The organism is Frankia sp. BMG5.23, from assembly GCF_000685765.2.
In the GTDB taxonomy this organism is placed as follows: Bacteria; Actinomycetota; Actinomycetes; order Frankiales; family Frankiaceae; genus Frankia; species Frankia casuarinae.
On sequence record NZ_JDWE01000022.1, the window covers coordinates 20,550 to 77,310 of the forward strand.

The following is a 56,761-nucleotide window of genomic DNA, read 5'->3' on the forward strand; positions in this document are numbered from 1 at the left end:
CGCCGAAGGCGAGGCGACGGAAACCCCGCACGGCCCCCGATGCCAGGGGCCCCCGCATTGCGCCGAAGGCGCCATGCGGGGAAAGGCTAGTCCACCCACTGTCCCTGCGTGAAGGCGACGACCAGGGCTGCCATGATCGGCGTACCGGTACATAGATATACCGACTGTACCCAGCTCTGCCGCGCGGCGGCTCGCGCGAGCATCAGATACAACGGAAAGGCCACTAAAATTCCACGGATTCCCGATGCATAATAATTCGTGCAGGCCATTATCACGGTCATCACGCCGAGGAAGGTCGCCTCACCCCACCGTCTCCCGGCCAGCAGGATGATGGTCAGCAGTACCCCGACGACCACCGCGAGCAGTTCCCCGCGCCAGAACCAGACGAAGGTCGACGCACCGTTGCCATCCGTGGCCGATGCCCAGGTGGCGGTCCAGCCCGACCAGGGCCAGTCGAGGCCTCGGTGCCAGCCGTCCCGCATCGCGTCCGTGTAGGAGCCCCAGCCCCCGGTGCGAATCCTGAGATAGCCCAGGTAGGCGAGGACGGGGATGGGTGGAAGCCCCAGCGACAACGCCGGCCGGGCGAACACCGGGAGGCCGGCGGAGCGCCGGCTCGCGACGTACTGCACGGCCAACGCGACCCCGAAGGGAATACCACTGATCCTGGCGGATGCCGCCCCGGCGCCCAGCAGGCCGGCCAACCACCAGCGGCTGCGACGTGCCGCCAGCCAGGACGCCGTCGCGAACCCCAGGAAGATGCCCTCCGAATAGGCGGCGAACAGGAACACCGCGTAGGGGAAGCAGATGAGGCTGAGGACGGCGAACCGCGCCGCGGACTTGCCGACCTCGTCCGCGGCCAACCGCCACAGCGCGGCGACCGCGACCGCACCGGCGAGGAACGACACGACCAGACCCGCGACAATCCAGTCCGGAACGACAATATGGACGATCCGCATCGCGATCGGGAGGCCGGGAAAGTCGACTTCTGTCCGGTCCGAGTAGGCGGGGGAGAGATAACCGTACCGGGCGACCTTCGTGAACAGGCCGACATCCCACCGGTCCCAGAGCGTGCGCAGGCCGGGAGCGTTTCGCGCCGGCGCCGAGGTAAGGACCCGCGCGGCGGCGAGCGCCAGCAGGGCGACCGCGACCCGGCTCCCGAACCAGATCGGCAGCGTGGCCCGGACCGGCTCCGGCAGCCGGGCCCAGGCCGCTCGGACCATCCCCGGCCCGATCGGATCATGCACCGCCGGACCCGGCCCCGTCGGCGCTGCCGGCGCCCGGGCCTCCGGCCGGCTCGCCGGTGGCCGCCGCCGTAACCCACGCCGGCCGGCCGCCGCGGACATCGGGGGCATGGTCCAGCACCCCGCCCGCAGGGTCGTCAACGGCGTCCGGATCGCCGACGGCAGCGGAGCCGACCGCGACACGCGGATCACCCGGGTACGCCATTCCGCCGGTCCGCACGATGTCGGTATGCGGATGCAGGATCTCCCGGACGACGAATCCGGCCAGGACGAGCAGCACCAGGTCGCGCAGGGCCACCGCGCCGACGAACCATCCCCGGTCGATGCCGTGACGACCCTGCGTGTCGTTGTAGATGAAGTGCATGAATCGGGTGAACAGCACCCACGCCTCGCAGACCTGCCACAGCAGGAACAGCCTCCATCGGGGCCGAGCCAGTGCCGCCAGCGGTAGCAGCCAGATCGTGTACTGGGGTGAGAAGACCTTGTTGGTCAGCAGGAAGGCGACGACGAGCAGGAACAGCACCTGCGGCAGACGGGGCCGGCGCGGTGCGAGCCAGGTGAGTAACCCGATGGCGACCACCGAGACCAGCAGGGCCGCCCCAGTGATGATGTTCAACGTGGAGATGGGCAGGCCGTTGTTCCGCAAGCCCTGCAGGATCATCGGGAGGGCGACGACGATCGTCACCCAGCCGGCCGCGGCCGCCGCGATGACCAGCCGGCGCGCATCGGGCCGATGATGGATCGCGGCCGCGGCCACCGCGACGAGGACGACGGCAGTGAGCGCGGAGACCACCAGGTGCAGTGCTCCGAACCAGGCCGGGTCGTAGCGGCCGGCAAGCCAGGTCGCGCCGAACGCCAGCGAGTCCCAGTCGGCGCCGCGGTCGGAGTTCAGATCGAAGAACCGGGCGATGGCGTTGCGGGCCCCGTCCGGACCACCACCGACCAGCCGGATCCAGTCACCACCTCGCCAGAAGGTCGACCAGATGCTGTCGCCGACGCGGGCGTTCTCCGCGTTGAAGTAGCCGGCGGTCAGCCATAGCGGGACGATGACCACCAGCACCGTCACCGCCGCCGCGCAGACGGTCCGGGCCAGTTCGCGCAGCCTCCCGGCCCGGAGGCAGAGAAAGGCCAACCCTAGCAGGAACAGGGCCGGATAGAGCTTCGTGAGGATGCCGAGTCCGATTAGCATCCCGGCGAGCTTCGGAGCCCGTCTGGACCAGGCAAGCAGGCCGCCCGCCGCGAACGCCACCGCGATGATGTCCCAGTTCGTCAGCAGATGCAGCACGAGGGTCGGCGCCAGCGCGAACAGAGCGGCGTCCCAGATCCGCCTCGATCCGGCCGCCAGCGCGGTGCAGCACACCGCGACCGAGGCCACGATCAGGAACAGCAGGGCGGTGAGGTCGTAGAAGACGGCCGACCGCATGTCCATCGTGTAATGGTCGAAGACGCGCTCGCCGTTCTCCTCCCGGTAGACCGCCCGCGGTCCGTTCGCGAGACCGGCCGGCCAGGCGACGAGCTGCATGGTGGCGCCGATCAACGGCGGATATTCCGTCGGGTAGTCCAGATAGGGGATCTTCCCGTCGACCAGCCCCTCCTGGCTGTACAACGCGACGATGTCGGAGTAGCACAACGCCGTGTACTGGTGCTCATGCGTCCAGTTCCGGGTGTCCCGGCAACTGATCTTCTGGGTGTAGCCGAGGACCCCGGCCACGATGACCATTGCCATCAGCACCCGCAGCGGGGTCAGCCAACCACGCCGGTCGGGCACGGCCGCGTGCTCACCCGGCGGCCCACCGATGAGCTGGCTTGCCCCCGCGACGACCGGGTCCTCCCGGGCCGGGCTGACGCGGACGGGGGACGCCGGGGACATGGCCATGCCCGTCATTCTCGCCCCATGACAGCCCATGACCAGCACTGAACTCGACCTCCCGGTCAGTTGAACGGGTCGGAGAAGATCCCCGTCTGTCGAGCCGGCCGGCCCGCCTGGCCGGCACCCTGCTGCTGACCACCGCCGTTGCCGTTGCCACTGGGGTTCAGGAGATCGCCCAGGTTGACGCCGGTATCGCCGGGCTGGCTCGATGAGGCGCTCGGCGCCGGGGTGGGTGTGGGAGTCGGCTCGGGCTCGTTATCCTGCACGAGGCCACCGAAGGCCGGCGGATCGAACTTCGACGGCGGCACCCCCGTCAGCGCGGCGTCCATGAACGCCTTCCACACCTTGGCCGGGTAGGTACCCCCGTAGACGCCCTTCTCGGCGCCGGGAATGCCCTTCAGCACATCCTGCTCGGTGCCCTTGCCCCGGAACATGTTCACGCAGGACGCGAGTTCCCTGGTGTACCCGCAGAACCAGGCCGACCGGAAGTTGGTCGACGTCCCGGTCTTGCCGGCGGCCTCCCGCCCGCCGTCCAGCCGGGCCCGCTTTCCGGTGCCACTCGAATCCGTCAACACGCTCTGCAGGGCGTACGTGGCGTCGCGGGCCACCGTGGCCGGGATGACCTGCTTCACATCCGGGGTACCCGAATAGATCACCTGCCCGTTGCCGTCGACCACCTTGTCCACGATGTGCGGTGTGGCCCGCACTCCGGCGCCGGCGAGGGTCGCGTAGACCGTGGTCATATCCACCGCGTGCACGTCGTCCTGGCCCAGCGTGATACCCGCTTCGTTGCGCAGCTGGGTACTGGCCGGGATGCCAAGGTCGCGCGCGGTCTTGATGATGTTCGAGACGCCGATGTTCTGCCCCAGCGGTACGTACACCGTGTTGATGGAGCCCGCCGTCGCCTCGATGAGGTTCTTGTATCCGAGATCGCCCGCCTCACCCTCGTCGTTGCTGACCACGTAATTCCCCGGCAGTGTGATCTTGGCGGGAGCGGCGAAGGTCGACTTGAGGTTGATGTTCTGACGCAACGCGGCGACCAGAGTGATCGTCTTGAAGGTGGAGGCGGACTGCACCTGCGCCCCTGACACGTTGTCGACGTACTGCTCGTGGCCCTGTGCGTCCTTGCCGTAGAGCGACCCGCCGTACCAGGCGAGGATCCTGCCGGTCCCGGGTTCTATCGCGGTGAGCCCGGTACGCAGATCCGGCACGGCGGCGTACGCCGGGCCCAGCACGTCGCTCACCGCCTGGAAGGCCTTGAACTGCCGCCCCTTGTCGATCGTGGTCGTGATGCGCAGTCCACCGCGGTTGATCTGATCCTCGGTGATCTTCCCGACGGTCGTAAGCTCACGTTTGACCTGATCGCGGATGTACGCGATCTGGTCGGACGAGGCGGCGGCGTCCTGCGCCTTCGCGGCCACGGGTGGGGGGCTCTGCTGGGCGAGCCCCGGCGGAGCCCAGCCCTCGGCGACCATCGTCGCGACCACGTCGTGCCAGCGGTTCGCCGCCGGACCCGGGTTCTTGGCCGGGTCGAGGTAGTTGGGTGATCGGATCAGGCCCGCGATGACCGCCCCCTGGGCGGGGGTGAGTTTGGCGGCCGAGGTGTTGAAGTAGGCTTTCGCCGCCGCTTCGATACCGTAGGCGCCCCGGCCGAAGTAGATCGTATTCAGGTAGAACTCCAGGATCTGTCCCTTGGAGTACTTCTGGCCCAGCTTCACCGCGAGCACGATCTCGCGCATCTTGCGGGTGAAGGTCCGCTCCTGCGACAGGTACGCGTTCTTGGCGTACTGCTGGGTGATGGTCGAACCACCCTGCAGCTCCCCGCCGGTGACGTTCACGTAGAGCGCCCGGGCAATGCCCTTGGGAGAGATACCGGGTTCGTGATAGAAGTTCTTGTCCTCGGCCGCGAGCACCGCGTGCTGCATGTCCACGGACACTTCGGCGAGCGGCACGTCGGTGCGGTTCACGGTGCCGATCCGGGCAAGCTCCTCACCGTTGTCCTGGTGCGAGCCGGCCGGCGGTCCGTAGAAGATGATCGACGTCTGGTCCGTCTTCACCTCGGCAGGCAGCGGGACCCGGGTCGCCGCGTAGATGACGCCGATGCCGGCGGCGAACAGGAGAAGACCGGAGAAGAAGCTGGCGAAGACCAGACGGCGCAGCCAGCGCGGGCGCCGTCGCCACCACATCGGGCCGTGTCGCCCCTGGCCCGGCCGGGGGGCCTTCCCGTTGCGGCGCCCGGGTCCTCCCGCCCCGCCCGGGACACCCATCTCCGCCCGGGAGGATCGGCCCGGGCCGGCCCGGCCTGGACCGGGCCGGCCTGGACCGGTCCGGCGGGGCTCGATCCGATCCGCGCCCGGTCGCCCACCCGCCATCCGGCGGGTAGCGGCCGATCCGTCTCCCTCCCGTGCCCGGCTCCGGACGGCCATCAGTTCGGTGGCGCGGGTGAGGTCGCGCCGACCGGCCACCCGCTGAGCGGGCGTCACCTCGGTCATGCGGTCGCGGTCCGACACACCGTTGCGGCGGCCATTCCGGGAGTCCCGCTCCGGCATCACCTTGTGGTAAACGGTGGCGTCCACGGTGCGTTCCCGGACATCGACCCGTCGTAGGGCTTCCTGGTCGACGGTGTCGTACAGGGTGTTGACCTCGCCGGCTGTCCGGTCTGCCGGTTGGTCCGGCCCACGATCGGGGACGCCGCGGTCAGAGGCGGTCCGATCGGAGAACCCACGGCCGGGAACCCGCCGGGTGGGGGTCGCCCGACCGGAGGGCGCGCCGCCGCCTCGGCGACGACCGGTCGCCTCGCCGACGGGCATGCCGGGACGAGCGCTGGACGGTTCACGGCCGGGCGCGTCGGACTTCCCGATGCCACGGTCCGGCACCCACCCCCCGACGGTGGCACCGGCACCCCGACCGGTCCCACCGTCCGGCGGCGTGTTCGTCCTCGCCGCGGCGGAGGGAGCCGCGGGTGGCACGAGAGCGGTGCGTTCCCCTCTCCCGCCGGTGGGCCGGCCCGTCGGCGGCACCAGCCGGCGTCCCTGGGCCTGGCCTGCCCGGGCCTGGCCTGCCCGGGCCTGGCCTGCCCGGGCCTGGCCTGGCTGGGCCTGGCCGGGCCTGGCCTGCTCCGGCCGCCGGGCGCGGTCCGGGGGTACCCGGTCCGGGGGTACCCGGTCCGCGGGTACCCGGGACTGGCCGTCCGGGTTAGGCCATGCTCGGTCAGGTGCAGGACCACCCCGACTAGAGCCCTGATCGTAGGGAGAGCTCACCAACCGCTCCATCCGTCGCCGCGGGACTCCCCGGTATCCGGACCGCCGCAGGAGACGGGCCGGCGCCCCCAACCATCACCGAAGGTCCGATTTCCACAGGATCTACAGAACCGGCCCGTCTCGGCCCGGACCGTGCACGATCCCGGCGACCACCGGTCCACCATCGGACCGGGGCCGACTACGTGATGTTCGCTCACTCGCCGCATTCACCCGGCGAGGCTGTGACGAGGTCAGCCCATGGCGGATGCGACGCCAGGACCTGCCATGAGACCCACATGGCAGACCAGGGTCTCACGCCGAATTCCGCCCCCTCGCGCAGGGCGTCCTTTGCGCCTCTCGGGGACGACCAGCCGTCAGCGGTCCGCGGTCCGCCGCCGGATCTGCTTCTTCGCCCTCGGCTCCCCCGTCCCGATCACATAAGAAGTGACCAGGTGGTTCCAGCCACAGGGCGGACACACCTCCACCACATAGATCCGCAGCTCGCTGTACCTCGACGCGAGCGCGGGGAGCTCCCTGGTGGTGCGAACCCGCCCGGAGCTCTCCCCGAGCTCGTCGCCGTAGGCGTAGGTGACATGGATGAGCGGATCGCCGCCTCGGCAGACCGGGCATCGCTTCGTGGTCCGCTCACCGTGGTACCTGGCCGCCCGCAGCAGATAAGGATGCGCGTCGCAGACATCCAACGACGAGATCCTGCCCGCGAAGAGATCCGCCAGCGTCGCCCGGCGGGCGAGCGCGTAGTCGATGACCGACCGCGGACGCATGCCAGCAACGGTACGCCGGAGCCGGCTTCCAGACAGACGGTCCGCACAGACGGTCCGCACAGCCGCCAAACCGGTCTCCCAGCTCCACATCCCGACTGTGATCCGGATGACAGTGTGAGCCCGCCCGCACCGGGATCTGGCCGCGCGGGACCGATGGTCCGGCAGGGGTCGGGATGCACCGGCAGGGCGCCTATCTGTCATCTCCCGGTCGCCGACTGGTCATTCCTGGTTGCGGTGCTCGTCCCGCGACGTCTATCCTCGATGTATCGCTCCGATATGTCGAGCTGACCGTTCCGCGGGCCGTGGTCCACCACGGCCCGCGGAACGGTCGGCAGGGCATCACGGGGCATCACGGGGCATCACGGGGCATCACGGGGCATCACGGTCGAGAAGGGGTGGATCATGCTGGAGCTGGCGGTCCTCGCCCTGCTCTCCGAGAGCCCTATGCACGGCTATGAACTGCGCAAACGGCTCGCGGCGCTCCTCGGCGCGTTCCACCGGTTCAGCTACGGCTCGCTCTATCCCTGTCTGCGTCGTCTCGCGTCCGCCGGCTACGTCACCGCGGACGACGTCGGCGCCGCGAGCCGTCTCGGCGGGCGCAGTCGGGTCGTCTACACCTTGACGGGCGAGGGCAAGGAGAAGCTCGCGGACCTGCTGGGCGAGGGCGGACCGTCGTCCTGGGAAGACGAGATGTTCGGCGTGCGCTTCGCCTTCTTCTCGAAGACGGACGCCGCTGTCCGCCTCCGCATCCTCGAAGGTCGCCGCGGGCGGCTCGAGGAGCGCCGGGAGAAGGTTCGATCGGCCCTGACCCGGACCGTCGAGCGTTTCGACTCCTACACACTCGAGTTGCAGCGCCACGGCCTGGAATCGGTCGAACGTGAGGTCCGCTGGCTGAACGAGCTGATCGAGACCGAACGCGCCGGCACCCCCGTCGGCACCCAGGGACCACAGTTGTCCACAGGATCCACAGGTTTGCCCACAACCCCGTCCACAGGATCCGTGCAGCCGGGGGTACCCGTCGTCGAACCAGCCCGCCCAAGCGGGCCGGGAAGCCCTCCGGCGCAGGCGGACCGCCAGGACGACCCGCGCGCACGGGATGGCGGCACGCCTGCCGACGGCGACGCGCACCTGAACGTGAACGTGAACAGGCGTGGCCGGAGCAGGCGGGCCCCGCGGACAGCCGGCCAGGACCCCGACGGCGAGGTCCCGACCACCCGATGAACGTCATCCCGTAGCGGGTCCCTGTTCCCGACCAGCATGATCGGGAATGCCGCGGCGGAGCTGCGTGCCCCATATGACCCACTTCCACGAAGATCTCAGCTAAGGAGCAGACCATCATGGGCTCGGTACGTGTCGCCATTGTCGGCGTAGGCAACTGCGCTGTCTCGCTGGTCCAGGGGATCGAGTACTACCGCGATGCCGACCCGTCAGCCCGGGTCCCCGGGCTGATGCACGTGCGGCTGGGCGAGTACCACGTCTCGGACCTGACATTCGTCGCCGCGTTCGACGTGGACGCGAAGAAAGTCGGCCGCGACCTCTCCGAGGCCATCGCCGCCAGCGAGAACAACACCATCAAGATCGCGGACGTCCCCCCACTCGGGGTCACCGTCGGCCGCGGCCACACCCTCGACGGCCTCGGCCGCTACTACCGGGAGACCATCGAGGAGTCGGACGAACCGCCGGTTGACGTCGTCGCAACCCTGCGGGAGACCCGTGCCGACGTACTCGTCTGCTACCTGCCGGTCGGCTCCGAGGACGCCGCGAAGTTCTACGCCCAGTGCGCCATCGACGCCGGCGTCGCCTTCATCAACTGCCTGCCGGTGTTCATTGCCGGGGTGCCCGAGTGGGCGGAGAAGTTCCGCGCGGCAGGCGTGCCGATCGTCGGCGACGACATCAAGTCACAGGTCGGCGCGACCATCACCCACCGGGTTCTGGCGAAGCTCTTCGAGGACCGCGGCGTGATCCTGGATCGGACCATGCAGCTCAACGTCGGCGGCAACATGGACTTCAAGAACATGTTGGAACGCGAGCGGCTGGAGTCCAAGAAGATCTCCAAGACGCAGGCCGTGACCTCCCAAGTCTCCCACGACCTCGGCAAGGACAACGTGCACATCGGGCCGTCGGACTACGTCGCCTGGCTGGACGACCGCAAGTGGGCCTATGTCCGCCTCGAGGGACGTGCCTTCGGCGACGTGCCGCTGAACCTCGAGTACAAGCTTGAGGTATGGGACTCCCCCAACAGCGCCGGGGTGGTCATCGACGCGGTGCGCTGCGCCAAGATCGCACTCGACCGGGGCATCGGCGGCCCGGTCCTCTCCGCCTCCTCCTACTTCATGAAGTCCCCGCCGGAGCAGTACCGCGACAACGAGGCCCGGGACCGGGTGGAGGCGTTCATCCGCGACGAGGGCTGATCGAGGGCTGATTCCTCGTCGTCCTCATCTTTCTCGTCGGGTCCTCCTCGTCGGATCGGCCGGCCAGCGGACCCGGTCGGAAACACAAGGTCCGGCCGCCCGGAGGGGGGCGGCCGGACCTTGTGCCCCGAGCCGACCAGTCTGGTCCTAGGCTGACGACGTGGCCCGGGCGGAGAACCTTCGTGAGCTGCTGCACGATCGTGGGTTCCGGATGCTCTACGCGTCCAGGCTCACCTCCCAGGCCGCCGACGGCGTCTTCCAGGCGAGCCTCGTCAGCTATGTGCTGTTCTCTCCCGAACGGGCGACCTCAGCGGCGGCCCTGGCCGCGTCGCTCGCGATCGTTGTGCTGCCGTTCAGCGTCATCGGACCCTTCGCCGGCATCGTGCTCGATCGCGTGTCCCGCCAGCGGGTTCTGGTGGTCTGCTCACTCGTCCGGATGCTGTTGATGGGCATCCTGGTCGCTCTGATCGCCACCGGCCAGACGGGCCTCGACTTCTACGCGGTGGCACTGGCTTCGGTGAGCATGAACCGCTTCGTGCTGGCGGCGCTGTCCGCCGGGCTCCCGGTCGTGGTCGGCCTCGACCGGCTTGTCACGGCGAACGCCTTGTCCGTCACCTCCGGCACCGTCGCGACGCTCGCCGGAGCCGGTGTCGGCAGCGGACTGCGCGGGCTGATCGGCGGCGAGGACGGGGCGGTGGCGTTCGTCGCCGCTCTGGCGGCTCTCACCTACCTTGTAGCCGCCGCCACCGCGGCGCGGGCGGGGCGGAGCGACTTCGGTCCGCTGGAGACGATGGCCTGGCAGGGCGCCTGGGCGCAGACCACCCAGGTCGTCGCCGACATGCTCGACGGCGCCCGCTATCTGGTGAACCACGGGCCGGCCCGGCGGGCGCTCGCCGCCCTCACCACCTCGCGGGCCGCCTACGGCCTGATCCTCGTGATGACGGTGTTGCTGTATCGCAACTACTTCACCGGCTCGGAAGGCGGGCTCGCGGGACTCGCCGCCGTCGTCGCCGCCAGTGGAGCCGGCACGATCAGCGCCGCGCTCGCGACTCCCCGCGTCACGCGGCGCATGCCGAAGTCGAGCTGGATCGCCCTCGTCCTGGTACTCGGCGGGGTCGTCGAGGTCGCGCTCGGGCTACCCTTCTCCTCGACGCTGTTCATCGTCGCGGGAGCGTTGCTCGGGTTTTCCGCACAGGCCAGCAAGATCTGCGTGGACACCATCGTGCAGGAGGAGACCGACGACGCCTACCGCGGTCGCGCCTTCTCGCTCTACGACCTGCTGTTCAATGTCGCCTTCGTGGCGGCCGCGGCGGTGGCCGCCGTGGTCCTGCCGGACGAGGGCCGGTCCGTTCCGGTGGTCCTGGTAGCCGGGGCCGGCTACGCGCTCGCCGGGATCCTGTACTACCGGGCCGCCCACCGCCATCCGGAAGACCGGATCATCCGTCACATCGGCGAGCCCGGATCGGCACGACCGGCTGACCGCCCTGGCCCGGACGGTCAGCCCAGGCCCGTCACCCCCGCCGAGGCGTGAGCTCACCGGGGACGGGCGCATCACCGGGGACGGGCACCTCGTGCTCCCGGGCCCACCGGAACAGTTCGGCCTCGGCGGCCTCCCGGCCGACGATCCCGTGCTCGAAGCGGAACTCCAGCATGTGCGACCGGGCCTGGCCCACCAACCGGGACGGTGGCAGCCCCAGCAGCACCATGATGTCGTCCCCGGAAAGCTCCGGCCGGATCGCGGCGATCTCCTCGCGCGCGGCGAGCTCGGCGATCCGCTCCTCGAGCGAGTCGTACGTCCGGGACAACGCCGCGGCCTTGCGCCGGTTGCGGGTCGTACAGTCCGAGCGGACCAGCTTGTGCAGCCGGGAGAGCTGAGGACCCGCGTCGTGCACGTAGCGGCGTACGGCGGCGTCGGTCCACTCGCCCGCCCCGTATCCGTGGAAGCGCAGGTGCAGGTAGACAAGCCGGCAGACCGCGTCAGTCACGTCCTTGGGGAAGTGCAGCGCCGCGAGCCGGCGGCGGGCCATGTCCCGGCCGACGACCTCATGGTGGTGGAAGGACACCCGCCCACCCGTCATGTGCCGGCGGGTCCGCGGCTTGCCGATGTCATGCAGCAGCGCGGCCCAGCGCAGCACCTCGTCCGGCTCCCCCGGCTCCTCCAGGGTCATCGCCTGACGCAGCACCGTCATGGTGTGGGCGTAGACGTCCTTGTGCTGGTGGTGCTCGTCGATCTCCATCCGCATGGCGGACACCTCGGGCAGCACGATGTCGGCGATCCCGACCTCGACCAACCGCTCCAGACCGGCGACCGGGTCGGGAGCCGACATGAGCTTGCGCAGTTCGTCGCGGATCCGCTCGGGGGAGACGACCGCGAGCCGATCGGCCCGCGAGCGCATCGCCGCGACCAGCTCGGGTACCGGGGTGAGGCCCAGGGCCGCCTCGAACCTGGCGGCCCGCAGGATGCGCAGCGGGTCGTCGTCGAACGACGCCTCGGGGCTTGCGGGGGTACGCAGCACGCCGCGGGCGAGATCTGCCATCCCGCCGAACAGGTCGACGAAGTCATGGCCGGGCACGGACACCGCCATCGCATTCACGGTGAAGTCCCGCCGGGACAGGTCCGCCTCCAGGCTGTCGCCGTAGGTCACGGCCGGATTGCGGGACTTCCGGTCGTACGCCTCGCTACGGTAGGTAGTGATCTCGAACCGGACACCGTGCCGAGCGAGCCCGACCGTGCCGAAGGCGATTCCGGCCTCCCAGGTCGCCTCCGCCCATCCTCGGGTGATCTCCAGAACCCGCTCGGGGCGGGCGTCCGTGGCAAAGTCGAGATCGGCCGGTACGGCCCCGGACACAGCGGATGCCGGCCTGCCGAGCAGGGCGTCCCGTACCGAACCACCGACGAGGTGAAGGAGGTAGCCGTTCGCGGTGAAGACGCGGCCAAGCTCATCGGCGGCCGGCGGCACCCTCAACAGCTCACTCACCACCCGTTCGGCCGAGTCTCGCGGATTGTCCAGACTGATCACTGACACACCTTCAGGTTACGGCCTCACCGCCGGTGATCCGGCACGTGGACCCGAAACAATGATCATGATTTCTCGGCGTCCAACCCTCGGCGTCCAACCGGGGAGGGCCTAGCGGAACCAAGCCGTAACCCCGGCGTTCCGGACAGGCGGGCCGGCTGGTCGCCGGGGGCTCGTACGATCAACCCATGCCGCCGCCGACCTCCACCACCGGTCGCGCGCCGTTGCGCCGGGCGGCGGAGTGGGTGCTGTTGACCCAGGTGACCGGCAGCCTCGCGTACGCCGATGAACGCCGCCTGATCCACGAGGTGCCCACCCTGCTGACTACGACCGCATGACCACACGACCGCATGACCACACGACCGCATCGACAGACTTCGGATGAGTGAGACAGGCTGTTCGGATGAGCGGGACAGGCTGTGACGATGCGTGAGAAGGGACCCGGGCGGCGCCGTCGTGGACCTCGTTGGGCGGCGATGCTCGCGGCGCTGGCCCTGTTCGCCGTGGCCGTGCCCGGGGTCTGCGCGGCCTCGGCTTCGGCTTCGGCCCCCGCGTCGGCCGGGGGAGTCCTCGTCGAACCGGTTACCCACCACGGTTCATCTACAAGAACACCACGATCTTCCGCATCTTCATCCACCGATAAATCGAATAATTTGCCATCTATCACTCCGGATAACACGGCAGCCAGGCCCGGTGGTTCGCCGAACCCGGTGACGATCGATCTGGATGAGGTAAGTCCCCCCACCCCGGGGGGCTCGACCATGCTCTCCGTCAGCGGCCAGCTCATCACCACGGTCGGGGAGCCGCTGGCCCACCTCTCCATGAGCCTGTGGATAGGCGCCAGGGTGACCTCACGCGGGCAGCTGGCCACCCTGACCGATGACCCGGCCACGGCGAGAACACGCAGCTACCGCCAGGTGGTCCTCGCGAACGGCGACGGCACCCAGCCGCTGGCCGCCCCGCCCACCCAGGGTGCCGCGCCCGTGCCCTTCCGGATCGCCACCGATCGCGCCGCGCTGGACCTGCCGCCGAGCCTGGGGGTGTACCCGATCCAGCTACGGATTACCGGCTCCGTCGGGGGCCGCGCCGTGGCACCGATCGGCGCGGCCTACACCTTCCTGGTCTGGGCGCCGAATCCGCAGCAGCCGAGGACGCCGATCGCAGCGGTCCTGCCGATCGCAGATCAGCCGCGCCTGCGCTCGGACGGCAGGCTGACCGACAACGCGCTCGCGGACGAGGTGAAGCCGGGCGGCCGGCTGTCCCGGCTGCTGACCGCCGCCGCGCCGCCGGTCACGCTCGCCGTCGATCCGACCCTGGTGCAGGCGCTGACCATCATGGCGCAGCCGGGCGGCTACGACTACGCCACCCCGGGCGGGCCCGTTCATGCGCAGGCGAACGCCGATGCGGCCCTTTTTCTCTCCGACATCGTGCGCTTCGCCGAGCACGGAGGCATGGTGTTCGCGCTGCCCTACGGGGATGCCGATCTGACCGCGCTCGTCCACGCCCGGAAGCTGGACACGATGAAGTACGCCGTCAAGACTGGCGAAGTTGTGCTGGCCCAACTGTTGGGGCGTGCCCCTCTACAGAAGGGCACCATCGCATACCCTGCCGACGGGTCGGCGGACGCCACCACCGTGGACGTACTGCGCCAGCTGGAGGTCGGGACCGTGATCCTCGATGACCAGCTGCTACCCCCCGCGACGAAGATCACCTATACTCCGTCAGCGACCGTCAGCCTCGCCACCTCGGCCGGACCGATCCAGGCGCTCGCGGCCGACCGCCGGCTCACCAGGATCGCAACCGCCTACACCGGGCTGCCCGACGGTCCCGACTTCGGGACGGCCCTGGCACGCCTGCGGGCCGAGCTCGGCATGATCACCGCCGAACGACCCGAGCAACGGTTCCAGGTCCTGGCGCTGCCCCGGGACTGGGATCCGCCGAGCGACTGGGCACGGTCGGTACTCGACACCCTCACCAGCGGCTACTCCACCTCGGTGGGACTCGACGCAGGTGCCGGGGGCCAGGGCCGGCCGGCCGACCGGCCGGGCCGGCTCGTCTACCCGGCCGAGGCACAGGCCCGCGAACTGCCGGCCAACTACCTCACCGCCGTCGAGGACGTCCTCGACGAGGTGCAGGCCCTGAGCCCCGTGCTGTGCCCACCCAGGCGCGGTCCCAGGTGCCAGCTGCAGCTCATCAACCCGATGAAGAACGCGCTTGTCACGGCGGCCTCCGCCGCGTGGCGGGGAGACCGCAGGGTTGACGGTGTGTCGTTGAGCCAGCAGGTGGACGGGGAGGCGTCCGCGATCCGCAACGGAATCCAGGTGGTGGCCTCCCGCAGCGTCAACCTGACGAGCAAACGTGGGCTGGTCCCGATCACCTTGGAGAACAACACCCAATACGAGGTCACTGTGGTGCTCGCCTTCTCTTCGACCAACCGGTCCCGGCTGCGCTCGCCAGCCCGGCAGACACTCCGCCTTCCCCCAGGGCAGAAGGCTCAGGTCGAGATCGGGATGGAGGCCGAAGGCGCGGGAACGTTTCCCCTCGAGATCCGCAAACTCAACCTCGACGGGCAGGCGCTGTCCAAGGAACCACCGAACCGGGTTCTCGTCCGATCCACCGTCTACGGCGCCATCGCGACCGCGATCACCATCGGTGCCATCGGCGTGCTGCTCCTGGCGGTCATCATCCGCCTGGCGCGACGGCTACGGGCCCGCCTGCGTGGGGCCGAGGACGACCTGGGTAGACCGGCGGGTCCGCACGAGGCTATGACCGGGCCGACTGCCCCGCTCTACCCGGTGAACCAGGTGAACCAGGTGAACCAGGTCGATCCGGTCGCCCCCGCCGGTCCGCTCACCCCCGCCGGTCCGCTCACCCCCGCCGGTCCGCTCACCCCCGCCGCCTCGGTCTCGACCCGGCATAGTGGCGACGACGAGCGCGAAGCCGCCACCTCGACTACGACGACGCCGGTGGTACGGACGGCCGTCCGGCGCTATGACGACCAGGACCGAGACACCCTTCGCCACGGCCTCGACAGCCAGGAGGACACCGGCGACTCGGCGGCCACAGCTCCCTTCCGACGGCGACGGAGCGGCCCATGACGCCGGTCGAGGAGGAGGGCCGGCCTGGGGCCCGGCATCGCAGGGGTGCTACCGACCCCCGGCGTGATCGCGGTACCGGCGGTGGACCGTCGGACCGGGACCCACCCGATGTCGGGTACTGCGACGAGGACGGCTACCCGGCGGCCGAACGCCCGGCCCGGTTCCCCCCGGACCAGTCGTATCCCGGTTATCCCTGGCAGACCCGTCCGGAGCAGCCAGATCCGGACCGGGGACTCGCGCGCCGGCCCCGGCACTCCGAACGGGACCATCCGGAACGGGACCATCCTGTCGACCCGGACGGACGCCGTGGCGCGCCACGGTTCGACGCGCCACGGTTCGACGCGCCACGGTTCGACGCGCCACGCCATGAAGACCGGCGGCAGGGCGACCCACGGTACGACGGCGCGCGCTATGACGGCCCGCGCCACCCGGACCCGCGCCATGACGGCCCGCGCCACCCGGACCCGCGCCATGACGATCCCGCGAGCTCCCGCGACGAGCGGTATCCGCGATCCGCAGACCGCCTCCCCGCTCCCGGCGCTCCGCGCATGACCGCCGGCGAGCAGACCCGGAAGCTTCCCGCCACGTCGGGCCCACCACCGCCGCCTCCCCATGTGCCGCCTCCGTCGGAAGGAGGTCCCCCGCCGGGGCCACGCATACCGGAACGATCGCAACGCGGCACCCCGCCGCTGGACGACGGGCGGACGAGCCGGCTGCCGACCCCGCCCGGGGTCGGCCCTGTCATCCCCATCGGACGATCCTCATGGCGGGACACCCCAGACCGCCCAGAGCCTGCGGCGCGTCCGGAGCGACGCACCCGAGCCGACCGTTCCCGTCGGGACGGCGACGAGCGCCGTCGGCCGTCCTTGAGCGAGTCCAGGCCGACGGTGGCACTTCCTCGCAGCAACGTCCGCCGCATCCCCCCCGAACCGGCCCGACGAGACACCGGCACGGCGCCGCACGGCAGCACAACGGCGCGGCGCGACAGCACAACGGCGCGGCGCGGCAGCGCAACCATGCAGGCCGGCAGCCCGGCCGAGGCCGGGCCCGGCCTCGGCCGGGCCAGTGGAACCATGGCGATCGGCACGATCGTCTCCCGGGCATCCGGGTTCCTGCGGACCGTCGCGATCGCCGCGGCGATCGGGACCGGTGCGGTGAGCCAGGCCTACAACGTCGCCAACACCACGCCGAACATCCTCTACGACCTGCTCCTCGGCGGCGTCCTCACGAGCGTCGTGGTGCCGGTCATGGTCCGCACCGCGAAGGAGGATCCCGACGGGGGGGACGCGTTCGCGTCGTCGCTGCTCACACTCATGATCCTCGGCCTCGGGGCCGTCGTGGCAGTGGGCATGCTGATCGCCCCGTGGATCATCAGTCTCTACCTGCACGCCGGCTCCGACGAGCGGGCGCTCGCCGCCACGATGCTGCGGTGGTTCCTGCCGCAGATCGTCTTCTACGGGGTAGGCGCGACGATCGGGGCGATCCTCAACGTCAGACAGTCGTTCACCGCGCCCATGTTCGCCCCGATCCTGAACAACCTGCTGGTCATCGTCACCTGTCTGGGCTTCACCTATTTCATCGCGGGGCCGCGCCCGCCGGGTGTGGACGGGCCGAAGGCCATCACCGACACTCAGGTGACGGTGCTCTGCGCCGGGACGACGCTGGGCGTCGTCGTCATGACCCTCGCACTGCTCCCCTCGCTGCGCAAGGTCGGTTTCCACTACCGGCCGCGGTTGGACATGCGGCATCCCGAACTGCGCTCGACGGCCCGGCTGGCGGGGTGGACGCTGCTGTTCGTCGTGATCAGCCAGGCCGGCTATCTGGTGATCGTCAACCTGTCGACGGCGACGACCGCCTACACGATCTACACGTACGGATACCAGATCTTCCAGCTCCCGTACGCCATCATCGGCGTCTCGGTCATCACCGCGCTGTTGCCGAGGATGAGCGGGCACGCCGCCCAGGGGCGCAGCGACCTGGTGCGGGCCGACATCTCGATGGCAACCCGGATCACGATCACCGCGATCGTGCCCGCCGCCCTGTTCATCCTCGCCCTGGGCCGGCCGATCGCCGTCGCCGTGTTCCATCACGGCGCGACCGGCTACGGCGACGCTGTGGACATCGGCGACACCCTCAGCGCCTTCGCCCTGGCCCTCGTGCCGTTCTCTCTGTTCCAGGTGCAGCTACGGGTGTTCTACGCCTACCAGGACAGTCGCACCCCGGCCCTGGTCAACATCGGGGTCGTGGCGGTGAACGTCATCGGTGCCCTGGTCCTCACCGTGGTCGTGCCCGAGGAGCACCGGGCCGTCGCGCTGGCGCTCTCCTTCGCCACCGCCTACCTGATGGGCCTCGCTGCGACGAGCGCCCTGTTGCACCGGCGGCTCGGGGGAATCGATGGCAATCGCACCGTGCGGGTCATCACCCGGGTTGCGATCTCGGCCGGGATCGGCGCCGTCCTCGCGTCGCTTCTCGCCCGAGGTGTCCGCGCGGTCGTGGGTGAGGGGTGGCTTGGTTCCGGGATCGCGGTGGTGCTCGCCGCGGCCGTGGGAGGCGGGCTCTTCCTCGCGGTCGGCACCCGGACGGGGATACACGAGATCAACGCCCTGCTGGCGGAGGTGAACGGACGACTCGGCGGCCGGCTGCCCCGACCGCCGGGACGGTCATCGCAACGCGACTGACCGGCGGTGATGGCACCTACGGGCCAGCCGAGACGATCCCGCCGGCACCAGGAAGATCCTCGTCGTCGTTGCTCTCGGGGCATCCTCGCACGTCACCGGAAGAATCGGCTCGCCGATCGTCACAGTCGGTACACATGGGCGGGTTGTCCCAAGACATTCGCGAGATCCTCCTGACCTCCTCGTACACTGGACACGCTGTGCGCGGGCCCCACCCAACGTCGCCGGTGAACCAGGCGCAGCCTCCCGCTCGTCGCTTCGTTCATCGAGGCGGCTGGTCAGAGCGACGGAGGGTACCCGGGTGTCCGCCTACGGTGGCGGCACGCTGGGCGGAACCCCTGCCCGGGTGAGGTAGGGAAGCCGACGGCGGATTATGGACGCCGGGCCCGTGGACGACGGAGGCGCTGTGGTCGACGGAAGCAACCGACCGCAGGCCGGGGACGTCGATAACGACGTGAACCCGAACGCGCCCGGAGTCCGGGGTGCGACGCCGCCCTCCGGCACCGCCATCCTCGCCGAGTCCGTGCTCGACCGCCGCTACCGTCTACTCTCCGCATTGACGACCCGTGGGCCCGTCACCCTCTGGCGAGGCGACGACAAGGTGCTCGCCCGACCGGTGGCGGTGCGCATCGTCGAGCACGGCCCCGCGTCCGCGGGCGGCGGCGGGCCGGTCACGGATCCGGCGCAGGAGCAGGCGGCCCGTCGGCTTCTCACCGCGGCGATCAACTCCGGTCGGCTGGTGCATCCCGGGGCCGCCTCGACCTACGACGCCACCACTACCACGGCCGAGTCCCGACGCATCTCCTACGTCGTCTCGGAATGGGTGGACGGCAAAACGCTGCGTCAGCTTTCCACCGACGGGCCGCTACGCCCGGAGCAGGCCGGCGCCGTGGTGCTCGCAGCGGCCCGAGTCATCGCCGCGGCACACGAGCGCGGCATCCATCACGGTGACCTGAACCCCGGTGACGTCATCGTCTCCAGCCACGGCACCGTCAAGGTCATCGACCTGGAGATCGGCGGGGTGCTCGCGGAACTCGACGGTTCCCTCCCCGCGACGGAGCTCGACGGGCACGGCAGGCAGCCCGACCAGAGTGGGATCGGCGGGGACGACGGTTCCGGCCCAGGCACGGCCGACCGCGCGGGCGGCGGCTCCGACGCCACGGCGGTGAATCCCGACCTGATCGCCGCGGCCGACGTCCGGGCGCTCGGTGGCCTGCTGTATGCCGGGCTCACCGGTTACTGGCCCCTTGGCGGGGACCACGGTCTGCCCACCGCACCCACCTCGGGCGGCCGGCTGCGGACTCCCCGACAGGTCGCCTCGTCAGTTCCGCGTGATCTCGACGCCATCACCATGGCCACCCTCGGCGACGACCGGGTCGGAGCGCCCATCACCACGGCGGCCGACCTGGTCGAGGAGCTGGAGTCGATCAACCCGGTGGACGCCGTGCTCGACACCGGGTTGATGAGCCTAAGCGACGCCCCGCCCAGCACCGAGGCGATGGATGTGGACGCCTTCGCCTCCTCGGACTACCTCGCGCCGGGGAATTACCCGGCGCAGGGCCGCTATGCCGACACGGCCGGCTACCCCGGCCCCGCCCAGGCCCGGGACGCCCGGTACGCCCGGTACGACACCCGGGTGGAAGGCCCCCGCGGGTCGCGCGCTGGCGGGACCGGCTACGGCCGCGGCGGATACGACGGCCGCGGCGGATACGACGACCGCGGCGGATACGACGACCGCGGCGGATACGACGACCGCGGCGGATACAACGACCGCGGCTATCCCGCCGGGGGTGGCGGTTACCCGGCGGGATCCGACCGCTACCCGCCTGGTTCCGGCCCGAAGCGCCGCGGCGGGCCGTCGCTGGGACGGGCCGTGCCGTGGATCGCTCTGGTGGTGGTCGTCGCGATCGCGGTGGTCGCCGTGATCGCCCTGCGTGACGACGGCGGAAAGAACAACACCCCCAAACCCGGCACCTCGACCACGGTGCCGGCAACCCCCACCGGAACCATCCTCAAGCCGAGCAGCACGGACTCCTTCGACCCGCTCGCACCTGCGGGTGAACCCAAAACCGAGAAACCGGCGGATGTCGGCAAGGCATTCGACGGGAACACGTCGACGGAGTGGACGACGAGCAACTACACCAGCGCGACGTTCGGCAACCTCAAGTCGGGTGTCGGGCTGCGCATGGCGTTTCCGCAGAAGATCCTGCCCACCTCGGTCACCGTGACGGTCGGCAGCCTGGGTCCGGTGTCGTTCGAGCTGCGCAGCGGCGACAGGCTGTCGGATTCGCTCGACGGCTTCGACCGCGTGGTCGCCCAGAAGTCAGGCGCCAGCGGCACGGTGGTCCTGCCGATGTCGTCGGACGTGAACCCCTCGCAGTACTGGGTGCTGTGGCTGACCTCGCTGCCGTCGAACGCCGGGCAGTACCGCGGGTCGATCGCGGAGATCACGTTCCGGTCCTGACGGGAGGACAGTAGGAGTCGCGGTCCACCCGCCGAGGTCCTGGTGACCGCCCCCGACGCCGAGCTGGACCGCGCCGCCGTACCGCCCGCCCGACGCTGCCCATGACGACTACCCCGAAAGGCCATATTCGTGATCCGGCCGATCCCGGCGAGTGCGTCGCCGAGCATGACCCGCCCCTGGGCGTCGAGGAGGCGCTTGACTGGCTGACGCCCGGGTTGCGGACCGCCGTGGCGCTGGTGGACGTGGCAGGGGACCCGTCGCCGAGGCGGCGGGGCTGCCGGGAGTTCCGGTCGGGACGGTGAAAAGCCGGCGCTCGCGCGGCCGCGCGCAGCTCGCCGTCCTGCTGGATCCCCCCGGCCAGGGAACCCGGCGGCTTCGCCCACCGTCTCAGAAGGAAGACACCAGGATGCGGCGGGCTCACCGGGGCGGCAGCCCGTTACCCGAGGTCGGCCCGTCGGCCGCGGCCCCGCGGGCGCGGCCGACGCCATCCGGATCTGCCGAAGGAGGTGATCAGCAATGGCGACTGAGCCTGCGGGGGACCGACGTCAACCGGCGGCTCCCTCCGGTCCCTTCCCGGCGGGTCGCCGCTTGCGCACGCACGGGCATCACCCGGACGCCGAGCTGCTGGACGCCTTCACGGACGGAGAGCCGCTCCCCCGCTCCGTCCGCGAGCATATCGAGGGCTGCGTCTCATGCCAGGAGTCGATGGTCGCCCTGCGCAGGGTCCGTACGGACCTCTCCCGCCTGGCGACCCTGACGATGCCCGGCGAGGTGGCCGAACGCCTCCAGGCTGCGCTGGCGGCCCACGCACCTGCTCCCTCTCGGCCGGGACCGGGCCGGAACCCGGCCGCGCCGACCGGTCCGGGGCCCGCGAGCTCCGGCTTCGTCGGCACCGCGGGAGCCGCCGGGGTCACCGGCACGGAACCCCTCATGGGGGATACCGAGGCCGTCCACACCGATACGGGGGATGACACGGGGCGTGCCGGTGCCGTAGGCGCTGGCACCGGTGGGCGGGCGGCGAGTGGCAACGGGCCAAGGCGACCCGGCCGAGGTCAGGCGGGGGCTGGGCTCACAGACCGTCAGCCGGCCTGGCACCGGGATCCGCGGAGCCGTCCGGGTACTCCAGGTACGCCGGGTACTCCAGGTACGCCGGGTGCGCGCCCCCGACGGGACTGGGTGTCCATCGTGGCGGTCTGCATCGCCTTCATCACCTTCGGAGCGGCGATCTTCGTGTACCACGGTCTGCGGAGCGCCAACGTCGATCACAGGGTGGCGGCGTCCAACCCCGTGGACAGCTCCGGCCCGGCCGGCGGCTCGGTGGTGGCCGAATACGGCTCCGCCAGCTCCGTTCCCCTTACCGTGATGGCGCTCTCGCAGACGAGCGTCGCTCCCTCGGACGTCGTGCGGCACGGCCGGGAACTGCTGGCCGGCCGGATCCCAGGGTCCGCGGCGCTGCCGCTCGTGCCGTCCGCGCCCGCGGCGGCCGGCCGCACGACGACCCCTGCGACGGTGGACGTCGACCGGTTGCGCTCGGTGCTGGACACCCCTGACCTGCGTCCGTGCTACCAGAGCCTGACGGCGCAGACGGGTGGCACAATCCTCGCTGTCGACCGCGTCGTCTACAACGACCAGCCGGCGCTGTTGATCGTGCTCTCCGTGCCCATGCAACCGGCGGTGGCCAGGGTGCTGGTCGTCGACGCCCACTGCGGCGTCACCACCGTCTCCACCGCGCCGTGGTACAGCGTGTCCACGCTGCGGCATTGAGGTGGTGGTTGACGCATCGCGGGGCCGGGAGCCCAGCCGTGGCGCGCACCGGTGGCGGGCGCGGATGGAATCAGATGCCCGCGGAGACGGTTGTCGCTGTCGGACACCGTCTCCATGGACGGACCGATGAACGAGGAACTCGGATGAAGCCGGGGCGACAGGTACCGGCGAGGGCCCACCCGGCTCACAGGGATCCCGTAGCGTGAAAGGAGCGGGTGTGACAGCCCAGGAGGACGGCCAGGATGTCACCGGCCGCAGCAGCCAGCCCGACGGCGATGACGACATACGCGATGTCGTCATCGTCGGTTCGGGCCCGGCAGGGTACACGGCCGCTGTCTACACCGCCCGGGCCAACCTACGGCCACTCGTGTTCGAGGGCGCGGTATCGGCCGGCGGAGCGCTCATGAACACCACCGAGGTGGAGAACTTTCCTGGGTTTCCGGACGGCATCCAGGGTCCGGAGCTGATGGAGAACCTGCGACGGCAGGCGGAGCGGTTCGGAGCCGAGCTGGTGGCCGACGACGTGACCGAGCTCGACCTCGCGGCGAACCCAAAGGTCGTCAAGATCGAGGACAGGACCTACCTCGCCCGCACGATCATCGTCGCCACCGGTTCGGCCTACCGCATGCTCGGCGTCGAGCACGAGGAGCGGTTGCTCGGCCGCGGGGTCTCCGCCTGTGCGACCTGCGACGGCTTCTTCTTCCGGGATCAGGACATCGCGGTGGTTGGCGGGGGCGACTCGGCGATGGAGGAGGCGACCTTCCTGACCCGCTTCGCCCGCTCGGTGACGGTGATCCACCGGCGGGACAAACTCCGGGCCAGCGCGATCATGCAGGAGCGGGCCTTCGCCAACGAGAAGATCCGGTTCCGGTGGAACGCCGAGGTCACCGAGCTCCTGGGCGCGGACAAGCTCACCGGCGTCCGGCTGCGCGACACCGTCACCGGTGAAGCGAAGGATCTTCCGGTCACCGGACTGTTCGTCGCTATCGGTCACCTTCCGCGTACCGAACTCGTCCGTGGTCAGCTCGACCTCGACGACGCCGGCTACATCTCGGTCGCGCACCCGACCACGAAGACGAACCTGGACGGGGTCTTCGCCTGTGGCGACGTGGTCGACCACACCTACCGCCAGGCCATCACCGCAGCCGGCACGGGCTGCGCCGCCGCGCTCGACGCGGAGCGCTTCATCGCCGCCGGGGAGGGTCCGGGCGAGGTGACCACCGTGGCTCCCCGGGTCGTGACCCCGACGCCGCAACCCGCCTGATCCGGGCATCTGTCCGGGCGGCCGATCAGGCGGCGCCGGAGCAGGCCCGCCCGACCCGGCTGTCCGAAGGCCGTTCGGGCGCCGTCCGCGGGCCACCACCGGCCTGTTGATCGCCTACCCGTCCACCAAAAGATCATCCATCAGGGAGAACAACATGGCAGGTTCCACCACCCCCGTGACCGACAGCACCTTCGTGACCGAGGTGCTGGAGAGCGACAAGCCGGTCCTGGTGGACTTCTGGGCCGAGTGGTGCGGCCCTTGCAAGATGGTCGCACCCGTCTTGGAGGAGATCGCCAAGGAGCATGGCGAGAAGCTCCGGGTCGTCAAGCTGAACATCGACGAGAACCCGGAGACCGCCCGGAACTACCAGATCATGTCGATCCCGACCATGGCTGTGTTCGTCAAGGGCGTGATCGACAAGAGCATCGTCGGCGCGAAGCCGAAGGCCGCCCTGCTGCGTGACCTCTCGGTCTACATCTGATCTCGTCACGCGGTCGTTCCACCGTCGGCCCGCCGGGTGTGATCCCGGCGGGCCGACGTCGTTCCCGGACCGGTCCGCGCCGGTTCGCCCACGACAACCGGATACCACGTGCGGACCGGGAACTTTCTCCCGCCGTCACGAGCATCGGGGGAGTATCACGGCGGCCCGGTCACGCACGGTCAATACTGGAGGATTCGGTTCGCGGCCGGTCGAGACCGCACGGGCATGCCCTAGGCTTGAGATTCAGCAATCGGCCGTCGGCGCATCATTCGTCGACGCGGTGGCCCCGACCATCGGGTTTCGCCAGGGGCACCGGGTTTCGCCAGGGGCACATTGGGCAGGCGAGCTGAAAGGTATGCATCGGTGAAGCTGCTGCGTCTGGGAGACCAAGGTTCCGCCGTTGCCGAGGTTCGGGCGGCCCTGACCTATCTTGGTTTTCTTCCCGTGACGCCCCGGCAGAGCCGGGATCCGGCCGGCCCAGGTAAGGGTGACCCAGGTAAGAGCGCTCCGGATAAGAGCGCCCCGGATAGAGGTGTTACCTCCGCCGCGGAACCGTCCCAGGGCACGCGGGTCCCGGCTGTCGACGGTACTCTCGGCGGTGTTCCGGCCGAGCCGGCCGAGCCGGCCGATCGGTTCGACCGAGATCTCGACAACGCGCTGCGCGCCTTTCAGCAGAGCCGGGGGCTGTCCGCCGACGGGATACTCGGTCCGGACACGGCGCGTGCCTTGGAGGAGGCACGCCACAAGCTCGGCGACCGTCTGCTCTACCACAGCCCCGCGTACCCTTTTGTCGGCGATGACGTGGCGGCGCTCCAGGAACGCCTGTTCAACATGGGTTTCGACGTCGGCCGCACGGATGGGATCTTCGGGCCACGCACCGAGTCCGCGGTCCGCGACTTCCAGCGCAACCGGGGTCTCGATCCGGACGGCCAATGCGGGCCACACACCCTGCGCGAGCTCAAACGCCTGCAGCGCACGGTCACTGGTGGCCGGCCCGACATGCTGCGGGAGTCCGTCCGGCTGTTGGCCCACGGCTCCTCGCTGCTCGGAGTCGTCGTCGCCATCGATCCCGGCCACGGTGGCGACGATCCGGGCATCGTCCGCGGCAACCTGTGCGAACGGGATCTCATGGCCGACCTCGCCGCTCGGATGTCCACGCGGCTACTCGACTCGGGCCTGCGGGCGCACCTCATCCACGGCCTGGACGAGTCCCCCAGCGAGGAGGAGCGGGCCGCGCGGGCGAACGAGCTCGAAGCGGATCTCCTGATCTCGCTGCACGCCGACAGCAGTCCATCCCCGCGCGCCCAGGGGGTGTCGGCCTACTACTACGGCAACGCGCGCGGGTCGTCCGCCGTGGGTGAGCGCTTCGCCCAGCTCGTCCACCGTGAGATCGTCTCCCGGACCGACATGCTGGACTGCCGCACCCATCCGAAGGTCTGGAGCCTGCTTCGGCGGACCCGGATGCCGGCCGTACGGCTCGACCTCGGATATCTGACAAACGAACATGACGCCAAGGCCCTTGGCTCCACCGCATTCCGGGCAACCGTCGCCGAGGCGGTGCTCGCCGCAGCCCAACGACTCTTTCTCCCACCCGAGCAGGACGCGCCGACGGGCCAGCTTCACGTCCCCCGCCTCGCCAGCCGCACCTGACCGGCCACCAAGGCGTTCCATCGACAAGGCTGACGTTTCACGTGAAACGAGGCCGGTGCGTCGATGGGGAAGATTCATGCTCGGCAGCCTAGGCTGATTCCGTGACAGCCTCCGCATCCGTCGACGTTGACCTCGGCGGCCGGAGGCCCGGTAGCCGACCCATGGAGCGCCTTTTCGATGAGCCGTCGCATCGCGAACATCACCCTGGACAACATCGACGATCTCCCTCTACCCTGCCGCCGCTGCGTCTTCTGGGAGCTCGATCCGGTGGCCCGGAGCCGCGCGGAGGAGGCCGGCGGCACCGACCTCGAGAAGGAGGCGTGGGTTTCCCTGGCTCTCCTGGAATGGGGAAGTTGCGGAAAGATCGCCTATATCGACAACGTCCCGGCCGGATTCGTGATGTTCGCTCCGCCGGCCTACGTGCCTCGATCGGTGGCCTTTCCCACCAGCCCGGTCTCACCGGACGCGGTGCTGCTCATGACAGCGTCGATCGTCAATGAGTTCACCGGACAGGGGCTGGGGCGGATCCTCGTCCAGTCCGTCGCCAAGGACGTCATCCGCCGCGGCTTCAAGGCGGTGGAAGCGTTCGGTGACCTCCAGAACTCGGGTACCCGCTGCATCCTGCCCGCCGACTATCTCCTCGCGGTCGGTTTCAAGACGGTCCGGCCCCATCATCGATGGCCGCGGCTGCGGCTAGAGGTGAAGAACGCGGTGAGCTGGCGAGAGGACGTCGAGGTCGCCCTGGAACGTCTGCTGGGATCGATGACGCCGGAGGGCATGCTGCGCAAGGTCAGCCAGGCCGGCAATCTGGCCTGAGCACGGCGATCTGGCCTGAGCACGGCGATCTGCCCTGAGCACGGCGATCTGCCCTGAGCACGGCGATCTGCCCTGAGCACGGCGATCTGCCCTGAGCACGGCGATGGCCCGGCACTCGGCGGGCCATCGGCAGACATGCGCGCGGCCACCCGGGGGAGTCCGGCACAGCCCTGGGACCGCGCGATCCGCGTCCGGCTCAAGAAGCCCAGAGAGCCCCGAGCGAACCCCGAGCCGGACGCCTAGTCCAACAAGCCGTCGACCGAGGCCGACGGCGACATCACGGCGACGATCCGCTCCAGATCCTCGATCGAGGCGAACTCGACCGTGATCTTCCCCTTACTGCGGCCCATGTCCACCTTCACGCGGGTCTCGAAGCGATCCGAGAGGCGGTCGGCGAGCCTCACCAGGGCCGGTGAGGCGGCCCCTGGTGCCCGCGACGCCCGCTTACGCGGGGCCTCGTCGTCCAGTGCCACGATCTCCTCGACGGCCCGCACCGAGAGACCTTCCGCGACGATGCGGGTGGCGAGCCGGTCCTGGGCGTCCGGATCCTGTAGCGAGAGCAGCGCGCGGGCATGACCCGCCGACAGCACGCCGGCCGCCACCCGCCTTTGTACCGCGGGCGAGAGCCCGAGCAGCCGGATCATGTTGGTGACATGCGACCGGGACCGCCCGAGCCGACTGGCCAGTTCCTCGTGCGTCGCCCCGAAGTCGCGGAGCAGCTGTTCGTACGCCGCAGCCTCCTCCAGCGGGTTGAGCTGCTGGCGGTGGAGGTTCTCCAGCAGCGCGTCGCGCAGCATGGCGTCGTCCGCGGTCTCCCGCACGATGGCGGGAATCCGGGGAAGCTTGGCGATCTTCGATGCACGCCACCGGCGTTCACCCATGACGAGCTCGTAGCGCTCGGGGGCCACCTCGCGTACCACGATCGGCTGGAGCAGCCCGACCTCGCGGAGGCTCGCCGCCAGCTCTTCGAGGGCGTCCTCATCGAAGTGAGTCCTGGGCTGGCGCGGGTTCGGGCTGACCGACTCGACGGGGATCTCGCGGAAGGTCGCCCCGTGTACGGGCAGCGGCCCGGTGCCGTCGCCGGAGCCGCGATTCGTCCCCCGGCCGCCGTAGCCACTGGCGTAGTCGGCGTAGTCAGCGTAGTCAGCCGAGGCGGTGCCCGCCTGACCGTCGAGGGGAGGAGGAGCAACCGGGATGAGTGCCCCCAGCCCTCGCCCCAGACCACTGCGCCGAGCACTCATCACGCCGCTCCATTCGAGTCCCGACCCCGTTCCGCGAGTTCGCGCGCCGCGGCCAGATAGGACAGCGAGCCGCGCGACGTCGGATCGTACGTCAGCGCGGACTGCCCATAGCTCGGCGCCTCCGCCAGACGCACGTTCCGGGGGATGGTAGTGGACAGCACCCGGTCCCCGAAGTGTTCCTTGACCTCATGGACGACCTGGTCGGCCAGTCTGGTCCGGGAGTCGTACATCGTGAGCAGGATGGTCGACAGACGCAGCTCCTGGTTCAGGTGCGCCTGCACCAGTTCCACGTTGCGCAGCAACATGCCGAGGCCCTCCAGCGCGTAGTACTCGCACTGGATCGGGATGAGCAGCTCACGGGCGGCCACGAGGGCGTTGACGGTCAGCAGCCCAAGAGAGGGCGGGCAGTCGATGAAAACATAGTCGACGTCCCGTTGCATGCTCGCGATGGCCCGCCGAAGCCGATTCTCCCGCGCCACCAGCGACACCAGCTCGATCTCCGCGCCGGCAAGATCGATCGTTGCGGGCGCGCAGAACAGCCCCGACGCCTCGGCGGACTTCACGATGACCTCGTCGAGGGGCCGATCCCCCACCAGAACCTCGTAGATCGAGGGGACCCCGGAGTGATGGTTGACGCCGAGCGCCGTCGAGGCATTGCCCTGCGGGTCAAGATCGATCACCAGGACCCGGGAGCCATGAGATGCCAGCGCCGCCGCCAGGTTGACCGTCGTCGTCGTCTTCCCCACACCGCCCTTCTGGTTGGCGACCGAGATGATGCGCCGCCGGGTGGGGCGAGGGAATGGTTGTCGTCGTTCTACCGCCAGTGCTTCCACTGCTGCTGCCGCCGCCGCTCCGATCGGGGTCGAGGGATCGAGCAGGTCCAGTGCGGGGAGCGCGGAGTCATAGCCCCGCAAGCCCCCACTCCTGGTCCCACCCTGGCCCGCCGACGCTGTTTCACGTGGAACGAGACTGTCCACGTGTCGGCTGGTCACGACCGACCTCCCGTGATCGGAGTGAATCCCGTGACGTCCGTCTGACCTGTCTGCCATCGTGCCGCTCACCGTCGCCGCGCCCTCCCCTGCTCTCGGCCCGGGTGCGCTGGGATGAACGTACGGCCCGGAGGACACGGGCGGGTTCCTCCACCCGCCCCTCCCCGCACCTCACGACATCCACGGGATGCCAACCCTGAGTTCCGAGACCGCTGCGCGCGTCCTGCAGTTCCTCCAGGATCCGTGAACCGCGCATCGCCAGCATGACACCACCTGGTCGTAGCATCGGAAAGAGGATTGCGCCCAGCCGCTCCAGGGGAGCGACCGCGCGGGCTACGGCTATCCCGAATCTACGACCGTCCGGGCCGATTCCGGCATCTGGCGCGCGGCCACGTACCACAGAAATCTGGTCCTCCAGGCCTATGGTCGCCACAACCTCGTGCAGGAATCGGCACCGGCGTTCCATCGGCTCGAGCAGCACCACCCGCAGATCCGGGCGGGCGAGCGCCAGCGGGATACCCGGCAGCCCCGCGCCGCTGCCGACGTCCACGACATCGGCCTGCACCGGGACCACGTCGGCCAGGACCGCGCAGTTGAGTACGTGGCGGTCCCAGAGCCGGTCAGTCTCACGCGGACCGATCAGCCCGCGTTCGACCCCGTCGGTCGCCAGCAACTCGACGTAGCGCGCCGCGGATTCGGTCCGCGTGCCGAAAATCTCCACCGCGACGGGGGGCACCTCGGGGGCATCCGGGAGACCCGTCATGGCCGGATCCTCCGCCGTGCCGTGCGACCAGCCCGCGCCGGCCGGGCCGCCTGCGTCACCTCGACCGGCCACAGCATCGAGCCGAGCCGGGTTGGGACCGTGGGCATCACCAGGTGACCGCCGGCAGCGGGTGGGTGGAAGACCGGATCCGTGGACCCGGCCGGACAGGACGAGAAGGCCGGACAGGACCAGAAGGCTGGACAGGACGAGGAAGTCAGAAGACCGCGCACCCGACAAGCATCCCCGCCGGCCTCGACATGCTCCCGCCGCCACCCCCCCCCCCCCCCGCGGGAGGCACGGTTCCGGCCCGGGGACGGATGTCAGGTCGTCCGGTAGGACACCACGGTCCGCCGCGGCCGATCGAGTCGCGGGGCGGCGCCGGCGCAGCGATCGAAGACGGTCAGCGTTCCGGTGAGGGGGAACTGCCAGCCACGGCCGGCGCACCACCCCGCCCGGGGCAGCGCGGCCAGGTCGGGCGCGAGCGCCGGGCGCTCCGCGTCGAAGAGGAAGACGAGCAGCCGGGTCGGCGGGACCCGGCGGTTCGCCAGCTCGCCGACCAGGGAGGTACCCGCAGCGCCGAAGAAGATCGTGTCCTGCCGTGGTACCCGGGCCGGTACCCGCCCGGCGCCGGCGCTGGGGAGAGCTGCCGGCTCACGCGCCGGGTCGTCACTCGCCTCCATCGCGTACAGCCAGCCAGGCCGGGCGAGGCGACCCCCGACCACCACCAGGTCTCCCGGGCGGTGCAGCTGCCGGGCCGCGATGGCCGCGTCGACCATCCGATCGAGGCCACGAGTCCGGTGCCGATGATCCCAGAGCTGCCCGCTTCCCGACAGCGAGGTTCCCAGGAGCGGGACACCAAGCAAGATGATCATTGCGAGGCCGGCCAACGGCAGCACGGCGGTCGGAGAAATCGTGTTCGCGCTGGCGCTCGACGTCGGCGAGACACCGGAAACATCCAATCGTGACCGCTTGGTTACGGTTCCTCCGGTAGGGAGGGTCGGGGTCGCGGCCATCGGTGCCGGTACGGCCGGCTGAGGCCCGGCGGCGGGGATACGAGGTCGCACCGCCGCCACGAACAGGGCCACCAGCCGCCGGGTGCCCACCACGATCACAACGACGATCAGTGGCACGACGAAGAGGTTGGTCCGGGTCGGCCCGAACGGCCAGTACCGCGCGGCGCTCGCTCCCAGCATCAGCACCTGGGCTCCGCCGAGCGCGGTGAGGAGCAGCCTGCCGTCCGGTCGTCGCGCCAGCACGAGGACGCCGGTCAGGCCGGCGATCGACACCGCCACGGCGAGCAGCACCGAGACAACCGGTCCCCCGGGCACCGTCGCATGGATGAGGCTCGGGTCGAACCGGTCGATGCCGGGCGGCATACCGGTAATGAAGGCTCGCATCTGATCGACGATGAAGCGTACGGCCTCGACCGGCCCACGACCGGCAATGAACTGGCGATCCCAGTAGTCGCCGCGACGCTGACTGGACTGGTGCCCGATGAAGAACACGGTGTGTGCCACGCTGATGGCGACCGCGGGCAGGCATTCCACCAGTCGCCAGCGCCGCGCCGGACCGCGCCATACCTCCGCGGTCGCCAACGGCAGCACCAGAAAGATCCCGGGCACGGCGGTCAGGGCCAACAGGCCCGCCGCGGTGCGTCGCAGGAGCCGGGCACGGGAGAACCCGCCGGTGACAGGTGCAGGCCACGGGGACAGCGAGGGCCGCGGAGATGATCCGGTCGACCAGGCGAGGACGATGCAGACAGCGGCCAGCGCCTCGACGGAATACGGCTTGAGTTGGGTCGCGAGATCCAAGAAGGTCACGTTCAGGCACAGCCAGCACGTGGCGAACACCGCCGCGACCAGGCCGGTGAAACGGCGGGTGAGCAGGACGATCGCGGCACCGAGCAAGGGCACGGCAAGATACCCGGGAAGCCGGAGCGACCAGCTGTGCCAGCCGAGGAGCTCGCCGGCCACCCGGGTCAGGCCGAACCAACCCAGCGCCGAGGGGGTGTTGGCGACGGTCAGCTCCGGCCAGAACGAGGACGCCGGTTCGCTGACGAAGTGGGCGCGCCAGATCTCGTCGTACCAGAAGGGTCTGGTCAGATAGGCATGCAGAACGCCGAGCACGGCCGCCAAGCCGACACCCACGGCGGCGGCCAGCACGAGGGAACGCGTCGGCCGGCGCCGACCCGCCATCGGTCGGCGCCGGTCAGCCGAGAAGGATGACTACCCGGCGGCCGGGTTCCTCGCCCTCGGACTCGCTGTGCACGCCGTCGATCCCGGCGACGGTGTCGTGCACCACCTTGCGCTCGAACGGCGTCATGGGAGCCAGCTTCTCCGGCTCACCGCGCGTGATGGCACGCGACGCCGCGGCGATCGCGATCTTGCGTAGCTCGACCCGCCGCCGGGCGCGATGGCCGCCGACGTCGAGCATGAGACGGCTGCGGGTGCCCGTCTTCTGGAGCACCGCGAGCCTGGTCAGTTCCTGCAACGCCTCCAGCGTCTCGCCGCCCGCCCCGATGAGCTTGTCCAGCCCCTCGCCCACCACGGCGACGACGGCGCGGCCGCTCTCGACGTCGAGGTCGAGGTCACCGTCCATGTCGACGATGTCGAGCAGACCCTCGATGTAGTCGGCGGCGATCTCGCCTTCCAACTCGAGATCGGACAGACGCCGATCCTCCGTGCCGGCGGTCTCGTCCGAGGAAGCGTGCTCGTCGGAGGCTCCGGCTCCATCCACAGCCAGTTCAGGTGCCGAACCGGTCATCAGCGACTCTCCAGGGGAACGGGGACAGCGGAGCAGAGATTACGGGATGCCGCCACTCGATGACGAAATCGGGTCGGCAGCCTGCCTGCCGGTCGGTCGGGAACGGCGTCTCCCGGATCAACGCCGCCCACCGGGCCGCTTGCTCTTGCCGCGCCGTTTCGCGGGTCGGGAGCCGCCGACCTGGCGCCGCACTCCGGCGGGTACGGGTGCCGGCCGGGGCGTGCTCTCCCCGTCGGAGGGCGCCGTCGGCCCGCTCGCCGCGCTCTGCCCGGCATTCTTGCCCGGGGCGTTCCTGCGGCCCGCCGCGCTGGTCTTCGCCTCCGCGCTGCGCCCCGTGGATGCGGCCGTGGTAGCGGCGACGCCGTTGTCCGAGACGCCGTTGTCCGAGACGCCACCGCCCGAGACGCCGTTGGCCCCGGGACCGCCCGGCGCCCCCGCCTTACCGCTCTTCGGGGTCGTCGCCGCTTTCGGGGTCGTCGTGGTACGGCTCGCGGTCGAGGTGCCGTTACGGGACCGGGTGCCGGGGGGAGCCGTCGAGGACGTCCGACCGGCCGCCGCGGCACCGGAATCGCCGCCCTTGGTCGGGGTCACCGAGGCGGACCGGGGGCGGTTCTTCGACTTCGCCCCGGCTCGGACACCGGGAGCCGGCCGAGCGGGGGTGACGGCACCGCCGGCGGCCGGACGGGCACCGGGCAGCCGGCCGTTCGCATCCGCGGGCTTGATCGGCGGCATCTTCTTCATGATGAAGAACTGCTGGCCCATGCTCCACAGGTTGGTGGTGAGCCAGTACAGCAGCACAGCGATCGGGAAACGGAAACCAAAGAAGGCGAGCATCAGCGGGGAGCCATAGAGCAGCGCCTTCTGCACCATCGCCTGCTGCGGGTCGAGCGGCCCGGTGCGGGCCATGATCTGGCGCTGCGTGAGGAAGGTCGTAAGACCCATCAGCACGATCAGGACGATCGCGAGAATCCTGACGTGCGTGCTGTCGACGCCGAGGAAGTGCGAGAAATCGCCATCGGAGGTGAACTTGCTCGCCAGCGAGATGCCGAACACCTTGGCCGAGGCGATCTGCTCCACCTGGTCTGCGGAGAGCCCGACCCGGGGACGCCAGACCAGCGAGTGGTTCGGACCCTCGTTCATCGGCGCCAGGTGGGTGAACACGTGGAACAGCGAGATGAACAGCGGGATCTGGAGGAAGATCGGGAGGCAGCCGAGGAGCGGGTTTCCGTGCTCCCGCTGCAGCGCCATCATCTCCTGCTGCATGCGGGGTTTGTCGTGCCCATGCTTCTCCCGGATCTCCTTGATCCGGGGCTGCATCATCTGCATCGTCCGCTGCGACTTCACCTGCTTGACGAACAGCGGGAAGATCAGAATACGGACGCAGACGACCAGCAGGACGACCGAAAAGGCCCAGGAGAAGAAACTGTCAGCACCAAAGATCGGCGCAAATCCCCGGTGAAAGAAGACGATCGCGTTCGCCGCGAGGTGGTATAGGGGATCCAACAACGGTCTGACTCCTCACACCCACGGTCCACGACCGGAACCGACGATCTCGGCCCGCATCCCCTGACTGGGAGACGGGGGACCATGCCTGTGGACGGGCGGTACGGCGACGGCCGGATCGCCCGCGCTCCGACCGTCGGGAGGCCCGCCGGGGTCGGCCGTCGCGCCCCTGGGTCTCCGAACGATTCCCGGACCCGGATCCGTTCCCGGCACGGGGTCGTAGCCGCCTGCCGCGAGCGGTTGGCAGCGCAGCAACCGGGCGACGGCGAGGACACCGCCACGCACACCCCCGTGGCGCCGCACCGCGGCCAGCGCGTAGGCGCTACAGGATGGCTCGAACCGGCACAGGCCGGCGTTGCGGGCCGACCAGCCGGCTCGGTAGAGCCGCACGAGCCCGGCAAAGGTCCAGGATAGGGGACCGCGTACCGCGCCGTCGGCGTTGCGGGCGACCCGCGGCAGGCGGCGCCACACCATCCGGGAGGCCAGCAGGAGGTCGACGACGGCCGCCGTGGCCAGCAGCACGACCAGCACCGTCCCGGCGGTCATCGTCCACGCCCATCCGGGCGCCTGGCACCCGCCGGCCGGGCCACCCTGGTGAGCGCGGTGTCCAGCGCACGGCCGAGCTCCGCGGAGCTCGCCGTCGCCGCATCGGGCAGCGCACGCACGACCAGCATCGTCCCTGGCGCGAGCGTGTCCAGCCGAACCCGTACCTGTTCCCGCAACCGGCGCCGCACCCTGTTACGCACGACCGCCTTCCCCACCCGGCGGCCGACCACGAAGCCGGCCCGCGCCGGATCGTCGCTTGTTGTCCACAGGCTGTGGACAACAAGCGGACCGGATCGGGTTCGCCGACCCATGGTCCCCACCCGGGCATGTTCGTCCCGGGTTCGGACGCGAGAGCCCTCAGGAAGCATGACCGGCGGGGGTACCAGCAGGACCAGCGGGAACCCGCCGTCAGGCGGAGAGCTCGCTGCGGCCCTTACGACGGCGGGCGGACAGGATCGCGCGGCCCGCGCGAGTCCGCATGCGCAGTCGGAACCCGTGCGTGCGGGCCCGCCGACGGTTGTTCGGCTGGAAGGTGCGCTTACTCACGTGAGAACTCCGTCTGCAAGATGGACGCGGGCGGTGATCTTCGCCGCCGAGGGAGAGTGGGCCGCACCACACGGTCCTGACAAGCAGATCCCACGACAAACGAAGCGGTCTAACACCGCGGTTCGGCCTAGCCTACACAGGGCGGTGCCTCGGACGGTCCGGCGGCGAGGGATCGCTGCCGGGCAGGGGGCCTTCGGCGGCCGGCGGCTCCGGGCCCGCCGGCCGCCGGCCGCCGCTGGCCGCACCACCATCATTCGGTCATCACCCGGTCGCCGCCAGGGCAACCCGGACACGACGGCACCACACCGGAGGTCAAGGTGCGAGCGCACCGCGGCCGCGGCGGGCCGGCATCCGTCCGGCGGCCGTGGAATGCCACACTGCCGTGGCGGGCCCTCGGTGCCGCCGACGATGGGGCAGGGACGCGGCGCGGCCACCGCGGATACGTTCCGGCCCCGGCACGGCGGCTCGGGCCGCGCCTTACGATCCTGGTGGCAACGTCTCACTCGGGGCGGGCACCAGACGGCGTCAGGTATGCCCGCGTTCGGTGAGAACGACCGGCTCGGTGCACCCTGACCTGTGGAAAACGCCTGTGGAGAGGGCGGTCGGCGGAGGGGCCAGGGCGGAACGGGGGGACCTGAAGCGGATTCGAATGACCTCACTAATACAGGTTCATCCCCGGGAACGAGCCGGTTGCGCCACGCCGCATGCCGTGTCGTGTCCATGCACAGGTTGTGGACGACGATGTGGAGAACCATCGCGACGAGGCCCCTCGGTCGCTCGGTGGCCGGGGACCACATCACCAGCCGCATCAGCCGCGGCGCACCTCCAGCACGCGGGGAGCAGCACCACCCGCAAACCGTACCGAACTGCCCGAGGAGCCCCCGTGTCCAACCTCCGCGCCGACTCCGTCGCCGGTCTGCCGTTCGGGGACGAGCCTTCGGGTGACCCGGACCTGGCCGCGGTGTGGAGCCAGGCCGTCGCCGGGGTCGCCGACGGCACGCTGTCCGCCCAGCAGCGTGCCTGGCTGCGGCTGACCCGCCCCCTCGGGCTCGTCCAGGACACGGCTCTGCTGGCCGCGCCGAACGAGTTCACCAAGGATCTCCTCGACTCGCGCCTGCGCCCCTTCTTGTCCACAGCGTTGTCCACAGCCTATGGGCGGGAGATCAGGGTCGCGGTCACCGTCGAACACCTGCCCGATCCGGAACCAATGAGCGGACCGATCCGGATCGTACGGCCGGTGGATGCCAGGGGCGACACCACACCCGGCCAGGGCTCGGGCCCCGCCTCCGGTTCGGCGTTGAACGCGGGTAGCGGATCAGGATCGACCGGCGCCGCCGCAGCCCCGGTGCCGCCGACGAGCCCGGGCTCGTCGGCGGTGCCGGTGCCGGCGCCGGCACCGGCACCAGTGCCGCCGGCGCCGGCGGCACTGGTGAACGGCGAACTGCCCTTCCCCGACGCCACCGAGGGAACACCACCGGTACGGGTCAGCGCGGGTCTCGGACGCGATGCGGCGCCGCACGAGACCGAACCGGCCCAGGCCCGGCTGAACCCCCGCTACATTTTCGAGACGTTCGTCATCGGCGACAGCAACCGGTTCCCCCACGCGGCAGCGGTGGCCGTCGCCGAGGCACCCGCGAAGGCCTACAACCCGCTTTTCATCTACGGGGACTCCGGGCTCGGCAAGACTCACCTTCTGCACGCGATCGGTCACTACGCACTCAAGCTCTACCCGAACATGCGGGTGAAGTACGTGAGCTCCGAGGAGTTCACCAACGACTTCATCAACTCGATCCGGGACGACCGCCAGCAGGCGTTCCAGCGGCGCTACCGTGACATCGATGTCCTGCTCGTTGACGACATCCAGTTCCTGGAGAACAAGGAACGGACGCAGGAGGAGTTCTTCCACACCTTCAACGTCCTGCACGACGGCGAGAAGCAGATCGTGATCAGCTCCGACCGCTCGCCCAAGCAACTCTCGGCCCTGGAGGACCGGCTGCGCAGCCGCTTCGAGTGGGGGCTGATGACCGACATCACCCCGCCCGACCTCGAGACGCGCATCGCCATCCTGTCGAAGAAGGCGGCTACGGAGCGCCTGCCGGTACCCCCGGATGTCCTCGAGTACATCGCCACGCACATCGAGCGCAACATCCGTGAGCTGGAGGGGGCGCTGATCCGGGTCGCGGCCTTCGCGAGCCTGAACAAGTCCCACGTCGACCGCACGCTCGCCGAGATCGTGCTGCGTGATCTCATCCCCGATGCCGGCAATCCCGACATCACGGCCGCCGCCATCATGAACGCGACGGCGGCGTACTTCGGCGTCTCGATGGAGGACCTGTGCGGCACCTCACGTAGCCGCGTGCTGGTCACCGCCCGTCAGATCGCGATGTACCTGTGCCGGGAGCTGACCGACCTGTCGCTACCGAAGATCGGCCAGCACTTCGGGGGTCGGGATCATACGACGGTCATGCATGCCGATCGCAAGATCCGCGGTCTGATGGCGGAACGGCGCGCGATCTACAACCAGGTCACCGAACTGACAAACCGCATCCGTCTGCAGGCCCGGCAGGCCTAGCGCCACTGCCCACTGCCCACCGCCGCCCACCACCGCCGGGCAGCACCACCGCCGGGCAGCACGGTTCCTCCTACCTCCCCCCGGCCGGAACGTCCCGCGGACCGGTGGCTGCCGCCCGAAGGTGGGGTGTGACGCCTCGCCGGGTGTCACACGTGGCGCAGGAACCGGACGCCGCGGGGCAGGACTTCCCCAAACGACCCCGGACAACCACGGACGGCTGGGGACAACCGGGGACGACCTCACCGAGCCCACGGGGTGGTTCCGCCCACAGCTTGTGGAAAACGTTGTGGACAGCCTGCGGTCGGAACGGTGGAGTGGCAGTGGACAGCCTGTGGACAACTCGGGGATGGCCTGTGGAGGGACAACGTGGTCCTTGTGGACGCAGATCGGGCCTGGGGATAACCACTGCGCGCATGCACAGATCCACCCACAAGATTTGCACCGGCCAACAACCCCTCTGACCTGCAGAAACAGAGGTTATCCCCAGTATCCACACCCCCTACTACTACGACCAACTAGATCTTTCTAAGAATGATCAAAAGCTCTTAGTACTAGGGGGTGTGGACAACGGCTCGAGCGCGGCTCCGAGAGCCCTACGTGCCGCGACTCGGCCCCGGGCAAGCGCCCGGGGCACGGCCGACCGCTCGTCGGCGCCTGCTGGCACTCTGAGATGCTGGTCGGTGTTCCCTGCGGGGTGACTCCGAACAACCGGAGGGAACGACAGGAGGCCTAACCATGAAGTTCCGGGTGGAACGGGACGAATTCACCGAAGCGGTCGCCTGGACCGCACGCACGTTGCCGAGCCGGCCGACCACCCAGTTGCAGGTGCTCTCGGGCCTGCTCCTCGACGCGACCGGACCGATACTCAAGATCGCCGCGTACGACTACGAGGTGGCCGCCCAGTGCACGGTGCACGCGACCGTGTCGGAGGAGGGGCGCGGGCTCGTCAACGGCAAACTGCTCGCGGAGATCACCCGGGCGCTGCCCGCGGCACCGGTCGATCTGGGCATCGACGGCACCCGCCTGGTGATCACTTGTGGCAATGCTCGGTTCGCGTTGCCGATGCTGCCGGTGGACGACTATCCCGCCCTTCCGGCCATGCCCCCGATCACGGGGCACATCGAGGGATCCGCGTTCGCCGCGGCGGTCTCACAGGTGGCGATCGCGGCCGGTCGTGACGACACGCTGCCGGTCCTCACCGGGGTCCGTATCGAGATCGAGGGGGACACTCTCACCCTCGCCGCGACCGACCGTTACCGGCTCGCCGTGCGGACGTTGAAGTGGCGGCCGTCGGAGACAGCCGCCGGGCCCGATGAGGACGGCGTGACCGGTGTGGACAGCCCCCCGCCCACACCGGTCACTGTCGCTCTCGTGCCGGCCCGCACCCTGCTCGACACCGCGAAGTCGTTGTCGGGTTCGGGGGTGGAGGTATCCATCGCGCTCGGGACCGGCCCCTCCGGCGAGACGCTGGCCGGTTTCGCCGGCTCGACCCGGCAGACGACGACCCGGTTGCTCGACGGAAGCTTCCCGCCCTACCGCAAGCTGTTGCCTGACAGTTCGCCGTTGATCGCGCAGCTGGAGATCGCCTCGTTGCAGGAGGCCGTCAAACGGGTGGCGCTGGTCGCCGCGAAGACCGCACCGGTGCAGCTGACGTTCTCCCCGGACCACCTCGTGCTGGAGGCCGGGACGGGCGGTGAGGCGCAGGCGACGGAGACCCTCCCGGTGACCTACGACGGACCGGAGCTGTCCGTGGCGTTCAACCCGTCGTACCTGCTCGACGCACTCGGGGCGCTGGAGTCGGACGTCGTACGGATCGGTTTCGCCAGCGCGGAGGACCCGGCGGTGGCGGCGAACAAGCCGGCGATCCTGACCGGGAAGGCCGACGACGACGGCGAGGTCCCCGACTACCGGTACCTGCTGATGCCGATCCGCCTGCACGGGTGACGTGCACCTCACGCACCTGTCCCTCGTCGACTTCCGTTCCTACCCGGCCCTTGACCTGACTCTGGGTCCGGGAGTGGCCACCTTCGTGGGTGGTAACGGCCAGGGGAAGACCAACGTGATCGAGGCGATCAGCTATGTCGCCACGTTGGCCAGCCACCGGGTCGCCGGGGACGCCCCGCTGGTCCGTGACGGCGCGTCTCGGGCGGTCATCCGCGCCAGGATCGTCCGGGGTGACCGGGCCGCGCTGGTGGAGATCGAGATCGTTCCGGGAAAGGCGAACCGGGCCCGGTTGAACCGGGCTCCCGTCGCCCGGCCGCGTGACATCGTCGGTCTGCTGTGCACCGTGCTGTTCGCCCCGGAGGACCTGGCCCTGGTGAAGGGGGATCCGGCGCAGCGTCGTCAGTTCCTCGACGAGCTGCTGATCGCCCGGACCCCAAGGATGGCCGCGGTCCTCGCCGACTACGACCGGGTCCTCAAACAACGATCGACCCTGCTACGCACCGCCGGGACGGCCCGGCGAGCTGGGGGGCAGGGAGATCTGCGCACCCTCGATGTCTGGGACGGGTACCTGGCCGCGCATGGCGCCGAGGTGCTGGCCGCGCGGTTGGCACTCGTCGACGCGTTGCGGCCGGCCGTGGCCGCGGCGTACGAGGCCGTCGCCGGCGCCGAGTCCGCTACCGCGCTGGACTACCGTTCCAGCGTCACCCTCCCGGACATCTTGCATGCGTCCGGTCCACCCGGTCCACCCGGTCCACCGGGCCAGCCAGAGCAGCCGGGCGCGGGTCGGCCGGATCCGGCGGCACCGGATCGGACCATGCTGGCGGAGGCGATCCGCGCCGATCTGGAGGCCGCCCGGCCACGGGAGGTCGAACGGGGGATGACGCTGGTCGGTCCGCACCGCGACGATCTGCTCTTGTCGATCAACGGGCTCCCGGCCCGTGGCTACGCGAGTCACGGCGAGTCCTGGTCCCTCGCCCTCGCGCTCAAGCTGGCCTCGTTCGACCTGCTGCGTGCCGATGACCGCGAGCCGGTCCTGCTCCTGGACGACGTCTTCGCCGAATTGGACACGCGCCGCCGCGGTCGGCTCGCGGAACTCGTCGCCTCCGCGGAGCAGGTGCTGGTCACAGCCGCGGTCGAAACCGACGTTCCCACAGAGCTGACCGGGGTGCGGTACGCCGTCGCCGGAGGAGAGGTCCAGCATGCCCACTGAGCGCCCGGACCCCCGGGACCATCCCACCGTGCCCGGATCCACCGTGCCCGGATCCACCGCATCCGGGCGGTCCCGGGGAGGGGCCGGGCGCCGCGGGAAGACCGAGGGGCCGGACGGCACCGCAGCCCACGGAGCGGACCTGGCTCGGGAGATTCTCGCCCAGGTCAAACGGGACGCGCGGGAGCGTGGGCGGGGACGGTGGGGCGCCGGCCACACCGCCCGCCACCCGACCGGGCCCGGTCCGGCCGGGCCCGGCACTGGTCGCGGTGGCGGGATGCCGGGTGCCGACGGCGGCACGTGGGCCGATGAGGACGCCTCCACCGGCGCCACCGGGACGGGCGGCCCGTGGGGCCCGGGCTCTCGGACCCGCCTCGGTGCCCGGCGGGCCGACCCGTCGGACGACCAGGTGCCCCGCCGACCGCGGATGCCGGGCATCGCCCCGCCCGGCCGGGAATGGCGCGAACCGGTCGGTTTCGGGACGGCGATCAACCGGCTGCTGGCGGCCCGTGGCTGGAAGGCTCAGGCGAGCGACGCGAACGTCCTGGCCCGATGGGATGCCATCGTCGGGCCGGACATCGCCGACCACTGCACCCCGGTGTCCCTGCGCGACGGAGACCTGGAACTTGTCGCGGAGTCGACGGCCTGGGCGACCCAGCTGCGCATGCTGTCCCGGCAGCTCCTCGGCATCCTGCACCGGGAGCTCGGTCCACACGTGGTCCGCCGGATCGTCGTGCGTGGCCCGACGGCGCCGTCCTGGCGGCACGGGTCCATCCGAACCGGCGGTCGAGGGCCCCGCGACACCTATGGCTGAGGCCGGCCGTTCGGCTGCTGCCCGCCTGACACCCCGGTGCTCCCGGTGCTCTCGGTGCCCCTTGGCGCCTGGATTGTGCCTGTGGTATCCGTCGGTGCGGCTGGGGCGATCATGATGGCTCCGCGGGATCGCGGTGTCGGTGACAGTCGTGGAGGCGCGCCAAGGCGGTCGGGGGAGTCGGTCCGGTAGGGGGGGTTGGCCATCCCCATGTGCGTGGCGCTGCGCAGACGCCAGGGGGCTCCCTGCGTCCGCTATGGCGGGTTGCCGGGTAGACTGGTGGATACTTCCGCCCAGAACGAGGGGACCCGCCGCGTGGCCTACGATGCAAGTTCGATCAAGGTTCTCGAAGGTCTTGACGCGGTCCGCAAGCGTCCGGGCATGTACATCGGCTCCACTGGAGAGCGTGGACTGCATCATCTCGTCTACGAGGTCGTGGACAACGCGGTGGACGAGGCGCTCGCCGGTTACTGCGACACCATCACCGTGACGCTGCTTGCCGACGGCGGGGTGCGGGTCACCGACAACGGCCGTGGCATTCCCGTCGGCATGCATCCCACCGAGAAGCGGCCCGCCGTCGAGGTCGTGCTGACCACCCTGCACGCCGGCGGGAAGTTCGACGGCAAATCGTACGCGGTGTCCGGCGGGCTGCACGGAGTCGGCGTCAGCGTGGTCAACGCGCTGTCCACCCGGCTCGACGTGGAGATCCACCTGGATGGGCACGTCTGGTTCCAGCCGTACGTGGCGACCCGCCCGGACAAGCCGCTGGCCAAGACCGGTACCACCCGCAGGACCGGGACGTCGGTCACCTTCTGGGCGGATCCGACGATCTTCGAGACCACCGAGTACAAGTACGAGACGCTCTCCCGCCGCCTGCAGGAGATGGCCTTCCTGAACAAGGGGCTGTCGATCACGCTCGTCGACGAGCGTGACGAGGAACGCGTGGCGGTCACCTACAAGTACGCCAACGGCCTGGTCGACTTCGTCGGTCACCTCAACGCCACGAAGGACACCATCCACCGCAGCGTGATCTCGCTGGAGTCGAAGGGCGTGGGCATCGAGGCCGAGCTCGCGATGCAGTGGAACGGCGGCTACACCGAGTCGGTCTACACCTTCGCGAACACCATCAACACCCACGAGGGCGGCACCCACGAGGAGGGCTTCCGGGCCGCGCTGACCAGCGCCGTCAACGCCTACGCCAAGGACCAGAACCTGCTCAAGCCGGTGAAGGCGGGGGCCAAGAACAGCGACGAGCGGCTCTCCGGCGACGACATCCGGGAGGGCCTTACCGCGATCATCTCGGTGAAGCTCGCGCAGCCGCAGTTCGAGGGCCAGACCAAGACCAAGCTCGGCAACACCGAGGCCAAGAAGTTCGTCCAGGAGATGTGCTACTCAGCGCTCAAGGACTGGTTCGAGGTCAACCGCACCGAGGCTCGGGCCATCGTCAGCAAGGCGCTCGACGCCCAGCGGGCCCGCATTGCCGCCCGTCAGGCCCGCGATCTGACCCGGCGCAAGGGTCTGCTCGGCGGCACCGGCCTGCCGGGCAAGCTCGCCGACTGCCAGTACACCGATCCCGAGCGGTGCGAGCTGTACATCGTCGAGGGTGACTCGGCGGGTGGGTCGGCCAAGGGTGGTCGAGACTCGAAGTTCCAGGCGATCCTCCCGCTGCGAGGAAAGATCCTCAACGTCGAGAAGGCCCGCATCGACCGCGTTCTGAAGAACACCGAGGTCCAGGCCCTCATCCAGGCGCTGGGTACCGGCATCCACGACGATTTCGACATCGCGAAACTGCGCTACCACAAGATCGTTCTGATGGCGGACGCCGACGTCGACGGCCAGCACATCCGGACCCTGCTGCTGACGCTGCTGTTCCGGTTCATGCGCCCGCTGGTCGAGGCCGGTCACGTGTTTCTGGCGCAGCCGCCGCTCTACAAGATCAAATGGGGTAGGGAGGACTGGGAGTACGCCTACTCCGATCGGGAGCGCGACGGGCTGGTCGCCCGCGGGGTGGAGTCCGGGCGCAAGCTGCCCAAGGATGCCATCCAGCGCTTCAAGGGTCTCGGCGAGATGAACGCCACCGAGCTGTGGGACACCACCATGGACCCGGACCGGCGCATCCTGCTGCAGGTCACGCTCGACGACGCGGCGGTCGCCGACGAGTTGTTCTCCGTGCTCATGGGTGAGGATGTCGACGCGCGTCGCAGCTTCATCCAACGTAATGCCAAGGACGTGCGTTTCCTGGACATCTGACCCGGCCGTGTCGCGTGCCTCGGACCGGTCGTCGGGTGACCCCTCAGGTCGGTCCGGGCGCGGCGATCCCGACGGTCCGGCCCGGCGAACGGAGGGCTCCGGATCCCGCCCGCCGTCGGGTCCACCCGGCCCCGTTGCCCGGGGCGCCCGTCCCGCCCTGACGACTGCTCCCACTGCCCTGGAAGGACCCCGTGGTCGACGTCCTACCTCCTCCCCCCGGCGACCGCATCGAGCCCATCGGCATCGAAGTCGAGATGCAGCGGTCGTATCTCGACTACGCCATGTCGGTCATCGTCGGCCGTGCGCTGCCGGAGGTACGCGACGGGCTCAAGCCCGTCCACCGCCGGGTCCTCTACGCCATGTACGACGGCGGCTACCGCCCCGACCGCGGATACTTCAAGTGCTCCCGCGTGGTCGGGGACGTCATGGGTAACTACCACCCCCATGGCGACACGGCGATCTACGACACCCTCGTCCGGCTCGCGCAGGGCTGGTCGTTGCGCTACCCGCTGGTCGACGGGAACGGCAACTTCGGCTCGCCCGGCAACGATCCGCCCGCCGCCATGCGGTACACCGAGGCGCGGATGGCGCCCTTGGCGATGGAGATGTTGCGTGACATCGACCAGGAGACGGTCGACTTCGCCCCGAACTACGACGGGCGTTCGCAGGAGCCGCTTGTTCTGCCCAGCCGGTTCCCGAACCTGCTCGTCAACGGCGCCGGCGGCATCGCGGTTGGCATGGCGACGAACATCCCGCCGCACAACCTGCGCGAGGTCGCGAAGGGCGTGCGGTGGGCACTCGACCACCCGGACGCGAGCGACTCCGAGCTGCTTGAGGCGCTGATCGGCCTGATCAAGGGTCCGGACTTCCCGACCTCGGGGCTCATCGTCGGCCGTAACGGCATCGAGGAGGCCTACCGTACCGGCCGCGGCAGCATCCGGATGCGGGCGGTGGTGAACGTCGAGGAGAACAAGGGCCGCACCCAGCTCGTCGTCACCGAGCTGCCCTACCAGGTGAACCCGGACAACCTCGCCGAGAAGATCGCCGAACTGGTCCGGGACAACAGGGTCACCGGTATCGCCGACGTCCGGGACGAGACCTCGGCGCGCATCGGCCAACGGCTGGTCATCGACCTCAAGCGCGACGCCGTCGCCAAGGTCGTGCTCAACAACCTCTACAAGCACACCCAGCTCCAGGACACCTTCGGCGTCAACATGCTGGCGATCGTCGACGGCGTGCCGCGTACCCTGCGCCTGGACCAGATGGTCCGCTACTACGTCGAGCACCAGATCGACGTCATCGTCCGCCGGACCCGCTATCAGCTGCGCAAGGCCCGCGAGCGGCTGCACGTCCTGGACGGTCTGCTGATCGCGCTGGATCACCTCGACGAGGTCATCAACCTCATCCGCAACGCCGAGTCGGCGGACGTGGCCCGCGGCCAGCTGATGGAACGCTTCTCGCTGTCGGAGATCCAGGCCACCGCCATCCTCGACATGCAGCTGCGCCGGCTCGCCGCCCTGGAACGTCAGCGGATCATCGACGAGGCGGCCGAACTTCGAGCGAAGATCTCCGATCTGGAGGCGATCCTGGCCTCGCCGACCCGGCAGCGGCAGATCATCGGCGAGGAGCTCGCCGAGGTCGTCGAGAAGTTCGGCGACGAGCGGCGGACCCGTCTCGTCCCGTTCGAGGGCGACATGTCCATCGAGGACCTGATCGCCCAGGAGGATGTGGTCGTCACCGTCACCCGCGGTGGCTACGCCAAGCGCACCAAGACCGACCTCTACCGCTCGCAGCGCCGCGGCGGCAAGGGCGTGCAGGGCGCGGCGCTGCGCGAGGACGACATCGTCGAGCACTTCTTCGTCACGACCACCCACCACTGGCTGCTGTTTTTCACGAACAAGGGCCGGGTGTACCGGGCGAAGGCGCACGAGCTGCCCGAGCAGGCCAGGTCGGCCAAGGGTCAGCACGTCGCGAACATCCTGGCCTTCGGGCAGGACGAGCGGATCGCCGAGGTCATCGCGGTCAAGGACTACGAGGCCGCCCCCTACCTGGTCCTGGCGACCAAGCGCGGGCTGTGCAAGAAGACCGCGCTGCATGACTTCGACTCGAACCGGGCCGGTGGCCTGGTGGCGATCAATCTGCGCGACGACGACGAGCTGATCGCCGCCCGGCTCGTGGCGCCCGGCGACGATCTGCTCCTGGTCAGCCGTAACGCCCAGTCGATCCGGTTCCACGCCGACGACGAGCAGCTGCGGCCGATGGGCCGGGCGACCTCGGGTGTGATCGGTATGCGGTTCGATGCCGAGGACGAACTGCTGTCCATGGACGTCGTCGTGCCGGGTACGACGGCGGATCTGCTCGTCGCCACCTCCGGTGGATACGCGAAGCGGACGCCGCTGGCCGAGTACCCGGTGCAGGGTCGTGGTGGCAAGGGCGTGCTGACCGCTAAGATCGTCTCGACTCGCGGTGGTCTGGTGGGGGCACTCGTCGTCGATCCCGACGACCAGCTCTACGCCATCGCCTCCAACGGGGGCGTATTGCGGACCGTTGCCAAGGATGTACGGCGGGCGCAGCGGCAGACCATGGGAGTCCGGCTCATCGATCTGGAGTCCGGGGTGCAGGTTGTCGGAGTCGCACGTAATGCTGATGCGGAGGACACCGACGCTCGTATCGACGCCGGGCCCCAGGAAAGCTGAGAGCGAGCCCCGAGAGGTTGACGATCTCGTGGTCGTGGCCACCCACGCCGAGAACGACGCCGCCCGAGGGGACGGGTGTGCGCGGGACCCGTGCACACCGTCAGGACTGAACCGGGAGAGTCCGTGAGTGACAGTCAGGAAGACCGGCCAGCCCGGTCGGCGGTCTACCGCGGCCCCTCCTCGGCCGCCGGGGCGGAGGGATCGCGTGCCACCGAGCAGTCCCGCCGGCCGAGCGGGGGGGACGGGGCCGGCCCACGGTCCACGGTGAGACCCGCTTCCGTTGGTTCCTCCGGTGCTGGCGGCGCGGCCAGAGGCGCGAGCTCCTCCGGCCCGGATTCCGCGGGCCCGGATTCCGCGGGTTCCGCTGGTGTTTCCGATTCCGCCGGGCGTGATTCGGAAGCCGGCCGCCGGGCCGGCGCCGGCCCGGCGTCGGGACGCGCGGCGGACGCCGCGGGCCGCTCGTTGTCGCTGCGGGACGGCCGTGGGGAGGACGCCGGCAGCGAGACGGTGAAGGTGCCCGCGGCCGGCGATGGGCCCGAGTCCGGTAATCCGTTCTTCCAGCGGCCCGGGCGGTCCGGTCGGCCCGTGGATGAGCGGGAGGGCGGCCGCGGCCCGGCCGGAGGCGCGGCGGACCCGCCGCAGTCCTCCGCCGGGGGGCCGACGGGTTCGACTGGGTCGTCGAAGGCCGGGTCGTCAAAAGCCCATTCGGCTGAACCCGGCTCGTCGGCGTCGGGTTCGGCGGGTTCGGGTTCGGGTGCGGCGGGTTCGGCGGCGTCCCGCTCCGGATCGGTCCCCGACGGGGCGAAGTCCCCCTTGTCCTCGCGGTCCTTGTCCACCTCTTCCGCGGGCGCGTCGGGTGTGTCGGGCGCAGGGTCCTCGGCTGGCACCTCCACGGGACGTGCCAGCGGAACGTCGTCGGTGTCCCCATCCGGGTCGGCTCGTACCGGGGCCGCTGGAACCCACTCCGACGAGGCGGGCTCGGCTACCCGGAAACTCGGCCCGGCCGCCGTATCGTCGCCGGCGAAGTCCCTCGGCCTGGCGCCACCCGGACCCGGTCGAGCCACGCCAGGGGGGCCGGCAGTTCGCGTGGAGCCCCCGGCCGAGCGGCCACGGGAGACCGACACGATCTCCCTGGTCCGCCCGCCCAGCATGACGAGGAGCCGTACCACGAAGCCCGACAGGAACCGTGCCGCGCCCGAGCGCATGCCCGCCCCCGATCCGGTACGCCCCGCCCCGCCGGGTCCGGCGGGGGGGAGGTCCGGCGGTGCCGGCCCCACGGCGGCCTACGACCGGCCGCTCGCGGCGCCGGAGTCCGCGGGTACCACCACGACGACGGGTGCTCTGAACAGCGTGACCACGACCTCCCCCGGTGCGCTCGACGACCAGTTCGAGCCGGTCTCCGCTGAGCGGGCGGGTGCCGGTCACTCCCCTGGCCGGTCCGGTCCCGGCTCGTCCGGTTCCGCCCGCCCGCCCGGTCAGGGCCGGCGGGCCAAGCTCAAGCTGTCCAAGGTCAATCCCCTCACGGTGACCCGGGTCAGCTTCGCGTTCTCCCTCTGCGTCTTTGTGGTTCTGCTCGTCGCGATCGCCGTGCTGTGGTTCGTCCTGAACTCGATCGGCGTGTTCGACAGCGTCTCCGACGCGGCCGATACCCTGACCGACAGCAGCAGCACCGACATCCGAGGATGGCTGTCGTTCGGCCGGGCAATGCAGATCAGCTTGCTCATCGGGGCGATCAACGTCATCCTCATGACCGCGCTGTCCACGCTCGGTGCCCTGCTCTACAACCTCTGCGCCGAGATGATCGGCGGCGTCGAGCTGACTCTGAGTGATCAGTAGCTTGGAGGGACGGCGGCGGTCCCGCTCCTGCGCCGCCGTCCTGTATTCTTGGACTCGCAGCACGGACCTATAGCTCAGTCGGTTAGAGCGCTTCCCTGATAAGGAAGAGGTCGGTGGTTCAAGTCCACCTAGGTCCACGCGCTAGCCAATCATGATCGCCGCCCTCTGGGCGGCTTCGCCGTGCCCGTTATGCTGGCCGAGGGGCCAAGCCCCCTGACCCCCCGTGTTGCGCCTTCGGCGCTCGCCGTGCCCGGTGGGATGGTCGGGCCGTCGGTGGCGGCGAGGTCTGAGAGCGGGCCCGGGCCGACGTGCTGCGCGAGGTCGCGGGCAACGCCACAGGGACGACTCCCGGCTGCATAAACCGTCCACCGGTGATCCGGGAAGATCCCCGCGCCTGCGGGATAAAGCGGACACAAAACCCTCTGGATGGGCAAGTCTCCCTCGTTGCCGCAGATCTTGGACTCACGACGAAGAGTCCTAATGTGACGCAGGGCACACGGCCAGGACACAGTGTCGGCCCATTTCAGTGAAGATCGGCACTCAATATCCTAATGTGCCAGGAAGCGGCGCCACCCTCGACGTCGAGGAACCAGGACATGGCCCGAGACGGACGGAGGGCGCACAGTTGCGGATTGCGTTGTTGTCGTACCGGAGTCTGCCCACCTGCGGTGGCCAGGGTGTGTACGTCCGACATCTGTCCCGCGAACTGGTCGCCCTGGGGCACCGCGTCCAGGTGGTGAGCGGGCCGCCGTACCCGGTGCTTGAGGAGGGTGTCGGCCTCACCGAACTGCCCAGCCTTGATCTCTACCGGGACTCCGACCCGTTCCGGTGGCCCGGACTGGCCGAGTTCCACGGCCTGCCGGACGTCGTCGAGTTCGCCATGATGCGGACCGGCCAGTTCTCCGAGCCGCTCGCCTTCAGCCTGCGTGCCTGCCAAGCCCTGCGCCCCAGGGCATCCGGGGGTCGGCCGCCGTTCGACATCGTCCATGACAACCAGGGGCTGGGATACGGCCTGCTGGCGCTGCGGGCAGCCCTGCGCCCGTACCGGATCCCGGTCGTGGGCACCGTGCATCATCCGATCACGGTCGATCGCCGCCTGCACCTCGCCGCGGCGACCACCTTCACCTCCCGGCTGGGCCTGCGCCGGTGGTACTCGTTCCTCCCGATGCAGGCCCGGGTCGCGCGGGGGCTGGATGGCATCGTCATCCCGTCGGAGAGCTCCCGGCGAGAGATCATCGCGGACATGAACCTCCCCCCGACGGTCATGCGCACGGTTCCCTTGGGAGTCGACGCCGACGTCTTCACGCCGGCGCCCGCGGGCAATCCGGCGGTTCCGGGCCGTGTCGTCGTCGTGACCAGCGCCGATGTTCCGCTTAAGGGCCTGCTTGTCCTGCTCGAGGCGCTCGCGAAGCTGCGGGTGGATCGCTCGGCGCACCTGGTCTGCGTCGGCAAGGTCCGCGAAGGGGGAACGGCCCAGCGCCAGGTTGCCGAGCTGGGCCTGGCCGACGCCGTGACGTTCCGTTCCAACATGCCGGAACCGGAGCTGGTGGACCTGTTGCGCTCCGCCGAGGTCGCGGTCGTTCCCTCGCTTTACGAGGGGTTCAGCCTGCCCGCCGTCGAGGAGATGGCCTGCGGGATCCCGCTGGTCGCCACCACCGCCGGGGCGTTGCCCGAGGTCGCCGGTCCGGACGGGGAGGCCGCGTTGCTGGTCCCACCGGGGGATGCGGGAGCCCTGGCGGACGCCATCGGTTCCCTGCTCGATGATCCCGAACGACGGGCCCGAATGGGTGCCGCCGGGCGCCGCCGGGTGGAGGCGCGGTTCTCCTGGCGGGCGGCCGCCGCGGCCACCGCGGACTGGTACGCCGAGCGGATCGCGGCGGTCGGCGGGACGCCCACCTCCCCGGCCCCGGCCCCGGCCCCGGGACCGGCGGCCCAGTGGACGCCGGCACCGCTGTCCACACCCGGCGCCGTCACACCCGGCGCCGCGGCGTCCGCACCGGCGTCGTCGACGCTGACCGGCTGACGGCCGACGCATGCTGACCGTCGACTTCGACCAGTTTCCCGTCTCCGCGGGCTGCCGGCTGCTCGACCTGGGCTGCGGCGCCGGACGGCACACGTTCGAGGCGTTCCGACGGGGCGCCGAGGTCATCGCGCTGGACCACTCCGCCGGCGAGGTCGCCGGCGTCAACGCGATGCTCGCCGCGATGGCCCTGGAGGGACAGGCTCCGCCCAAGGCGAAGGCCGCCGGAGTGCGCGGTGACGCGCTGGCGCTGCCGTTCGCCGACGGCACCTTCGACCGGATCATCGCCGCCGAGGTGCTCGAACACCTGCCCGCCGACACGGCGGCGATGACGGAGATCGCCCGGGTGCTACGGCCCGGGGGGTGGGTGGCGGTCACCGTCCCGAACCGGTTCCCCGAGCAGGTGTGCTGGAGCCTGTCGACGGCTTATCACAGCGTCGAGGGGGGCCATGTCCGCATCTACCGCCGGGACGAGCTTCGTGACCGGTTGATCGCGGTGGGACTGGAACCGGCCGGCACCCATTTCGCACACGCCCTGCACGCCCCGTACTGGTGGCTGCGGTGTCTCGTCGGTGTCCACGACGACGACCATCCGGCGACGCGGCTTTACCACCGGCTGCTGGTGTGGGACATGATGCGCCGTCCCCGCATCACCCGGCTCGCCGAGCGGGCCCTCAATCCGATCATCGGCAAGAGCATCGTGCTGTATTTGAGGAAACCGGAGGTAACGCGTGCGGCCGGTTGAGTCTGCTCCGGTCCTGACCCCCGAGGCGCTCACCGCGACCGCGACCGCGATCGCCGTCGTCCAGGAGCCGGACGGCGCCATCCCCTGGTATCCCGGTGGCCACACCGACCCGTGGGATCACCTCGAATGCGCCATGGCCCTCGACCTCGGCGGCCTGGTCGACGCCGCCGACGCCGCGTGGGCCTGGCTGTGTCGCAACCAGCGGCCGGATGGATCCTGGGCGACGAGCTACGTCGGCGGCGCGGTCAAGGAGGACTTCGCCGACAGCAACCAGTGCGCCTATGTCGCCACCGCAGCCTGGCACCGCTGGTTGGCCACCGGTGACCGCGCCTTCCTCACGAGGATCTGGCCGGTCGTCGAGGCAGCCCTGGGCTTCGTCGTCGACATGCAGAGCCCGACCGGACAGATCTGGTGGGCCCGGTCGTCGGACGGTGTCGACTACCCCGAGGCCCTGCTGACGGGATGCTCCAGCACGTTGCACAGCCTGCGCTGCGGGATGGCGCTCGCAGCCCTGGTCGGGGAGGTGCCACCGGCCTGGGAACGGGCGACCGGCGCGCTGCGGCACACCCTCGTCGCTCACCCAGAGTACTTCGCCCCCCGCGACCGGTGGTCGATGGACTGGTACTACCCGGTGATCGGCGGAGCGCTGCGCCGGTCCGCGGGTCGGTCCCGGCTCACCAGCCGGTGGAACGACTTCGTCGTCGACGGTCTGGGCATCCGCTGCGTGGCCGACGAGCCCTGGGTCACGGGGGCCGAGACCTGCGAACTAGCCATCGCCCTGCATCTCGTGGGCGAGACCGCCGCGGCGACCAAGCTGGTTACGGACATGCAGCACCTGCGGCACGCCGACGGGAGCTACTGGACGGGCTGGCAGTTCGAGACCGCGACGTTCTGGCCGGCCGAACAGTCGACCTGGACCGCGGCGGCGGTGATCCTCGCGGTCGACACGTTGGCCGGCGGGGTCACCGAGACCCTCTTCCGCGGCGACGGCCTCCCCGAGGGGATCTGTGTCCTCGACAAGGAGTCCGACGAGCCTCGGCAGGGCGGCAGGCGGCTTCCGGAGTCGCGGACGGAGCCGCGGACGGGGACGGAGGTGGTGACGCCCGCCGAACGCCGGCTTCCTCGGCAGCGGCCGGCATGCGGATGCCGCTCAGTCGACGCGGCGTAGGACGCGCAGCGAACCCGCGCACGACAGCTCGCGGAAGCCCTCCGTCAGCGCCCGCACCAGGACGTGGTAGGGCGCCTGGCCCCCGTCCGCCGGGTCCGGAAAGACGTCGTGGATGGCCAGGAGACCGCCGGGCCGCACGTGGCAGGCCCAGGCCTCGTAGTCCGCCTGGGCCTGCTCCTCGGTGTGCCCGCCGTCGAGGAAGAGCAGGTCGGCCGGGGTCGACCACCATCGCCCCACCCGTTCGGAGCGGCCGACGACCGCCGTCACGACGTCCTCGACGCCCGCGTCCTCCAGCGTCCGCCGCAGGAAGGGCAGCGTGTCCAGCCGGCCGCTACGCGGGTCGACGAGATCGGCGTCGTGGTACTCCCACCCGGGTTGGTTCTCCTCCGACCCGCGATGATGATCCACGGTGATCACCGTCGCTCCCACCGTCCGGGCGGCCGCGGCCAGGTACAGGGTCGACTTACCGCAGTAGGTGCCGACCTCGCAGATCAGGCCGCCGGCCGATACCCGTGTTGCCGCCGCGTAGAGCGCCAGGCCCTCCTCCGTGGGCATGAAGCCCGTCGCCGCCTCGGCCGCCCGCCGCAACACCACATCCACCGCCGACTCTCTCTTTCTCGCAGGACGGATAGCCTTTCTTGCAGGACAGGTAGCCTTCCTCGCAGGACAGGTAGCGCGCGCCGGTGGCTCGCTACCTGCCGAGCCGCGCGGCCACCTCGACCCGGCGGGCGAAGATCTCCTCGGTCCGCTCCTCCATCTCGCGGAGGGCCTTCTTGCGTCCGCGGCTCGACAGCCGGTCCAGGTAGAGGCTGCCGTACAGGTGATCGGTCTCATGCTGCAGGCAACGGGCGAAATAGCCGGTTCCCTCCAGGCGGAGCGGGGCACCGTGCTGGTCCTGACCGCGGACAGCAGCATGCTCCAGCCGGGCGACCTCCATGTAGGCCCCCGGAACAGACAGGCACCCCTCATCCCCCTTGACGAGCCGGCGCTCCGCCGCCGGCGCCTCCTCCAGGACGGGGTTGACCAGATGGCCCACGTGCCGCACACCGTCCTCGTCGGTGCAGTCATAGACGAAGACCGCGGCGTCGACGTCGATCTGGTTCGCGGCGAGTCCGACACCTTCGGCGCCGTACATGGTGGTGAACATGTCATCGATCAGCGCAGCGAGCTCCGCGGTCCCGAACTCGGTGATTTTCTTACAGGGCCGGTGCAGAACAGGCTCGCCGACAACGGTGATCCTGCGGATGGAACCGCGGCCGACCTCCGGCGGCAGCTGGGGGTAGGAGTCCACCGGCTCCCCCAGCACCCGGACCCGCCGATCGATCTTCTCGTCCTTCTCGTCCTTCTCGTCAGATCGCGTCAAGCGCGAGGCCATGGCGAGCATCTCCTTCCATCCGACCGGGGCGCGCCTGCGCGTGAGTCGGCGCGGGGCCGATCCTGCCGATCGGCAGGATCGGCCCCGCGCCACCGCCGATCCTCGACGTGCTTCGTTCGCTACGAGCTTGACAGATCGCACCCCCTGTCCGCTCGGCGGACTGGTCACTCCCGTGATCAACAGTGTCACCAGGTGCGGCGCCATCATGGCCGCTACCTGCGGGAAGAGCGCGGACCTCAGACTGTTCATTGCATGGCGCAACTTCACCAACACCATACGCACATAAGGCTCCCCGGAAACGGGGAGCCTTTTCCGTGCCCGGTCGCACGCGGTCATGCCCGACCGTGTCCAGCCGTGTCCAGCCGCGTCCTATCGCCGTTCCCGCAGAGATCGCGGACGCTGAATCGTCCGCGATCCGCGCGGGTAAGAATGATTACCGCAAAGGATGAACAGAACGTTAAATCTAACTCGCATGCCGCTAACGCAACGTATCGTCTCCCCCTGGCGCACGGCCCACCAACAGACACCCGAACCCCGACTGGTATGGTGTCGGCCACGATAAAGCTGAACCAGTAGAGAATCACGCTCCCAGGTATTTACTTTCCGGCCAGGAGAGAGGAGTGCTGCCCCGACTCCCTACACCAAAAAGACTTAGAATTATCCGGCGAATCTAGCGAGAGTTCAGTTCATGGCTGCGAATTTCGCTGAAACGGTCGCTGAAAGGCCGACGCCGGGGGGGATCAACACACCGAACATGGCAGTTCCGCCGCCGGAGTACGTGGTGGTGGATCTGGATCCGGGAACGAGTGACCTCGCCGTCCCGGATGGATCCGGATGGCGGCGGGTCATGCGGGTGCCAGGACGACGGCATTACCATCACGAGCACCACGATCGCGCCATCGCGACCGTCCAGCAGGCCCGGAGCCGTACTCGATCGACGGGCCGGAGTTGCGTCGTCGGCCTTCTGTACATCGCCGAGTTCGGCCGGCTGCGCGAGCGCCTCGCTCCGGGCGCCTGCCTGTCTCTACTCGATCAGGTCGCCGCCCTGGCAGGTGATCTGCATCGGTGGCGTGGCTCCGCCATCGGCCAGGGCCGCCCCGGCGAGGTGGTCGTCGTCCTGCCGACGCGGCCGGGCCGCTCCGCCGAAGCGGCGTTCGGCGAGATCGTGCGTACGGTCGCAAGCTGTGACTTCGCCGTCAACGGCGAGCGTCTGCGGGTCACCCCCGTTCCGGGGTTCGTCCAGGTGGACGACACCATCGATGATGCCACCGCCCTGCGGCGGGCCCGGCTGGCCATGGGGCTCGCCGCAGGGCAGCTCGACATGGTCCCCGTCTGTTACGACCCGAAGATGGAACCAGCGGAGAACCAGCCGCGACGTTCCGGGCGCCCGTTGCACACACGGTTGCGGCCGTCCGACGCCGTCCAGATCGTCGTCTCGACCGCGATCTGCCTCGGACTCCCGTTCGGGATCTACAGCACACTGTTCACACTGGGCCTCGACCCGACCCACGTCGTCTTCGCACTCCTGGCCATCGCGCTGGCCGGCACTACCCTCACCACCTACCTGGAGCAGTTGTCGGCGCTCGAACCGGAGAAGTGCCCGGACGCGCCCGCCGCGCCGTTCCCGGCGGCGAGCGCCATCATCGCCGCGTATCTGCCGAACGAGTCGGCCACGATCGTCGACACGGTCAAGGCGTTCCTCCGGCTGGACTACCCGGGTCCACTACAGATCATCCTCGCCTATAACACTCCCCGATACCTGCCCGTGGAGGAGACGCTCGCGCGGATCGCCGATTCCGATCCCCGTTTCATCCCGATGCACGTGCCGACCAGCACCTCCAAGGCGCAGAACGTGAACGCGGCGATGCCAATGATCACCGGTGAGTTCGTCGGTGTCTTCGACGCGGATCATCATCCGGCACCGGACGCCTTCCGGCGGGCCTGGCGGTGGCTGTCGCACGGGGCCGCGGTCGTCCAGGGGCACTGCGTGATCCGGAACGGAGAGGCATCGCGGATCAGCCGCACCGTCGCCGTGGAATTCGAGTCGATCTATGCGGTGAGTCATCCCGGCCGGGCGAGGATGCATGGTTTCGGGATCTTCGGCGGGTCGAACGGCTACTGGCGGACCGACCTGCTGCACCAGACCCGTATGCGCGGGTCGATGCTGACCGAGGACATCGACGCGAGTCTGCGCACCATCATGAGCGGTGAGCGGATCGTCGCAGACCCGGAACTGGTCTCCTACGAGCTGGCGCCGACGACGATGTCGGCGTTGTGGCGGCAGCGGTTGCGCTGGGCGCAGGGTTGGTACCAGGTCTCCCAGCGGCATCTGTGGAAAGCCGTCGGCTCACCCGACCTCACCGCCCGCCAGAAACTCGGCCTGCTCTGGCTGCTGGGCTGGCGCGAGATATATCCGTGGCTTTCGCTGCAGATGTATCCGCTGATCGTCTTCGGTCTGCTGCACCCGCAGTCCGGGCACGGTTTCCGGTTGAACGTCTCCCTGTACGTGGTCGCCACACTCTTCTCGGCGATGGCGGGCCCGATCCAGGCGTTGTTCGCGTACGCCCTCGCCGACCCCACGATCCGCCGCCATCGGAGTTGGTTCGTCCAGTTCTGCCTGATGAACATCGTCTACAGCGAGTTCAAGAACGTCATCGCCCGGCTGGCACCGGTGAAGGAGCTGCTGCGGGAACGCGAGTGGCACGTGACCCCACGCGCCGTGCCGCAGCCCGACCCGGTCACGCCGGACGGCGCGACCGCACCTCCAGCTGGCTCCGCACCTCCAGCTGGCTCCGCACCTCCAGCTGGCTCCGCACCTCCAGCTGGCTCCGCGGCGGGCGGTGTGGTCCCTTACCCCGAAGCCAGGTCATGACCACACCAGGCGGACCTCGAAACATCGTGCCGAGGTCCCGGGTTCTGCCCGCGCCGGCTCTCCCGTCCTGGTGGGCGCAGCCCCCGCAGCCCCCGCCGCCGCCGCCGGTGCCGCCGCCGCCGGTGCCGCCGCCGCCGGTGCC

Annotated in this window: 40 protein-coding genes, 1 tRNA gene and 1 pseudogene; 25 read left to right on the plus strand and 17 right to left on the minus strand. The window is 70.0% G+C overall.

The features are described from left to right. Window positions 1-86: 86 nt before the first annotated feature. The 4 genes from BMG523DRAFT_RS12050 to BMG523DRAFT_RS12065 all read right to left on the minus strand — a co-directional run bounded on the left by BMG523DRAFT_RS12050 (window position 87) and on the right by BMG523DRAFT_RS12065 (window position 7,132). On the minus strand, window positions 87-1,220 hold the full coding sequence (locus tag BMG523DRAFT_RS12050) for a hypothetical protein (RefSeq protein ID WP_023839969.1): 1,134 nt from the start codon (window positions 1,218-1,220) through the stop codon (window positions 87-89). Between the two features lie 16 nt (window positions 1,221-1,236). Continuing rightward, on the minus strand, window positions 1,237-3,117 hold the full coding sequence (locus BMG523DRAFT_RS12055) for a glycosyltransferase 87 family protein (protein WP_308726836.1): 1,881 nt from the start codon (window positions 3,115-3,117) through the stop codon (window positions 1,237-1,239). Between the two features lie 56 nt (window positions 3,118-3,173). After that, a complete protein-coding gene (locus tag BMG523DRAFT_RS12060) occupies window positions 3,174-6,371 on the minus strand; it encodes a transglycosylase domain-containing protein (RefSeq protein WP_011438880.1) in 3,198 nt (1,065 codons plus the stop codon). Between the two features lie 353 nt (window positions 6,372-6,724). Next, window positions 6,725-7,132: a DUF5318 family protein gene (locus BMG523DRAFT_RS12065; RefSeq protein WP_011438881.1), complete on the minus strand. Its 408-nt coding sequence runs from the start codon at window positions 7,130-7,132 to the stop codon at window positions 6,725-6,727. Window positions 7,133-7,534: 402 nt separating this feature from the next. Between BMG523DRAFT_RS12065 and BMG523DRAFT_RS12070 the strand changes: the two are divergent. The 3 genes and pseudogenes from BMG523DRAFT_RS12070 to BMG523DRAFT_RS12080 all read left to right on the plus strand — a co-directional run. Beyond that, window positions 7,535-8,125 (plus strand): annotated as a pseudogene (locus BMG523DRAFT_RS12070) (PadR family transcriptional regulator); the annotation flags it as partial. Between the two features lie 344 nt (window positions 8,126-8,469). Beyond that, window positions 8,470-9,543 carry an inositol-3-phosphate synthase gene (locus BMG523DRAFT_RS12075; RefSeq protein ID WP_011438883.1) on the plus strand — a complete coding sequence of 358 codons (1,074 nt, stop codon included), beginning with the start codon at window positions 8,470-8,472 and terminating at the stop codon, window positions 9,541-9,543. A gap of 160 nt (window positions 9,544-9,703) precedes the next feature. After that, window positions 9,704-11,074 (plus strand): MFS transporter, encoded by a 1,371-nt coding sequence (locus BMG523DRAFT_RS12080; protein ID WP_043591198.1) that lies wholly within the window; start codon window positions 9,704-9,706, stop codon window positions 11,072-11,074. On the opposite strand, the gene BMG523DRAFT_RS12085 is transcribed toward BMG523DRAFT_RS12080, so the two are convergent. Then, on the minus strand, window positions 11,055-12,563 hold the full coding sequence (locus tag BMG523DRAFT_RS12085; RefSeq protein WP_011438885.1) for a CCA tRNA nucleotidyltransferase: 1,509 nt from the start codon (window positions 12,561-12,563) through the stop codon (window positions 11,055-11,057). The two genes, BMG523DRAFT_RS12080 and BMG523DRAFT_RS12085, sit on opposite strands and share 20 nt — an antisense overlap. A gap of 185 nt (window positions 12,564-12,748) precedes the next feature. Between BMG523DRAFT_RS12085 and BMG523DRAFT_RS25300 the strand changes: the two genes are divergently transcribed. From BMG523DRAFT_RS25300 to BMG523DRAFT_RS12125, 10 genes are all read left to right on the plus strand, one after another. Further along, the gene (locus BMG523DRAFT_RS25300) at window positions 12,749-12,898 is read left to right on the plus strand and encodes a hypothetical protein (protein WP_023839965.1); all 150 of its coding nucleotides are present in this window, start codon (window positions 12,749-12,751) and stop codon (window positions 12,896-12,898) included. 87 nt (window positions 12,899-12,985) lie between these two features. Continuing rightward, window positions 12,986-15,658 carry a DUF6049 family protein gene (locus BMG523DRAFT_RS12090; protein ID WP_043591211.1) on the plus strand — a complete coding sequence of 891 codons (2,673 nt, stop codon included), beginning with the start codon at window positions 12,986-12,988 and terminating at the stop codon, window positions 15,656-15,658. Window positions 15,659-16,545: 887 nt separating this feature from the next. Then, window positions 16,546-18,336 carry a murein biosynthesis integral membrane protein MurJ gene (murJ, locus tag BMG523DRAFT_RS12095; RefSeq protein WP_236707267.1) on the plus strand — a complete coding sequence of 597 codons (1,791 nt, stop codon included), beginning with the start codon at window positions 16,546-16,548 and terminating at the stop codon, window positions 18,334-18,336. Window positions 18,337-18,739: 403 nt separating this feature from the next. Then, on the plus strand, window positions 18,740-20,797 hold the full coding sequence (locus tag BMG523DRAFT_RS12100) for a protein kinase family protein (RefSeq protein WP_043591212.1): 2,058 nt from the start codon (window positions 18,740-18,742) through the stop codon (window positions 20,795-20,797). Between the two features lie 101 nt (window positions 20,798-20,898). Continuing rightward, window positions 20,899-21,099: a hypothetical protein gene (locus BMG523DRAFT_RS24500; RefSeq protein ID WP_023839961.1), complete on the plus strand. Its 201-nt coding sequence runs from the start codon at window positions 20,899-20,901 to the stop codon at window positions 21,097-21,099. 874 nt (window positions 21,100-21,973) lie between these two features. Continuing rightward, window positions 21,974-22,561, plus strand: a complete 588-nt coding sequence (locus BMG523DRAFT_RS26475) for a hypothetical protein (protein WP_052154510.1) — start codon at window positions 21,974-21,976, stop codon at window positions 22,559-22,561. A 217-nt stretch (window positions 22,562-22,778) separates the two neighbouring features. Then, window positions 22,779-23,825 carry a thioredoxin-disulfide reductase gene (gene trxB, locus BMG523DRAFT_RS12110; RefSeq protein WP_011438890.1) on the plus strand — a complete coding sequence of 349 codons (1,047 nt, stop codon included), beginning with the start codon at window positions 22,779-22,781 and terminating at the stop codon, window positions 23,823-23,825. Between the two features lie 154 nt (window positions 23,826-23,979). Beyond that, window positions 23,980-24,306, plus strand: a complete 327-nt coding sequence (gene trxA / locus BMG523DRAFT_RS12115; protein ID WP_011438891.1) for a thioredoxin — start codon at window positions 23,980-23,982, stop codon at window positions 24,304-24,306. A gap of 363 nt (window positions 24,307-24,669) precedes the next feature. Then, entirely contained in the window at window positions 24,670-25,956 is a 1,287-nt protein-coding gene (locus tag BMG523DRAFT_RS12120; RefSeq protein ID WP_023839959.1) for an N-acetylmuramoyl-L-alanine amidase, read from the plus strand. A gap of 177 nt (window positions 25,957-26,133) precedes the next feature. Continuing rightward, window positions 26,134-26,772, plus strand: a complete 639-nt coding sequence (locus BMG523DRAFT_RS12125; protein ID WP_011438893.1) for a GNAT family N-acetyltransferase — start codon at window positions 26,134-26,136, stop codon at window positions 26,770-26,772. A gap of 239 nt (window positions 26,773-27,011) precedes the next feature. Here the strand turns inward: BMG523DRAFT_RS12125 and BMG523DRAFT_RS12130 are convergent, their stop codons facing one another. The 9 genes from BMG523DRAFT_RS12130 to rpmH form a co-directional block, all read right to left on the minus strand. Next, the gene (locus BMG523DRAFT_RS12130; protein WP_011438894.1) at window positions 27,012-28,013 is read right to left on the minus strand and encodes a ParB/RepB/Spo0J family partition protein; all 1,002 of its coding nucleotides are present in this window, start codon (window positions 28,011-28,013) and stop codon (window positions 27,012-27,014) included. Beyond that, complete coding sequence (locus tag BMG523DRAFT_RS12135) at window positions 28,013-29,005, minus strand: ParA family protein (RefSeq protein WP_011438895.1); 993 nt, start codon at window positions 29,003-29,005, stop codon at window positions 28,013-28,015. Before BMG523DRAFT_RS12135 ends, BMG523DRAFT_RS12130 begins: the two co-directional genes overlap by 1 nt. Further along, a complete protein-coding gene (rsmG, locus tag BMG523DRAFT_RS12140; protein WP_043591214.1) occupies window positions 28,968-29,765 on the minus strand; it encodes a 16S rRNA (guanine(527)-N(7))-methyltransferase RsmG in 798 nt (265 codons plus the stop codon). Before rsmG ends, BMG523DRAFT_RS12135 begins: the two co-directional genes overlap by 38 nt. Window positions 29,766-30,085: 320 nt before the next feature. Beyond that, a complete protein-coding gene (locus BMG523DRAFT_RS12145) occupies window positions 30,086-31,960 on the minus strand; it encodes a hypothetical protein (RefSeq protein WP_011438897.1) in 1,875 nt (624 codons plus the stop codon). 13 nt (window positions 31,961-31,973) lie between these two features. After that, window positions 31,974-32,528 (minus strand): R3H domain-containing nucleic acid-binding protein, encoded by a 555-nt coding sequence (locus BMG523DRAFT_RS12150; protein ID WP_011438898.1) that lies wholly within the window; start codon window positions 32,526-32,528, stop codon window positions 31,974-31,976. Window positions 32,529-32,645: 117 nt separating this feature from the next. After that, entirely contained in the window at window positions 32,646-34,034 is a 1,389-nt protein-coding gene (gene yidC / locus BMG523DRAFT_RS12155; protein ID WP_011438899.1) for a membrane protein insertase YidC, read from the minus strand. A gap of 12 nt (window positions 34,035-34,046) precedes the next feature. Then, entirely contained in the window at window positions 34,047-34,577 is a 531-nt protein-coding gene (yidD, locus tag BMG523DRAFT_RS12160; protein ID WP_011438900.1) for a membrane protein insertion efficiency factor YidD, read from the minus strand. Then, window positions 34,574-34,945: a ribonuclease P protein component gene (gene rnpA, locus BMG523DRAFT_RS12165; RefSeq protein ID WP_041258073.1), complete on the minus strand. Its 372-nt coding sequence runs from the start codon at window positions 34,943-34,945 to the stop codon at window positions 34,574-34,576. Before rnpA ends, yidD begins: the two co-directional genes overlap by 4 nt. Before the next feature lie 40 nt (window positions 34,946-34,985). Then, on the minus strand, window positions 34,986-35,123 hold the full coding sequence (rpmH, locus tag BMG523DRAFT_RS23090; RefSeq protein WP_011438902.1) for a 50S ribosomal protein L34: 138 nt from the start codon (window positions 35,121-35,123) through the stop codon (window positions 34,986-34,988). 883 nt (window positions 35,124-36,006) lie between these two features. Between rpmH and dnaA the strand changes: the two genes are divergently transcribed. The 6 genes from dnaA to gyrA all read left to right on the plus strand — a co-directional run bounded on the left by dnaA (window position 36,007) and on the right by gyrA (window position 46,603). Then, entirely contained in the window at window positions 36,007-37,695 is a 1,689-nt protein-coding gene (gene dnaA, locus BMG523DRAFT_RS12170; RefSeq protein ID WP_043591202.1) for a chromosomal replication initiator protein DnaA, read from the plus strand. Window positions 37,696-38,430: 735 nt separating this feature from the next. Further along, a complete protein-coding gene (gene dnaN / locus BMG523DRAFT_RS12175) occupies window positions 38,431-39,639 on the plus strand; it encodes a DNA polymerase III subunit beta (RefSeq protein WP_043591203.1) in 1,209 nt (402 codons plus the stop codon). Between the two features lies 1 nt (window position 39,640). Beyond that, window positions 39,641-40,849 carry a DNA replication/repair protein RecF gene (recF, locus tag BMG523DRAFT_RS12180; protein ID WP_043591206.1) on the plus strand — a complete coding sequence of 403 codons (1,209 nt, stop codon included), beginning with the start codon at window positions 39,641-39,643 and terminating at the stop codon, window positions 40,847-40,849. Further along, the gene (locus tag BMG523DRAFT_RS12185; protein WP_011434481.1) at window positions 40,839-41,660 is read left to right on the plus strand and encodes a DUF721 domain-containing protein; all 822 of its coding nucleotides are present in this window, start codon (window positions 40,839-40,841) and stop codon (window positions 41,658-41,660) included. Before recF ends, BMG523DRAFT_RS12185 begins: the two co-directional genes overlap by 11 nt. 312 nt (window positions 41,661-41,972) lie before the next feature. Then, entirely contained in the window at window positions 41,973-43,907 is a 1,935-nt protein-coding gene (gene gyrB / locus BMG523DRAFT_RS12190) for a DNA topoisomerase (ATP-hydrolyzing) subunit B (RefSeq protein WP_035729010.1), read from the plus strand. Window positions 43,908-44,098: 191 nt separating this feature from the next. Next, window positions 44,099-46,603 (plus strand): DNA gyrase subunit A, encoded by a 2,505-nt coding sequence (gyrA, locus tag BMG523DRAFT_RS12195; RefSeq protein WP_011434483.1) that lies wholly within the window; start codon window positions 44,099-44,101, stop codon window positions 46,601-46,603. Window positions 46,604-46,767: 164 nt separating this feature from the next. Here gyrA and BMG523DRAFT_RS12200 read toward each other — a convergent pair whose 3' ends face one another. Next, window positions 46,768-47,808 carry a hypothetical protein gene (locus BMG523DRAFT_RS12200; RefSeq protein ID WP_162492183.1) on the minus strand — a complete coding sequence of 347 codons (1,041 nt, stop codon included), beginning with the start codon at window positions 47,806-47,808 and terminating at the stop codon, window positions 46,768-46,770. Here BMG523DRAFT_RS12200 and BMG523DRAFT_RS12205 point away from each other — a divergent pair. From BMG523DRAFT_RS12205 to BMG523DRAFT_RS12225, 5 genes are all read left to right on the plus strand, one after another. Next, the gene (locus BMG523DRAFT_RS12205) at window positions 47,807-48,439 is read left to right on the plus strand and encodes a DUF3566 domain-containing protein (protein ID WP_235463104.1); all 633 of its coding nucleotides are present in this window, start codon (window positions 47,807-47,809) and stop codon (window positions 48,437-48,439) included. The two genes, BMG523DRAFT_RS12200 and BMG523DRAFT_RS12205, sit on opposite strands and share 2 nt — an antisense overlap. A gap of 63 nt (window positions 48,440-48,502) precedes the next feature. Then, window positions 48,503-48,576 (plus strand) — tRNA-Ile (locus tag BMG523DRAFT_RS12210). A gap of 488 nt (window positions 48,577-49,064) precedes the next feature. After that, window positions 49,065-50,462, plus strand: coding sequence for a glycosyltransferase family 4 protein (locus tag BMG523DRAFT_RS12215; RefSeq protein WP_043591215.1), 1,398 nt, complete (start codon window positions 49,065-49,067; stop codon window positions 50,460-50,462). A gap of 10 nt (window positions 50,463-50,472) precedes the next feature. Then, window positions 50,473-51,204 (plus strand): class I SAM-dependent methyltransferase, encoded by a 732-nt coding sequence (locus BMG523DRAFT_RS12220; RefSeq protein ID WP_011434487.1) that lies wholly within the window; start codon window positions 50,473-50,475, stop codon window positions 51,202-51,204. Continuing rightward, complete coding sequence (locus BMG523DRAFT_RS12225; protein WP_011434488.1) at window positions 51,191-52,372, plus strand: hypothetical protein; 1,182 nt, start codon at window positions 51,191-51,193, stop codon at window positions 52,370-52,372. The genes BMG523DRAFT_RS12220 and BMG523DRAFT_RS12225 overlap by 14 nt, the downstream gene beginning before the upstream one ends. Here BMG523DRAFT_RS12225 and BMG523DRAFT_RS12230 read toward each other — a convergent pair. Together BMG523DRAFT_RS12230 and def are read right to left on the minus strand one after the other, a co-directional pair. Then, window positions 52,355-52,972, minus strand: coding sequence for a class I SAM-dependent methyltransferase (locus tag BMG523DRAFT_RS12230; protein WP_023839953.1), 618 nt, complete (start codon window positions 52,970-52,972; stop codon window positions 52,355-52,357). The genes BMG523DRAFT_RS12225 and BMG523DRAFT_RS12230 overlap by 18 nt on opposite strands. A 91-nt stretch (window positions 52,973-53,063) precedes the next feature. Further along, window positions 53,064-53,747, minus strand: coding sequence for a peptide deformylase (gene def, locus BMG523DRAFT_RS12235; protein ID WP_043591217.1), 684 nt, complete (start codon window positions 53,745-53,747; stop codon window positions 53,064-53,066). A 754-nt stretch (window positions 53,748-54,501) separates the two neighbouring features. Between def and BMG523DRAFT_RS12245 the strand changes: the two genes are divergently transcribed. After that, window positions 54,502-56,619 carry a glycosyltransferase family 2 protein gene (locus BMG523DRAFT_RS12245; RefSeq protein WP_235463106.1) on the plus strand — a complete coding sequence of 706 codons (2,118 nt, stop codon included), beginning with the start codon at window positions 54,502-54,504 and terminating at the stop codon, window positions 56,617-56,619. The last annotated feature ends 142 nt before the right edge of the window (window positions 56,620-56,761 follow it).

Excerpts from the sequence above, each read along its gene's own strand:
- BMG523DRAFT_RS12050 (WP_023839969.1), bottom strand. The coding sequence starts at position 1,220 with ATGGTCCGAGCGGCCTGGGCCCGGCTGCCGGAGCCGGTCCGGGCCACG.
- BMG523DRAFT_RS12055 (WP_308726836.1), bottom strand. The coding sequence starts at position 3,117 with ATGGCCATGTCCCCGGCGTCCCCCGTCCGCGTCAGCCCGGCCCGGGAG.
- BMG523DRAFT_RS12065 (WP_011438881.1), bottom strand. The coding sequence starts at position 7,132 with ATGCGTCCGCGGTCGGTCATCGACTACGCGCTCGCCCGCCGGGCGACG.
- BMG523DRAFT_RS12075 (WP_011438883.1), top strand. The coding sequence starts at position 8,470 with ATGGGCTCGGTACGTGTCGCCATTGTCGGCGTAGGCAACTGCGCTGTC.
- BMG523DRAFT_RS25300 (WP_023839965.1), top strand. The coding sequence starts at position 12,749 with ATGCCGCCGCCGACCTCCACCACCGGTCGCGCGCCGTTGCGCCGGGCG.
- BMG523DRAFT_RS12090 (WP_043591211.1), top strand. The coding sequence starts at position 12,986 with ATGCGTGAGAAGGGACCCGGGCGGCGCCGTCGTGGACCTCGTTGGGCG.
- BMG523DRAFT_RS24500 (WP_023839961.1), top strand. The coding sequence starts at position 20,899 with ATGACGACTACCCCGAAAGGCCATATTCGTGATCCGGCCGATCCCGGC.
- trxA (WP_011438891.1), top strand. The coding sequence starts at position 23,980 with ATGGCAGGTTCCACCACCCCCGTGACCGACAGCACCTTCGTGACCGAG.
- BMG523DRAFT_RS12125 (WP_011438893.1), top strand. The coding sequence starts at position 26,134 with ATGAGCCGTCGCATCGCGAACATCACCCTGGACAACATCGACGATCTC.
- BMG523DRAFT_RS12130 (WP_011438894.1), bottom strand. The coding sequence starts at position 28,013 with ATGAGTGCTCGGCGCAGTGGTCTGGGGCGAGGGCTGGGGGCACTCATC.
- rsmG (WP_043591214.1), bottom strand. The coding sequence starts at position 29,765 with ATGACGGGTCTCCCGGATGCCCCCGAGGTGCCCCCCGTCGCGGTGGAG.
- BMG523DRAFT_RS12145 (WP_011438897.1), bottom strand. The coding sequence starts at position 31,960 with ATGGCGGGTCGGCGCCGGCCGACGCGTTCCCTCGTGCTGGCCGCCGCC.
- BMG523DRAFT_RS12150 (WP_011438898.1), bottom strand. The coding sequence starts at position 32,528 with ATGACCGGTTCGGCACCTGAACTGGCTGTGGATGGAGCCGGAGCCTCC.
- yidD (WP_011438900.1), bottom strand. The coding sequence starts at position 34,577 with ATGACCGCCGGGACGGTGCTGGTCGTGCTGCTGGCCACGGCGGCCGTC.
- rnpA (WP_041258073.1), bottom strand. The coding sequence starts at position 34,945 with ATGCTTCCTGAGGGCTCTCGCGTCCGAACCCGGGACGAACATGCCCGG.
- dnaN (WP_043591203.1), top strand. The coding sequence starts at position 38,431 with ATGAAGTTCCGGGTGGAACGGGACGAATTCACCGAAGCGGTCGCCTGG.
- BMG523DRAFT_RS12185 (WP_011434481.1), top strand. The coding sequence starts at position 40,839 with ATGCCCACTGAGCGCCCGGACCCCCGGGACCATCCCACCGTGCCCGGA.
- BMG523DRAFT_RS12205 (WP_235463104.1), top strand. The coding sequence starts at position 47,807 with ATGCCCGCCCCCGATCCGGTACGCCCCGCCCCGCCGGGTCCGGCGGGG.
- BMG523DRAFT_RS12200 (WP_162492183.1), bottom strand. The coding sequence starts at position 47,808 with ATGCGCTCGGGCGCGGCACGGTTCCTGTCGGGCTTCGTGGTACGGCTC.
- BMG523DRAFT_RS12220 (WP_011434487.1), top strand. The coding sequence starts at position 50,473 with ATGCTGACCGTCGACTTCGACCAGTTTCCCGTCTCCGCGGGCTGCCGG.
- def (WP_043591217.1), bottom strand. The coding sequence starts at position 53,747 with ATGGCCTCGCGCTTGACGCGATCTGACGAGAAGGACGAGAAGGACGAG.
- BMG523DRAFT_RS12245 (WP_235463106.1), top strand. The coding sequence starts at position 54,502 with ATGGCAGTTCCGCCGCCGGAGTACGTGGTGGTGGATCTGGATCCGGGA.